At 69.5% G+C, this 50,905-nt stretch carries 46 protein-coding genes and 7 pseudogenes; 28 read left to right on the top strand and 25 right to left on the bottom strand.

Translation table 11 applies throughout. The annotated features are described in order from the left end of the window. Nucleotides 1-86: 86 nt before the first annotated feature. On the bottom strand, nt 87-389 hold the full coding sequence (locus tag ACFWI4_RS31130) for an antibiotic biosynthesis monooxygenase (protein ID WP_339136030.1): 303 nt from the start codon (nt 387-389) through the stop codon (nt 87-89). Between the two features lie 193 nt (nt 390-582). Here ACFWI4_RS31130 and ACFWI4_RS31125 point away from each other — a divergent pair. Continuing rightward, a pseudogene (locus tag ACFWI4_RS31125) lies at nt 583-823 on the top strand (SCO5918 family protein); the annotation flags it as partial. A gap of 111 nt (nt 824-934) precedes the next feature. Here the strand turns inward: ACFWI4_RS31125 and ACFWI4_RS31120 are convergent. Beyond that, nucleotides 935-1,294 carry a hypothetical protein gene (locus tag ACFWI4_RS31120; protein WP_387203008.1) on the bottom strand — a complete coding sequence of 120 codons (360 nt, stop codon included), beginning with the start codon at nt 1,292-1,294 and terminating at the stop codon, nt 935-937. Between the two features lie 338 nt (nt 1,295-1,632). Further along, nucleotides 1,633-2,643 (bottom strand): DUF5914 domain-containing protein, encoded by a 1,011-nt coding sequence (locus tag ACFWI4_RS31115; protein ID WP_387203005.1) that lies wholly within the window; start codon nt 2,641-2,643, stop codon nt 1,633-1,635. Nucleotides 2,644-2,774: 131 nt separating this feature from the next. Here ACFWI4_RS31115 and ACFWI4_RS31110 point away from each other — a divergent pair, with 131 nt between their 5' ends. Next, nucleotides 2,775-4,019, top strand: coding sequence for an RNA-guided endonuclease InsQ/TnpB family protein (locus ACFWI4_RS31110; protein WP_387203002.1), 1,245 nt, complete (start codon nt 2,775-2,777; stop codon nt 4,017-4,019). A 13-nt stretch (nt 4,020-4,032) separates the two neighbouring features. On the opposite strand, the gene ACFWI4_RS31105 is transcribed toward ACFWI4_RS31110, so the two are convergent. The 3 genes from ACFWI4_RS31105 to ACFWI4_RS31095 are packed head-to-tail and all read right to left on the bottom strand — an operon-like array spanning nt 4,033 to nt 7,909. Further along, entirely contained in the window at nt 4,033-5,067 is a 1,035-nt protein-coding gene (locus ACFWI4_RS31105; RefSeq protein WP_387202999.1) for a phytoene/squalene synthase family protein, read from the bottom strand. Beyond that, nucleotides 5,064-6,605 (bottom strand): phytoene desaturase, encoded by a 1,542-nt coding sequence (locus ACFWI4_RS31100; protein ID WP_387202996.1) that lies wholly within the window; start codon nt 6,603-6,605, stop codon nt 5,064-5,066. The genes ACFWI4_RS31105 and ACFWI4_RS31100 overlap by 4 nt, the downstream gene beginning before the upstream one ends. Further along, nucleotides 6,602-7,909, bottom strand: a complete 1,308-nt coding sequence (locus tag ACFWI4_RS31095) for a polyprenyl synthetase family protein (RefSeq protein WP_387202994.1) — start codon at nt 7,907-7,909, stop codon at nt 6,602-6,604. Before ACFWI4_RS31095 ends, ACFWI4_RS31100 begins: the two co-directional genes overlap by 4 nt. A 269-nt stretch (nt 7,910-8,178) precedes the next feature. Here ACFWI4_RS31095 and ACFWI4_RS31090 point away from each other — a divergent pair, with 269 nt between their 5' ends. The 3 genes from ACFWI4_RS31090 to ACFWI4_RS31080 are packed head-to-tail and all read left to right on the top strand — an operon-like array spanning nt 8,179 to nt 11,736. Continuing rightward, a complete protein-coding gene (locus tag ACFWI4_RS31090; protein ID WP_387202991.1) occupies nt 8,179-9,369 on the top strand; it encodes a lycopene cyclase family protein in 1,191 nt (396 codons plus the stop codon). 40 nt (nt 9,370-9,409) lie between these two features. Then, nucleotides 9,410-10,144 carry a class I SAM-dependent methyltransferase gene (locus ACFWI4_RS31085; protein ID WP_339135057.1) on the top strand — a complete coding sequence of 245 codons (735 nt, stop codon included), beginning with the start codon at nt 9,410-9,412 and terminating at the stop codon, nt 10,142-10,144. Beyond that, nucleotides 10,141-11,736, top strand: coding sequence for an FAD-dependent oxidoreductase (locus ACFWI4_RS31080; RefSeq protein WP_387202988.1), 1,596 nt, complete (start codon nt 10,141-10,143; stop codon nt 11,734-11,736). Before ACFWI4_RS31085 ends, ACFWI4_RS31080 begins: the two co-directional genes overlap by 4 nt. Before the next feature lie 238 nt (nt 11,737-11,974). Here the strand turns inward: ACFWI4_RS31080 and ACFWI4_RS31075 are convergent, their stop codons facing one another. After that, nucleotides 11,975-12,616, bottom strand: a complete 642-nt coding sequence (locus tag ACFWI4_RS31075; protein ID WP_387202985.1) for a sigma-70 family RNA polymerase sigma factor — start codon at nt 12,614-12,616, stop codon at nt 11,975-11,977. A 267-nt stretch (nt 12,617-12,883) separates the two neighbouring features. On the opposite strand from ACFWI4_RS31075, the gene ACFWI4_RS31070 reads away from it, so the two are divergent. The 4 genes from ACFWI4_RS31070 (at nt 12,884) to ACFWI4_RS31055 (ending at nt 15,174) form a co-directional block, all read left to right on the top strand. Further along, nucleotides 12,884-14,170 (top strand): transposase, encoded by a 1,287-nt coding sequence (locus tag ACFWI4_RS31070; RefSeq protein ID WP_387202982.1) that lies wholly within the window; start codon nt 12,884-12,886, stop codon nt 14,168-14,170. Between the two features lie 99 nt (nt 14,171-14,269). Beyond that, nucleotides 14,270-14,449 carry an ATP-binding protein gene (locus ACFWI4_RS31065; protein ID WP_387202979.1) on the top strand — a complete coding sequence of 60 codons (180 nt, stop codon included), beginning with the start codon at nt 14,270-14,272 and terminating at the stop codon, nt 14,447-14,449. Continuing rightward, nucleotides 14,439-14,771: a hypothetical protein gene (locus ACFWI4_RS31060; RefSeq protein ID WP_387202977.1), complete on the top strand. Its 333-nt coding sequence runs from the start codon at nt 14,439-14,441 to the stop codon at nt 14,769-14,771. The genes ACFWI4_RS31065 and ACFWI4_RS31060 overlap by 11 nt, the downstream gene beginning before the upstream one ends. Before the next feature lie 73 nt (nt 14,772-14,844). Then, nucleotides 14,845-15,174 carry a hypothetical protein gene (locus ACFWI4_RS31055; protein WP_387202975.1) on the top strand — a complete coding sequence of 110 codons (330 nt, stop codon included), beginning with the start codon at nt 14,845-14,847 and terminating at the stop codon, nt 15,172-15,174. Nucleotides 15,175-15,523: 349 nt separating this feature from the next. Here ACFWI4_RS31055 and ACFWI4_RS31050 read toward each other — a convergent pair whose 3' ends face one another. The 4 genes and pseudogenes from ACFWI4_RS31050 to ACFWI4_RS31035 all read right to left on the bottom strand — a co-directional run bounded on the left by ACFWI4_RS31050 (nt 15,524) and on the right by ACFWI4_RS31035 (nt 17,894). Next, nucleotides 15,524-16,345 carry a glycosyltransferase family 4 protein gene (locus ACFWI4_RS31050; RefSeq protein ID WP_387202972.1) on the bottom strand — a complete coding sequence of 274 codons (822 nt, stop codon included), beginning with the start codon at nt 16,343-16,345 and terminating at the stop codon, nt 15,524-15,526. 31 nt (nt 16,346-16,376) lie between these two features. Continuing rightward, nucleotides 16,377-16,454, bottom strand: a pseudogene (locus ACFWI4_RS31045) (helix-turn-helix domain-containing protein); the annotation flags it as partial. A gap of 692 nt (nt 16,455-17,146) precedes the next feature. After that, nucleotides 17,147-17,572, bottom strand: a complete 426-nt coding sequence (locus tag ACFWI4_RS31040) for a hypothetical protein (RefSeq protein WP_387202969.1) — start codon at nt 17,570-17,572, stop codon at nt 17,147-17,149. Continuing rightward, a pseudogene (locus tag ACFWI4_RS31035) lies at nt 17,569-17,894 on the bottom strand (phage holin family protein). Before ACFWI4_RS31035 ends, ACFWI4_RS31040 begins: the two are co-directional and overlap by 4 nt. A gap of 633 nt (nt 17,895-18,527) precedes the next feature. Here ACFWI4_RS31035 and ACFWI4_RS31030 point away from each other — a divergent pair. Both ACFWI4_RS31030 and ACFWI4_RS31025 read left to right on the top strand, forming a co-directional pair. Beyond that, on the top strand, nt 18,528-19,337 hold the full coding sequence (locus ACFWI4_RS31030) for a SigB/SigF/SigG family RNA polymerase sigma factor (RefSeq protein ID WP_387202966.1): 810 nt from the start codon (nt 18,528-18,530) through the stop codon (nt 19,335-19,337). Nucleotides 19,338-19,369: 32 nt separating this feature from the next. Further along, a complete protein-coding gene (locus ACFWI4_RS31025) occupies nt 19,370-19,756 on the top strand; it encodes an ANTAR domain-containing protein (protein ID WP_339135073.1) in 387 nt (128 codons plus the stop codon). Nucleotides 19,757-19,962: 206 nt separating this feature from the next. Here the strand turns inward: ACFWI4_RS31025 and ACFWI4_RS31020 are convergent, their stop codons facing one another. From ACFWI4_RS31020 to ACFWI4_RS30990, 7 genes are all read right to left on the bottom strand, one after another. Continuing rightward, nucleotides 19,963-22,281 (bottom strand): xanthine dehydrogenase family protein molybdopterin-binding subunit, encoded by a 2,319-nt coding sequence (locus tag ACFWI4_RS31020; protein WP_387202963.1) that lies wholly within the window; start codon nt 22,279-22,281, stop codon nt 19,963-19,965. 34 nt (nt 22,282-22,315) lie between these two features. Then, nucleotides 22,316-23,311, bottom strand: coding sequence for an FAD binding domain-containing protein (locus ACFWI4_RS31015; protein ID WP_387202960.1), 996 nt, complete (start codon nt 23,309-23,311; stop codon nt 22,316-22,318). After that, entirely contained in the window at nt 23,308-23,847 is a 540-nt protein-coding gene (locus ACFWI4_RS31010) for a 2Fe-2S iron-sulfur cluster-binding protein (protein WP_339135087.1), read from the bottom strand. Before ACFWI4_RS31010 ends, ACFWI4_RS31015 begins: the two co-directional genes overlap by 4 nt. A gap of 576 nt (nt 23,848-24,423) precedes the next feature. Beyond that, nucleotides 24,424-24,813, bottom strand: coding sequence for a hypothetical protein (locus ACFWI4_RS31005; RefSeq protein WP_387202957.1), 390 nt, complete (start codon nt 24,811-24,813; stop codon nt 24,424-24,426). Nucleotides 24,814-24,855: 42 nt separating this feature from the next. Continuing rightward, nucleotides 24,856-27,168 carry an FdhF/YdeP family oxidoreductase gene (locus tag ACFWI4_RS31000; RefSeq protein ID WP_387202954.1) on the bottom strand — a complete coding sequence of 771 codons (2,313 nt, stop codon included), beginning with the start codon at nt 27,166-27,168 and terminating at the stop codon, nt 24,856-24,858. 36 nt (nt 27,169-27,204) lie between these two features. After that, nucleotides 27,205-27,795: an SRPBCC family protein gene (locus ACFWI4_RS30995; RefSeq protein ID WP_387202951.1), complete on the bottom strand. Its 591-nt coding sequence runs from the start codon at nt 27,793-27,795 to the stop codon at nt 27,205-27,207. A gap of 528 nt (nt 27,796-28,323) precedes the next feature. Beyond that, nucleotides 28,324-28,764 carry a TspO/MBR family protein gene (locus tag ACFWI4_RS30990; RefSeq protein WP_387203016.1) on the bottom strand — a complete coding sequence of 147 codons (441 nt, stop codon included), beginning with the start codon at nt 28,762-28,764 and terminating at the stop codon, nt 28,324-28,326. Nucleotides 28,765-29,098: 334 nt separating this feature from the next. On the opposite strand from ACFWI4_RS30990, the gene ACFWI4_RS30985 reads away from it, so the two are divergent. The 3 genes from ACFWI4_RS30985 (at nt 29,099) to ACFWI4_RS30975 (ending at nt 30,705) form a co-directional block, all read left to right on the top strand. Further along, nucleotides 29,099-29,419: a hypothetical protein gene (locus ACFWI4_RS30985; RefSeq protein WP_387202948.1), complete on the top strand. Its 321-nt coding sequence runs from the start codon at nt 29,099-29,101 to the stop codon at nt 29,417-29,419. Nucleotides 29,420-30,006: 587 nt separating this feature from the next. Then, nucleotides 30,007-30,333, top strand: a complete 327-nt coding sequence (locus tag ACFWI4_RS30980) for a plasmid stabilization protein (protein WP_387202945.1) — start codon at nt 30,007-30,009, stop codon at nt 30,331-30,333. 144 nt (nt 30,334-30,477) lie between these two features. Continuing rightward, nucleotides 30,478-30,705 (top strand): DUF5133 domain-containing protein, encoded by a 228-nt coding sequence (locus ACFWI4_RS30975; protein ID WP_387202942.1) that lies wholly within the window; start codon nt 30,478-30,480, stop codon nt 30,703-30,705. Here the strand turns inward: ACFWI4_RS30975 and ACFWI4_RS30970 are convergent. Continuing rightward, nucleotides 30,695-31,135, bottom strand: a pseudogene (locus ACFWI4_RS30970) (Ppx/GppA family phosphatase); the annotation flags it as partial. The gene ACFWI4_RS30975 and the pseudogene ACFWI4_RS30970 overlap by 11 nt on opposite strands. 126 nt (nt 31,136-31,261) lie before the next feature. Between ACFWI4_RS30970 and ACFWI4_RS30965 the strand changes: the two are divergent. The 6 genes and pseudogenes from ACFWI4_RS30965 to ACFWI4_RS30940 form a co-directional block, all read left to right on the top strand. Further along, nucleotides 31,262-31,686 (top strand): annotated as a pseudogene (locus tag ACFWI4_RS30965) (transposase); the annotation flags it as partial. 204 nt (nt 31,687-31,890) lie between these two features. Beyond that, nucleotides 31,891-32,436, top strand: coding sequence for an isochorismatase family cysteine hydrolase (locus tag ACFWI4_RS30960; protein WP_387202939.1), 546 nt, complete (start codon nt 31,891-31,893; stop codon nt 32,434-32,436). Nucleotides 32,437-33,082: 646 nt separating this feature from the next. After that, nucleotides 33,083-33,334 carry an antitoxin MazE7 gene (locus ACFWI4_RS30955; RefSeq protein ID WP_387202936.1) on the top strand — a complete coding sequence of 84 codons (252 nt, stop codon included), beginning with the start codon at nt 33,083-33,085 and terminating at the stop codon, nt 33,332-33,334. Nucleotides 33,335-33,337: 3 nt separating this feature from the next. Further along, nucleotides 33,338-33,718 carry a toxin Doc gene (locus ACFWI4_RS30950; protein WP_387202934.1) on the top strand — a complete coding sequence of 127 codons (381 nt, stop codon included), beginning with the start codon at nt 33,338-33,340 and terminating at the stop codon, nt 33,716-33,718. 294 nt (nt 33,719-34,012) lie between these two features. After that, nucleotides 34,013-34,237, top strand: coding sequence for a hypothetical protein (locus ACFWI4_RS30945; RefSeq protein ID WP_387202931.1), 225 nt, complete (start codon nt 34,013-34,015; stop codon nt 34,235-34,237). A gap of 359 nt (nt 34,238-34,596) precedes the next feature. Next, a pseudogene (locus ACFWI4_RS30940) lies at nt 34,597-34,737 on the top strand (hydroxymethylglutaryl-CoA lyase); the annotation flags it as partial. Between the two features lie 75 nt (nt 34,738-34,812). On the opposite strand, the gene ACFWI4_RS30935 reads toward ACFWI4_RS30940, so the two are convergent. From ACFWI4_RS30935 to ACFWI4_RS30925, 3 genes are all read right to left on the bottom strand, one after another. Next, the gene (locus ACFWI4_RS30935) at nt 34,813-35,199 is read right to left on the bottom strand and encodes a fic family toxin-antitoxin system, toxin component (RefSeq protein WP_387202929.1); all 387 of its coding nucleotides are present in this window, start codon (nt 35,197-35,199) and stop codon (nt 34,813-34,815) included. Then, complete coding sequence (locus ACFWI4_RS30930) at nt 35,196-35,495, bottom strand: DUF1778 domain-containing protein (protein WP_387202926.1); 300 nt, start codon at nt 35,493-35,495, stop codon at nt 35,196-35,198. The genes ACFWI4_RS30935 and ACFWI4_RS30930 overlap by 4 nt, the downstream gene beginning before the upstream one ends. Before the next feature lie 682 nt (nt 35,496-36,177). Continuing rightward, a complete protein-coding gene (locus ACFWI4_RS30925) occupies nt 36,178-37,128 on the bottom strand; it encodes an alpha/beta hydrolase family protein (protein ID WP_387203013.1) in 951 nt (316 codons plus the stop codon). A gap of 165 nt (nt 37,129-37,293) precedes the next feature. Between ACFWI4_RS30925 and ACFWI4_RS30920 the strand changes: the two genes are divergently transcribed. Then, complete coding sequence (locus ACFWI4_RS30920) at nt 37,294-37,890, top strand: TetR/AcrR family transcriptional regulator (protein ID WP_339134839.1); 597 nt, start codon at nt 37,294-37,296, stop codon at nt 37,888-37,890. Between the two features lie 326 nt (nt 37,891-38,216). On the opposite strand, the gene ACFWI4_RS30915 is transcribed toward ACFWI4_RS30920, so the two are convergent. Continuing rightward, nucleotides 38,217-38,993 carry a polysaccharide deacetylase family protein gene (locus ACFWI4_RS30915; protein WP_387202923.1) on the bottom strand — a complete coding sequence of 259 codons (777 nt, stop codon included), beginning with the start codon at nt 38,991-38,993 and terminating at the stop codon, nt 38,217-38,219. A 525-nt stretch (nt 38,994-39,518) separates the two neighbouring features. Between ACFWI4_RS30915 and ACFWI4_RS30910 the strand changes: the two are divergent. Next, a pseudogene (locus tag ACFWI4_RS30910) lies at nt 39,519-39,656 on the top strand (IS5/IS1182 family transposase); the annotation flags it as partial. A 408-nt stretch (nt 39,657-40,064) separates the two neighbouring features. Here the strand turns inward: ACFWI4_RS30910 and ACFWI4_RS30905 are convergent. After that, nucleotides 40,065-41,324, bottom strand: a complete 1,260-nt coding sequence (locus ACFWI4_RS30905; protein WP_387202920.1) for an AfsA-related hotdog domain-containing protein — start codon at nt 41,322-41,324, stop codon at nt 40,065-40,067. Nucleotides 41,325-41,676: 352 nt separating this feature from the next. Here ACFWI4_RS30905 and ACFWI4_RS30900 point away from each other — a divergent pair, with 352 nt between their 5' ends. The 4 genes from ACFWI4_RS30900 to ACFWI4_RS30885 all read left to right on the top strand — a co-directional run bounded on the left by ACFWI4_RS30900 (nt 41,677) and on the right by ACFWI4_RS30885 (nt 46,742). Further along, on the top strand, nt 41,677-42,729 hold the full coding sequence (locus ACFWI4_RS30900) for a hypothetical protein (RefSeq protein ID WP_387202917.1): 1,053 nt from the start codon (nt 41,677-41,679) through the stop codon (nt 42,727-42,729). Further along, complete coding sequence (locus tag ACFWI4_RS30895) at nt 42,726-43,490, top strand: SDR family NAD(P)-dependent oxidoreductase (protein WP_387202914.1); 765 nt, start codon at nt 42,726-42,728, stop codon at nt 43,488-43,490. The genes ACFWI4_RS30900 and ACFWI4_RS30895 overlap by 4 nt, the downstream gene beginning before the upstream one ends. A gap of 1,139 nt (nt 43,491-44,629) precedes the next feature. Next, a complete protein-coding gene (locus ACFWI4_RS30890) occupies nt 44,630-45,286 on the top strand; it encodes a ScbR family autoregulator-binding transcription factor (protein WP_385392126.1) in 657 nt (218 codons plus the stop codon). 604 nt (nt 45,287-45,890) lie between these two features. After that, a complete protein-coding gene (locus ACFWI4_RS30885; protein ID WP_387202910.1) occupies nt 45,891-46,742 on the top strand; it encodes a ScbR family autoregulator-binding transcription factor in 852 nt (283 codons plus the stop codon). Between the two features lie 452 nt (nt 46,743-47,194). Here ACFWI4_RS30885 and ACFWI4_RS30880 read toward each other — a convergent pair whose 3' ends face one another. Continuing rightward, entirely contained in the window at nt 47,195-47,758 is a 564-nt protein-coding gene (locus tag ACFWI4_RS30880; RefSeq protein WP_387202907.1) for a DinB family protein, read from the bottom strand. A gap of 706 nt (nt 47,759-48,464) precedes the next feature. Here ACFWI4_RS30880 and ACFWI4_RS30875 point away from each other — a divergent pair. Continuing rightward, complete coding sequence (locus tag ACFWI4_RS30875; RefSeq protein ID WP_387202904.1) at nt 48,465-49,367, top strand: BTAD domain-containing putative transcriptional regulator; 903 nt, start codon at nt 48,465-48,467, stop codon at nt 49,365-49,367. A gap of 103 nt (nt 49,368-49,470) precedes the next feature. Further along, entirely contained in the window at nt 49,471-50,487 is a 1,017-nt protein-coding gene (locus ACFWI4_RS30870; protein ID WP_387202901.1) for an SRPBCC family protein, read from the top strand. Nucleotides 50,488-50,905 lie beyond the last annotated feature (418 nt).

Genomic DNA, 50,905 nt, shown 5'->3' with positions numbered 1-50,905 from the left:
CCCTTGGTGGTGGTGTGTTTGTACACCCAAAACCACCACCCACAACCCTGCACCAGACCCCTCGTGTCCTGCTGATTTGTCCGGGGTCAGGTCGGGAGCTTGGACGCCAGTACGTCGACGTTCTCGATCACAGGCGACACGGTGAACAGCTCCGTCGCCCGCTCCCCGAGCGCCGCGCCGACGCCTCCGGCCAGGTGCGCCTGTCGACCCGCGTCGTCGGGGAACACGTCGAAGATGCCGAACGTGGACGCATCGAACTGGACGGCGAACCAGGCGCGGGTGTCGGGCTCCTGATCGACGATCGCCTGCGCGTCGGTCAGGAACTGTGCCACTTCTGCTTCCTTGCCCGGTTTCGCCTGTACCCGGACCAACAGCCCGACACGCACCATGGCTCCTCCTTCGATCGGTGCCTTCATGCCAACTCCTTCGCGACTATCGCAGTGTGTGCGGCAGTTCGATCTTCGGGACACGCCGATCGGGGCACCCTCATCACGGGTGAGTCTCTGGCCGTCGGCGCAGAGCGGCGCAGCGTGTCGGCCCGTTCGGCGAGCGCGTTCCACACGGGCAGGCGCAGCGCCCCCAGGCCCGTCCCCGGAGCCGGGCTCCGGCGAATCCGTGATCCCGGCCGCCGCCACTACCCCGTCAAGCAGGTCAGCCAGGTCGTCACCCGCCAGGACCGCCGTGATTTCAGCGCCGCCGAAGTCCTCCGCGCGATGACGCAGCTGGGCTTCACCTGCCGCGCCTGCCCGCGGCCGCACCGGTGTGCGTCCTGAGCCCGCTGCAGAACGCTTCCGCGATGCTCGGCACTCCCGTGTCCGTCTGACGGCCCGGGGAAACAGGAGTGAGCCGGTACCTGGACGGCCGGGTGGCCCCGACCGGCGCCTACCGGTGGGGGCCCCTGCTTGGATGCAGCGGGTTCTTCCGGGTTGATGGCTCAGTGGTCGGAGTAGCTGAAGTCGCCCATGGTCCAGGCGCCGACGTCGGCGATCGCGACGCGGTACATCCCGCCCGTCTCGGGGATTCCGACCGTGCCCTGCAAGATGCGGGCGACATGGAAGTGCAGATGCGTGGGCGGTCCGTCGTTTTTCGCGGGGGTGTCGAAGACGGCGGAGAACTCGCCCAGGTGGGCGGAGTCCGTCAGCACGTCCGACACCCTCTGCCTCCACACTGCTTCGGGAGCCAGCCGGCCGGTGATGACCGCACCACCGGTGACCACGGTCAGGGACATCTGGTTGCTCCGCCCGGACTCCACCACGGTGGCGATGTCAACGAGCAGCTCGTCAGGCGTGGACATGGGGACGACTATATTGACTGGCCGCCAGGCCCCTTGCCGGGTGGTGACAGCAGGCAAGGTGGATGTGGACGGCCTGTCGCGAAGCCCCGGAAAGTGACTGGGCTCGGGCGTGCGAGGTAGAGCGTCATCACCGCGGGGTCACGGTTCGCCAGACCGCGGTCTCCCGACGCGGTGGACGTGCCACCAGCGGACCGCGTGGTGGAAGGCAGGACACGAGGCCTTCCATCTCGCGGTCAGCTCCGCCAGACAGCCACCCACACCCCCTCTCCGGGCGAGGGCATCCCTACGGCAAGATGCAGGCGGCCCCAAGGCCTGACGCCGACGGCACCTGGATCACGTTATGCGGGGAAGCGGCCTGTGGAGCGCAACTGCCAGCGCCGTTCGGCGTAGGCGAGGTCATCACGCCACAGCCGGGCGGCTGCTGCCCGCATGAGGGGGCGCATCAGTGGAGCTGCACTGCGCGCTGCTGTGAAGCCGCGCCGGCCGGAGGTGGCCACGATCGCCTCGATGACGGCTGTCCGTGGCCTGCCTCGCTCGTCGGCTCCGAGCGGGGTCGCGTGCGTCTCGACGACCGAACCTTGGCCTTCGCCCTCGGTGATGTGCATGACGACCGTGCGGGAGTCGGGGGCGGTGAAGACGGCACGCACGGGGACGACGAGTCTCCCGGTGAGCTTGAAGGAGACGTCGACGGTGAAACTGTCCTCGGCCGCGTCCTTTCCGGGGGTGTCGAGGACGGTGAGGTCGACGAATGAGTGGGGATGGAACCAGGCGCCGTGCCACGGATCCAGCCGATTGGCGATGATGTCCTCCGGCTCGCAGGTTCCCAGACCTGAGTAGACCGCTGACACGGCGTCTGCCAGTGAGGGCCGCACGGGCAGCACGGGCGTGTCCAGTGGTGGTTCGCCGCCCACGGTGTCCAGGCGTACCCAGACCAAAAGGCCGTCATCGTGGACGGGCAGGGGCTCCCAGCCGGCGAACGGCTTTCCGTTGAGAGCGAGTCCGTGCCAGTGACAGACGAGTGTGCCGCAGCGCACCGGGCTGTCCCGCAGAGGTGCACCAAGGTGCGGGCAGATGCCAGGGCCGGCGGCCAGCCGTCCATCGCCGTTTCGCCACACGACGATCTCCTGCCCGACGACAGTGCGGGCCAAGGGACGGTCCGCGGGAATGTCTCGGGCGGCACCGATGACGTACCAGTTGCCGGAGGGACGGTTCTGAGCCCGCTTGAGAGCATGCGCGATGACAGCAGGGCGGGCTTCGCGCCAGGTCGGATGCTGGTGCTCCCACGGTACGGGGGAGCGGCGCAACGACAGCGGGAAGCGTCTGCGCGGGGCTGGGGGGCCGGCCTTCATCAGGTCTCCTTCGTGGATACCCCGGCCTTCAGGCCGGGGAGGAAACGAAGCTCCTGCGGAGCAGGGCAGGGAAAGCCGGTTCGCCCCTGGGCGGACCGGCGTTGTCAGTGGCGGCCGTTAAGTTTTGTCCCGTGTATCTGCGGTATTCCTTCCGGATCGTGCCGACGCCGGGTCAGCGCATCGCGCTGGCGCGTACGTTGGGCTGTGCCCGGGTGGTCTACAACGATGCGCTGGCCGCGAGGAAGGCCGCCTACCGGGCGGACAGGTCGCGGATCGCGACGGGTGTGCTGGCGAAGCGGGTGATCACCGATGCGAAGAAGACGCCCGAGCGGGCGTGGCTGGCGGAGGTGTCGGTGGACGCCTTGCAGTCCTCTCTTCGTGATCTCGATACGGCGTACGCGAACTTTTTCGCGTCGGTGTCGGGCAAGCGGCCGGGGCGCCGTATGGGACTGCCGACGTTCAAGTCGAAGAGGGACAGCCAGCAGGCGGTCCGTTTCTCCAGGAACGGGTTCCGGCTGCGGGACAACGGCCGGCTGAACCTCGCGAAGATCGGGGACGTGCGGGTCCGCTGGTCCCGGGAACTGCCGTCGCCTCCCTCCTCGGTGACTGTGCTCAAGGATCCGTCGGGGCGGTACTTCGCGAGCTTCGTCGTTCAGGTCGAGCCCGAGCCGCTCGCGCCCGTGGGTGCCGAGGTCGGCATCGACCTGGGCCTGACGCATTACGCCGTGCTGTCCGACGGGCGGGTGATCGACAATCCCCGCTTCCTGCGGCGTGCCGAGCGGAGACTGAGGAAGGCGCAGCAGGTGTTGAGCCGGAAGGTGAAGGGGTCGAGGAACCGGGCCAAGGCCCGGCTGAAGGTCGCCCGGGCGCATGCCCGGGTGGCCGATGCGCGCAGAAACTGGTGCCATCAGAGTGCTTCGAGGCTGGTCCGCGACAACCAAGCGGTCTACCTCGAAGACCTGGCGGTCTCCGGTCTCGCACGCACCCGCATGGCCAAGTCTGTGCACGACGCGGCATGGGGCATGTTCCGCCGGGTGCTGGAGGACAAGGCGGCCCGCTACGGCCGTCACGTCGGCGTCGTTTCCCGCTGGCTGCCCTCCTCGCAGACGTGCTCGGTCTGCTGGGTCGTGGACGGGACGAAGCCGCTGCACGTGCGTATCTGGCGGTGCGAGGGCTGCGGTACCGAGCATGATCGTGACCTCAATGCGTCGCGTGTGATCCTCGCCGCCGGGCAGGCGGAGAGGCTAAACGCCCCTGGAGGGCCGGTCAGTCCTGGAGTGGAAATCCCACGCCGGGCACGGCCCGTTGAACGGGGAACCCACCCGAAGGCCCAGCCGGTCACCACCGGCAGCCAGGCGGGAATCCCCGCCCTTTAGGGCGGGGAGGATGTCAAGCCACCTCCACCGCTGCAGGCTCTACAGGCTGAGACGGGTGCGTGGCACTGCTGTGGGAGTGCTCCTCAATCTCCGACGGCGTCGGCCGAGCAGCATGGCGCGTTCGTACCCGCGCTGCGGCGACGCGCACCAGGCCGTCGATGGCGACGGCGGCGCGGCGTCGTCGGCTTACCGCAGTCCGTCGGTGCACGACCGCGTAGCCGTCCTCGGCCACGGCGTCCAGGATTCCCCCGTAGAGCACGAAGGCTGTCCGGATGCACGGACGGCTGACGGGGTCGAGCATCGCGATGCCGGGCGCCGCCTGACGGTACACACCGCGAGTGAGGTCTTCGAAGGCCTTGAGCGCCGCAGTGATGCGCGGGTCACGGCGGCCGGTGACCCTGCTCCACTGCAGCAGGTCCCGATCGACTGCGTGGGCTGCCAGGAGGTTGGCAGGAAGGTAGACGCGGCCGCGGTCGAGGTCCTCACCCACGTCCCGCAAGAAGTTGGTCAGCTGGAAGGCGACGCCGAGTGCGGCGGCATGCGGTTCTGCTTCCTGGAGCGGCACCACGGTGCCGAGGATCGGCAGCATCTGCAGTCCGATGACCGCAGCTGAGCCGTGCATGTACAGGCGCAGATCTTCGTAGGTCGGGTACTCAGTGACGTCAAGGTCGCTGCGCATGGAGTCCATGAAGTCGCTGAAGTGACGGGGGTCGATGTCATATCGGCGGGCCGTGTCGGCGAGCGCCATGACGACCGGTTCGGAGCTGGTCGCCTTCTGCAGGCCCTGTTCCAGGCCTGCTTGCAGGCGGGCGAGGTGCGCCGAACGCTGTTCCGCGGTTTCCGTGGTGTCGAGTACGTCGACGATGTCGTCGGCCCAGCGGGCAAAGCCGTACAGGGCGTGAACGGCAGGACGCCGCTCGGGGGGCAGGAGCCGGGTTGCGAGGAAGTAGGTTTTGCCGTGCCGGGCGTTGAGCTGCCGGCAGCGTGCGTAGGCGCTGCGCAGTGCAGGGTCGTGGATGCCTGCCGCATCGAGTTCACGGTCGCTCATGAAAGGCGTCCTTGGGTGGAGGCTGTGGCTTGGCGCGGGCGGACGGGCCTGCGGACGTGGCCACCGGTGATCCGGGTGGCGGCGAGTTTCCCGGAGATCAGCACCGTGGGTACTCCTACGCCCGGTGTGGTGCCGCAGCCGGCGAGGACGGCGTTCTCGGTGCCGCGAACCAGGTTGCGGGGGCGGAAGGGACCGGTTTGAGCGAAGGTGTGCGCCGCGGAGAACGGGGTTCCCGCAGCGTGGCCTTGGGCGCGCCAGTCCGCGGGTGTGACGAGGCACTGCTCGGTGATGCTGGAGCTGATGCCGTCGAGACCGCGCTGCTCGAGCTCTTTCAGGATGCTGTCGCGGTAGCGCGGGGCGAGCTCGCCCCACGCGGCGGCCTTGGGCCCGATGTCGGTGTTCGGGCAGGGGGCAAGGATGTAGTGCAGGTGCTTGCCGGGTGGTGCGAGGGATGGGTCCGTGGCCGTTGGGCGAGTGATGAGCAGGGACGGATCGCTCATCAACTGCCCGGTGCGGGTCAGTTCGTCGAAGGTGCGGCTCCAGGAGGCCCCGAAGGACAGTGTGTGGTGGCCGAGACCGGGCCAGGTCTGAGTGGTGCCCGCGTGCAGGATGACGGCGGACGGCGAGTTCTGGATCCGTACCGGCCGGCGGGGTGTGTGGCCCAGGAGGCCGTAGGTGACGGGCAGATCGGGAGTGAGGACAACCGCGTCGCACGGGATGCGGTTCTTGCTGGTGACGACCGCGGTGATGCGATGGCCGGAGCGTTCCAGGTGGGTGACGTCCTGCCCGAAGCGAAGGTCTGCGCCCGCTTGGGCGGCTGCGTCGGCCATGGCCTGTGGCAGAGCGTGCATGCCGCCGCGGGGGAAGTAGACGCCGGCGATCGTGTCCATGTAGGCGATGACGGCGTAGGCGGCCAGCGCGCGGGCGGGCGGGATGCCCGCGTACAGGGCCTGGAAGGAGAAGATGCGGCGTAGGCGCTCATCGTGCAGGTAGCGTCCGATGCGGGTGTCCAGCCTGCCGAATCCGCCCAGGGCGGCCAGTCGGGCAAGGTCGGGTGTCAGGAGTTGGAAGGGCGAGTCGAAGTTGGCGTCGATGAAGTGGCGCATCTGGGCTTGGTAGAGGCGAGTGAGCCAGTCGCGCAGGCGCCGGTAGCCTGCTGCTTCCCTGGGTCCGGCGAACCGTTCGACTTCCGCTTCCATGGAGTGGGGGTCGGTGTGGACGTCGATGCTGGTGCCGTCGGCGAAGCGGGCCCGGTAGGCGGGATGAAGAGGGATGAGTTCAACGCGCTCGCGCAAGGAGTCGCCGACCGCGGCGAAAGCCTCGTCGGCAAGCTCCGGCATGGTCAGCACGGTGGGGCCGGTGTCGATGTGGTAGCCGGCGCGGTGAAGGCGTCCGGCACGGCCGCCGGGCAGCAGATCACGCTCCACAACGGTGACTTGGCGACCGGCACCCAGCAGGTGCAGTGCGGCCGAGAGCCCTGACAGGCCGGCCCCCACCACGACGACGTGGTCCGTGCGTCCGGGGATGGTCCTGGTCATCGGCCGGCCCCCTCTGCGCTCATGGTGAGAAGCCGGGATCCGGTGCGAGGGGAGGAGGCGGTCGGGCCGTGCGCGGGTGCACTTGGGGCCGTGGGAATCGCGGTGGCGGACTGCAGGAGTTCCCGCAGATGCCTGCGGCCCTCGGGCTCGAGCGCCGCTCCTTCGAGATGGCGCATGCCCTGCGCGGCCAGTCTGCTGATCTTTGCTTCTGTTGTCGCTTGCGCGCCGGTGGAGATGAGTACCTCCCGCACCCGGGCGAGACCCTCTTGTGAGAGTCCGGGACGGCCGACTGAGTTGCGCAGCACGTCCAGGGAACTGCGGTCGTTTCGGGCCGTGGCCCGGGCCTGCGCGACGGCGATGAGATAGGTGGGCTTGCCCGACCGGATGTCACTGCCCGACGGCTTGCCGCTCTGCTCTGCCGTGCCGAAGACGTCCTGGAGGTCGTCCCGCAGTTGGAAGGCGATGCCGACGCACCGGCCGGCTGAGCACAGGGCCGCCGTGGTGGCGTCGTCTGCATCTGAGAGGGCGGCGCCGAGGGCCAGCGGCCGCTCGACCGAGTAGAGAGCACTTTTGAGGCAGGCGGCGCGGATCGCGTGGGCCAACGAGCGTGACGAGGTGCTCTGGCCTTGAAGGTCCAGGTATTGGCCGGCCACCATCTCCGTGCGCATGGCGCTCCACAGGCCGCGCACCCGTCGTGCGCGGGTGGGGCAGAGTTCGGTGTCGACAAGCACGTCGTCCGCCCACGCCAGCGCCAGGTCCCCGGCGAGGATGGCCGCCGATTCGCCGAAACGCTCTCGGTGCGCGAAGGACACGGTGTCGGCGTACTGAGCCTCGACGTCCGCGTGCAGGGCGGGCTGCCCGCGGCGGATCCGGGAGCCGTCCATCACATCGTCGTGAACGAGCGCGCAGGTCTGAATGAGTTCCAGAGCGCACCCCAGACGCAGCGCAGCCTCCGAATCGCCGATCCCGCCGCCGCACGCGCGCAGCGCCCACCACAGGAACTGGGCTCGTGTGCGCTTGCCTCCGCCCAGGGTGAAGCGAGCGACACGATCGGCGAGATCGTGAGCGAACACCGGGTCGAGGGCGGTTGCCTGCGCGGCGCGCTCAGCCAGCAGAATTTCGAGGTGACGTTCGACGGCTGCGGGCACATCCGCGTCAATCCTCTGCAACTCCTGGAAGCCCGCCCAGGTCGAGGAATCAAGCCGCTGTGCATTCTGCTCAGCTGAAGTTCCCTGCTGGGAAGCGTGCGCCGAGCCGGGCGGCGCTTCGACCGCACGGTGGGCGTTCGGCTTGCTGGGACGCATCCCGGATCCTCTCAATGTGATCGCAGCTGGCCTTTCCTTACGCTTTCCGCGCCGGTGGGGGGCGCGGATGCGCCAGCTGAGGGAATGCGAAGCCGCGTGCCGCACTTCCGCGAGCGAGCCCTGCCCCTTGCCCTGCGCAGAGTGAGAACGGCGGGCACGCAGAGAGCCGTCACCCGTCAAGCTCTCAGCGCGTCCTGCATCCGTAGGGCCGCGTCAGCGGGAATCATTTCGACCACTTCTGCGGGATGCGACAAGAGAGGGGAACGCTCGTGCTCAGGGCGGATGTCGCCATCGTGGGCGCGGGCGCGGCGGGACTCTCCCTCGCGTACCTGTTGTCCGACCCGCCCCCAGGAAGGCGCCGGCTGTCGGTGCTCCTCATCGATGCCCCGCCAGGTCCCCTGCGACCGCCGCTGCGGACCTGGTGCTTTTGGGAGCCCGGTCGGGGCTGGTACGACGACGCCGTGACCGCGTCCTGGCAGAACTTGCGGGTTCATACTCGCGCCGGTCAGAGCCTCACGAGTCACATCGCACCGCTGCGGTACAAGATGATCCGCTCCGACGACTTCGAGAACCTGATCGCTCACAGCCTCCAGCAGAGCGACAACGTTCAGTGCATCGAGGCGACGGCCGAAGCAGTGGAGGGCATCGCTGGCGGGGCCCTGATCCACGGTCGAACCGCAGACGGTCAGCCGTTGAATGCCCGGGCCCGGTGGGTCTTCGACTCCCGCCCGCTGGGCAGCCTCCCCGCAGGCCGCACCACCTTGCTGCAGCACTTCCACGGCCGGTTCGTGGAATCCGATCAGCCGATCTTCGACCCCGGCACGGCCGAACTGATGGACTTCCGTACGCCGCAGCCCGCCCAGGGCCTCTCCTTTGGCTACGTACTGCCCACCAGCCCCACGCATGCCCTCGTGGAATACACCGAATTCTCCCCCCAACTCCTGTCTCGGCAAGCATATGAAGCCGTCCTGAGCCACTACACCCGAGATGTTCTCGGTCTGCCGGACCTCAAGGTCGTCTCGACCGAGACGGGCGTCATTCCCATGACGGACGCACCCTTCACCCGGCAGACCGCACCGTCGGTGTTCCGGATCGGCGCAGCAGCAGGTGCGACCCGCCCGTCGACGGGATACACCTTCGCCGCCATCCAACGCCAGATCCAAACAGTCGCCAACGCACTGCTGTCCGGGCGGAACCCGCGGCCACCCGCTGCGCACTCCGCCCGCTCCCGGGCCATGGACGCCGTCATGCTGCGCGCCCTGGACAGCGGCCGGGTCGGCGCCGACTTCTTCAGCCGCCTGTTCACCCACGTCCCCATGGAACGACTGCTGCGCTTCCTCGACGGCCGTACCTGTCTCCACGAAGACCTCGCCGTGGGAATTCGCACCCCCGTGCTTCCCATGCTGCGATCCGCCGCAGAACTGCTGTACCTACCCCGCCGCCCCTTCCCCCGCCCGTGATCCGGCGGCGGATCCCCGTGTACCTGCTCAAGGAGATTGCATGACTCTGCTCCGCGACGCGGACCTGGCCGCCGCGTTCGACCATGCCGCCCGCAGCTACGACACACTGGTGGCCGTCAACCCCGGCTACCACGCACATCTGCGCCGCTCCGCGCGCCGCCTGGGCTTGGCAGACGGCGGCCGCGGCCTGCGCGTACTGGACCTGGGGTGCGGCACCGGTGCCTCGACCGCCGCACTGACAGCGGTGCTTCCTCACGCCTCGGTCACGGCTGTCGATGCTTCGGCCGGCATGTTGGAACGCGCAGCTGTCAAGCCCTGGCCCGGCGACGTCACGTTCGTCCACGCCCCGGCGGAACAGCTGACAGAGGCAAACGTCGGGGGAGCCTACGACGCGGTGTTCGCCGGATACCTGTTCCGCAATGTCGCCGATCCCGACAGCGTCCTCGCATCGGTGCATGGCCTGCTGGCCCCTCATGGCCGGCTCGCGGTGCACGAGTACACCCTCAGCGGCCGGGCCGGCCACCGAGCGGTGTGGACGGCCGTGTGCGCCGGCATCGTCCTGCCCGTCGCCACCGCCCTGGGCGACGGGCAGTTGTATCGCCACCTATGGCGCAGCGTGGTCGAATTCGACACGGCCGAGGAATTCGCACGCCGGGTCCACTCGGCCGGCTTCGACTCCGTTCGGGTGCTGCCCTTGCCGGGATGGCAGACCGGCATCACCCACACGGTCATCGCCCGGCGCGCCCCCGGTGACGACGAGGCCGTCGGCCGATGAGGGCGCCGAGGCCACGAGACATCGCCCGACGCGGCAGAGACCGCCGGGCACACACGCTGCTGCCCCGGCCCGGCGCCCCACGCGTCGACAGCGAGCGGCCGCCCACCACCGCCGTCGTGGGCGGAGGAATTGCCGGAATGGCGGCCGCTACCGCCCTCGCCGAACGAGGCGTGCGCGTCACCCTCTACGAACGCGAGGCCTCACTCGGCGGGCGCGTAGCGGGCTGGCCGGTCACCCTGCGCGACGGCACAACGGCCACCATGAGCAGAGGCTTTCATGCCTTCTTCCGGCAGTACTACAACCTCCGCGGGCTCCTGCGCAGGACCGACCCTGGGCTGCAGCGGCTGACCGGCCTTGCCGACTACCCCCTGCAACACGGCGGTGGGCTGCACGACAGCTTCCGCAAGGTCCCTCGCACACCACCGTGGAGCGCCATCGGCTTTGTCGCCCAGAGCCCGACATTCACCATCCGCGACCTGTACCGCATGAACCCCCGCGCCGCCCTGCCCCTCCTCGACGTCCGCGTACCGGAGGTCTATGAGCAACTCGACGGCGTCAGCGCATACGACTTCCTGCAATCGATCCGCTTCCCCGAAGCCGCCCACCACCTCGCCTTCGAGGTCTTCTCCCGCAGCTTCTTCGCTGATCCTCGGCAACTGTCAGCGGCAGAGATGGTGCTGATGTTCCACATCTACTTCCTCGGCTCCGCCGAAGGACTTCTCTTCGACGTACCCGACGAACCCTTCCCCGACGCGCTCTGGAGACCGCTTGGCGACTACCTGCGGGGCCACCATGTCGATATCCGGCTGTCCACCCCGGTCGCTACCGTCGCCCCCACACACGAGGGAGGCTTCATCGTCGACTGTGGCGAAGAGCGGTGGTACGACTCCGTCGTGCTGGCGCTGGACACTGCCGGCCTGCAATCCATCGTCAGCAGTTCGCCGGAACTCGGCCACACGGCATGGCGCCAAAGCGTTGCCCGGCTGCGGACGGCACCGCCCTTTCTTGTCTCGCGTCTCTGGCTCGACCAGCCCGTGGCCCGCGATCGCCCCGGCTTTCTGGGCACCAGCGGATACGGAACCGTGGACAACGTCAGCATCCTCAACCGATGGGAGGGCGAAGCCTCCCGCTGGGCGGCTCGCACCGGCGGCTCCGTCGTCGAACTGCATGCCTACGCCCTCCCGCACAACTGTGCCCGCGACGTGGAGCAAAAGCGGTTGCTCACCCAGCTTCACACCGTCTACCCGGAGACACGGGCCGCCCTCGTGGTGGACGAACGCCACGAGTGGCGGAGCGACTGCCCGCTGTTCCCGGTCGGCGGGTACACCGACCGTCCCACCATCCGCACCAGCCACCCCGGCCTGGTGATCGCCGGAGACCTCGTGCGCACGGAGCTGCCCGTCGCCCTCATGGAACGCGCGGCGACGAGCGGCTTCATGGCCGCCAACGCATTGCTGGAACAGTGGAATGTCCAAGGACAGGCTCTGTGGACGGTGCCTCGGCGAGGCCGCAATCTTGCCTTCAGGGCTACGACGATGATGGGCACTTCTTCAATGGGTAGCCGCATGGCTTTCGTGGACCGACCGCAGTAGTTGATGAGCCGATACGAAGCCGGGGGCGGATCCGCGGGGGCGCGGGATCAGTCCGTCAGCACACGCCCGGGCCAAGGTGACTGTCCATCGCTCGTGGCTCACCGAGTGGCGGCCGTGGTCGCTGCCGACGCTGCGCAAGGAGTTCAACCAGGCCAAGAAGACTGGCCCGCGACGGAGAGACGAAGATGGTCCAGGAGGAACGGCTTTGGCATACCAGATCGTCGGGCTGGCCTGACGATCAGCCGTCCGCTTGGAGGGGCCGCGCACGGGGGCGGTTCTCGCCGACCTCTTGGAGGCAACGGTTCAGGCCGTGCAGCCCGCGACGGGTGTGGCTCTTGACCGTTCCCAACGGCAAGCCGGTGACCTGGGCGATCTGGGTCTGTGTGAGGTCGTTGTAGTAGGCGAGGCTGAGCACGCGCCGCTGAACCGCCGGGAGCTTCGACAGCTCGTGATGTATGAGGACGCGGTCCAGGACCGCGTCGGGCTCACCGGCACGGTCCTGCGTGGATACGACGGCACCCGCTGCCGCCACCAGGTCGGTCCGGCGTGTCCTGGCGTGCAACGCGTCGGCGATCTTGCGCCGGGTGATTCCGACGATCCACGCTGCCAGGGCGCCCCGTTCGGGTGCGAAGCCGGCCCGCCCCCGCCATGCGGCCAGGAACACCACCTGCGTGACGTCCTCCGCCTCGCCCGCGTCGCCCAGAGAGCGCCACGCCAGGGTGTACACCAGGCGACTCCATCGCCGGTAAGCCCCGGAAAGGGCCTGCTCGTCGCCCCGGGCGAACGCTGAGGCGAGTTCCTCCTCGGCAAGAGACTCCTGAACGGGAGCCGCGAGCGGAGCACCCTCAAGGGGCTGCTCTGTCATCTGCTGTGAGGTCATGGCGAGGCTCCTCGAACAGGGCGGATCACGCCATTTCTCCGACGGAGGCGACCGCAGGGCCGTGCCGTCTGGTGTGTCTGGCGCATCGGTTCGCGCGGTGATGGCGCTCTTTGAATCTCCCCAGGTGTCGCTCTTGAGCTGGCCAAACCTGCTCAGTTGATCTCCCTCCCCACCCATTGCGTGATCTTCCTCGGCGTGTCTGGATGCGTCGGTCTCGTTCCGGACAGCCTCGCTGCGCGACGGGTTCGGCCTGTTCGAGGGGCCTGGATGCTCAGCTGGGAGGAAGACGTGGATGCTCACGCGTTGCGTCGTCAGGGCTGGTCGATCTCTGCGATCGCCCGGCATCTGGGGCACGACCGCAAGACGATCCGCGCCTATCTGAACGGCGAGCGGGTCTCGGGATATCGGCGTCAGTCGCCGGACGCGTTCATGCCGTTCTTGGAGTACTGCCGCCAGCGGCTGAGCGACGACCCGCATTTGTGGGCATCGACGCTCTTCGAGGAGGTCGTCGAACTCGGCTATGCGGGCGGCTACTCCACTTTCACTCGGGCTCTGCGGCGGTATCAGGCGCGTCCGCACTGCGAACCGTGCCGGGCCTCGAGTGGCAGAGACGTCGCGATCATCGCGCATCCGCCGGGCGAGGAGATTCAGTTCGACTGGGTGGAACTGCCCGATCCGCCCGAGGAATGGGGTGTCGGTGCTCACGCGCATCTCCTCGTCGGTGCCCTGTCGCATTCCGGACGATGGCGGGCCGTGCTCGCAGAAGCCGAGACCTTCCCGCATCTGGTCCAGGCCCTCGATTCGGTTCTGCGGCGCTTGGGCGGGACAGCTCGCAGGTGGCGGTTCGACCGGATGTCCACTGTCTGTCATCCGCCGACCGGACGACTCCTGCCGACCTTCGCTGCCGTCGCGAAGTATTACGGGACCGGCGTTGACATCTGCCCTCCGCGTCGCGGCAACCGCAAGGGTGTGGTGGAGAAGGCCAACCACTCGGCGGCACAACGTTGGTGGCGAACGGTCCCGGACGGCATCAGCATCGAAGCCGGGCAGAACGGCATCGACAAACTGGCCGTGCAGATGGACAGTCGCAAACGCAAGATCGACGGCGCGTCAACGACCGTCGGTGCACTTGCCGCGTCCGAGCCCTTGCTTGAGCTACCGACCAGGCCGTTCCCCGCCGAGCTGGAACAGACCCGGACCGTCAGCCCGCAAGGGTTGGTGTCCTTCGCCGGGAACTACTACTCCGTCCCACCCGGGCTGACCGGCGCCCAAGTCATGGCGAGGTCACCGACCACGCGGTCGATGTCTTCAGGGGTCACGTCCCACGCGGGCCGGCCCAGCGCGGCCAGCGTCCGCTCCAGCAGACCAATGTCGTTGTCGATGGTGACCGGGCTGAAACCGCGGGCACGCCACGAGGCGACGAACGCGTCGACGCATGCGCTCTGGAACTGCCACGGATCCGTGACCAGTGGCTCCTGCGGCACGGCCCCGCCCGCGATGACCTGGAGTCTTGCCTCGGCCACCGGCACACCTTCCTCGCACCTAAACGATTAAGGCAGCACCTTGAAAACCTGGGTTCCACCGTGAGAACCAACGAGGACCGCAGGAACGGGATACGGCCAGGTGGCAGCATCAACTCTTGTGAGCGAACAAGTGCCAGCCCCAGATGACTGGGCCGGGGCCTTCGGCGACGCCACCGTCGCTGCCGCGATGCTCGACCGCCTCCTGCACCGGGCCGCTGTGGTCGGCATCGACGGCCCGTCCTACCGCCTCCGATCGCACCAGGCCCACTCCGACAACCTCCGCAAGGGAGTGACCGGACGTGCTGGCTGAACTCCGCGACTGCCCTATCTGCTGGACCCAGTTCCAGGTCAACCCACAGGCAGCCACCCGCCATACCTACTGTTCACCACGGTGTAAAGCTGAAGCAGCCCGCCGCCGACGACGCGAGCGCGACGACGCCAACGACACCCTTGAAACAGAACCGACCGGGCCGCCATCGCCCGAACCCACCGCACTGACACCGACCGCAACCCGCAACTGCCCTCACTGCGACAAGCCGGTCACCATCGTCGCCCTGCTTGCCACCCCCGAGGCCGCCCGTCCCACCATCCCCGCCGCAAGCCCTGACGTCATTCCGATGCGCAGAGGCTGAACCCGGGCGCAGGAAACCCGTGGGACATGGCCAGTGGCCATTCACTACCCTCGCCCTGAGAAAGGACGTGGGCATGGCACTGGTGAAGAAGGGGTCGCGGCGCATCACCGTCGACGGCACCACCTACCGATGGAGGCTTCGCGGAAGGCCCACCTACGACCAGGGGCTGGTCCGGTCGCCCCTCACCTATGCGGTCGAACACGCCGAGACTCCCGGCACCACACTGGTGATCACGACCAACCAGCCACACCCAAGCAACTGGTTCGGCACACAGGCCAACCCTGTCCTGCCTTCCGACGTTGCTGACAGCATTCGAACCGCTCGCGCCAACGGATGGACTCCCGAGAGCTCCGGCTCTCCATTCCATCTCGACCAGTCGGAGGGCTTCGCCTCCTCCCACTGACTCGCCCCGCGCAGAAGGACTCACCGACCGCGTGATCGGTGAGTCCTTCCGCTTTCCGCTCCCCACATTCCCCAGTTGGTTCACTCCGTGAACCAACTGGGGCGAAGAGCAGCACTGGGGAAAATTCGAGATCGGCATCAGCGGGGCGATTCCCGCTCTGCCACCATCCGAAATATCGATGCAGCAGGCAACATGCATCGACTGTGCATCGGATTGGCGACCTCTTCGCGGGCGCCGGCGCCTGGTCACGGGGGATGGGCACGGCCCCGCGGAATAGTCCCGCTCATCCGCCTGCGGAAGCGGCACAGACAGCTGCGCCGCACGCACGTGTCGTGGGCATGAGCCCCGGTCAGGGCTGGTCGGTCTTCCTCACCGCGCCGTACTGCCGGGCCAGCGCATTCGCCATCACATCGATCGAGTAGCGGGTGGTGACAACGTCGCGCCCCGCTCGGGCGAAACGCGTTCGGTCCCTTTCGGGCAGGGCCGCCATTCTGCGCAGTCCCTTTGCCACGCCGGCCGCACTGGATGTGTCGAGCAGGATGCCGTTCACACCGTCCCGCAGGTAGTGCGTGACCCTACCCCGGCCCGGCCCTGCCGCCGACAGTCCCGCCTCCATCGCCTCCAGGACGGCGATCCCGAACTCCTCTTTGACACTGGGACACACGTACCAGGCCCGTATGCCGTTCGCCGGGTCCGCAAGGGCTCGTTGCAGTCGGCGGACGCTCTCGTTGGGCAGCGCTGGAAGGAGCGCGAAGCGGGACCGCGCTCGCGGGTAGCCGAGCAGAAGGGAACGGATTCGAGCACGCATGGCGTTCTCGGCGGCTGTGCCTGGAGGCGGACCGCCGCCGACCAGCACCAAGGTGGTCGTCATGTACGCCCCCGTGGCCAGCCAAGCCTGGACCAGAAGGCCTTGCTGCTTCACCGGATGCAGACGGCCCACATTGAGCAGCAACGGCAGGTGGCGCTCTGCGGGGTCCAGGGCGTGCGACCGATGCCCGCCGGCGAACAGCGCCGACAAAAGCGCCTCACGCTGCTTGCCCTCGTCGGGAGCAGGGCGGTAGGGGGCGATGCCCTCGGGGATGGCGGAGGGCCCCGCACCGTCGTTCAGCCCAGCCAACACCGGGAAATGGCGTACGAGCTCCTGGGTGCCGCCCTGCCCGGGAATGGCCAAGACCGCATCCGCGCGGTCGATAGACCACCCGGGCACAACCGAACGTACGGGCCAGCGCGATGCGCTGGCCCGGCGTCGGCTCGAGCCGGAAGGAGTACCGCAGATACACGCGACCAACCTAACGGCCACCACCGACAACGCCGGTCCGCCCAGGGGCGAACCGGCTTTCCCTGCCCTGCTCCGCAGGAGCTTCGTCTCCTCCCCGGCCTGAAGGCCGGGGTATCCACGAAGGAGACCTGATGAGCATGCCCCACCTCCCGTTCCCCGGATGGACCCGGGGCCACTGGGGACTTGTCGCCCTCTTCGGCAGGTGATCGACCCCGGACCCGGCAGTGGACGGGCCCGGCAGATGACCCAGGCCGGCCCTCGTTCCGCCCCGCGAGCGTATGACCCATGACACCACGCTCGACACCCGCCTCACCCGCGCCCTGCCACGCCGGATGCGGGTCCCCAGGACGACCGGGGGAGGGAACTGCCCCCACGGTCGGCCTGGCGTCGCTGCCCGTGTCCATGGTTGAGAGCGTCGGCGCACGCGTTCGCATCCCCTCACGGCTTTTGCCCCGCAAAGGAATCCATCGTTTCGTTCGCTTCGCCAGCGGATGCCGTCGGCATGGTCGCAGCCGCGAGGTGAGCAGCCCCGACGGGGCCGACGAAGAACGAACCGGGCGTGCGTAACCCGCATGCGCGACTCGCGGACTGTCGTGGACACGCCATGGCGCTGGCGGGCCCTGGCGCAGAAGCAGCCAAGGGCTCGCATCTCTCGTGCGTTCGGCCCTTGGCAGCCTTGCACCTGCTGTGTGTTCAGCTCTTCGTGCGGTGGCGGGCGAGCCACAGGACGGCGAAGCCTGCGCAGGCGGCGAGGAGCGCGGTGCGGTTTTCGCGGGCCTGATGCGCGTACTGAGCCGTCTTGTCCTGTAGGGACTGGGGTGCCTTCTTTTCCCATACGCGTCCGGCCTGGGCCATCGCGGTCCGGGCGTTCCCGGCTGCTTGAGCGGCCTTCTCCTTGACGGGGGAGGGCAGTTTGTCCTGGACCTGTGAGGCGGCCTTCGCGGCCCGCGTCTTCAGGTCGGCGGCTTTGCGGAATGCCTGATCCTTCAGCGCAGTGCGGGCCGTGGCGTCCTTGTCCGCCAGGTCCCGGACACCGAGATTGTGGCGGGTGTGCTCGATCTGTTCGCGTAGTTCGGCCGGGGTGGGAGTGGTGTGCTGCTCGGCGGGCGTGTGGGTCATCGGTGTGCGCTCCTCTTGATCTCAGCCACGTCGGCCTTGATGTTCTCGATCATGCTTTCGGGGGTGAGGGGGGATGCCGCGGCGGCCTGCTTCTTGCCGCTGAGGGCCAGGGCCGCGGCGCTCACGCCGAGGACGGCGGTGATGATGAGGGATGCGGCCCAGAGCGGCAGCATGAGCGCAAGGGCTGCGATCGGGGTGGCGACCAGTGCCTGCAGCATCAGAAGGCCGGCCAGTGACGATCCGCCGAGCAGGCACCGCTCTTGCCGTAGCGCTTGCCCTTCTCCTTCAATTCTGCCTGCGCCAACTCCATCTCGCCGCGCATCAGTTACGTCAGCTGCTGCGAGGCCCGCTGGACCAGCTCGCCCACCGGTTCAAGCCTCAACGCCGTTCGAATGCTGGGCCGAGTTCGGGCTGTGCTGCTGTGTACTCGACATGCGATCACCTCCTGCTCTTTCCTGTCGGCCGGGCTGCCGCGGGAGCCCGGGCTTGGATGACGGGGCGGGTACCCCGAACTGCCGTGTTCAGAAGAGGAAACGAACTGCCGTTTGCGGGTGTGCCTGCCGCAGGAGAGGGGGCCATGCGGACGAACCAGGCGCTGCCGAGGCGGGCGGCGGCTGAGTGGGCCAGCAGGCTCCCGGGCTGTACATGCTGGAGGGCTGGCAGGCGGCCGGTACTGTGCCGACGACCGGTCAGGGTCCCGCGCGTTGTCGCGAGGTGCTGGGCAGCCGGGGGACAGGCGTCCGGCGCCGGAATTGTTTGCGGGTGTGGACGCGGGGCAGGCGGCCTGTGTGCTTCGGACCGGAGGCGCGAGCCAAGCGGAGTTGATCCGCGCGGCCGCGGCTTCCTCTGCGGTCTGCGGAGCCCTTCTCTGTGCGGCATGTCCCATCACCCTCGTCCGGGACCGCGTTGCTGTGCTTGCGCACCGCCCGGACGCGCCGTCCAGGAGGGATCCCGCGTGCCCACCAAGAACTTTGCAGCCCGTCCGCGCACCGGCGTTGCGGCAGACCGAGGCTTTGACGACTCACCCGAATCCGGCGCTCTGTTCATCCGGCTGGCGGAACTGGAGGACGGCCCCGAGCGGGATGCCGTGCGCGATGAGCTGGTCAGTCTCTGGCTGCCCATGGCCCACCGGATCGCCGGCCGCTTCCGCGACCGAGGTGAGGCCATCGAGGACCTGCGCCAGGTCGCAGCCCTTGGTCTCCTCAAGGCAATCGACGGGTTCGACCCGGTTCGCGGCGCCTTCGAGAGTTACGCCGTCCCGACGATCACCGGCGAGGTGAAGCGTCACTTCAGGGACCGGATGTGGGCCGTGCGGGTTCCGCGTCGGGTCCAGGAATTGCGCAACTGTGTCCGGATTGCCCGCCGTGAACTGTGCCAGCAGCCCGGTCCGGCCGAGCCGACGATCGCTGAGATCGCCGCCCACGCCCGCCTCACCGAGGAAGAGGTGAGCGCCGGGATGGAGGCCATGGAAGGCTTCAGCGCCCTCTCCCTCGATGTGGAAGTAGGCGCAGGCGACGACGGATACAGCCTCGGCGACACCCTGGGCGGTACCGACTCTTCCTTCGACACCATCGTCGACCGGATGGCGGCCGCCAAGGAGTTGCGCCGGCTCCCAGAACGGGAGCGGACCATCCTCTACATGCGCTTCTTCGAGGACATGACGCAAGGCCGTATCGCCGAAAAGTTCGGCATCTCGCAGATGCACGTCTCCCGCATCATCTCCCGCAGCTGCGCCCGCGTACGCCGAGGGGCTCTGGCGCGGTGACCGCCGGCCCAGAAGTGAAGGAGGGAGCGCTGATGAGTCAGATGCTGACGCACGGACACGGCGAGCAGCCCGCGGCTCGCACGGAGAATGAGCAGATACCGCAGGCGGCACAGCCCCGGCACGAGGGGGCGCGGCAGGCCGTGGTTGAGCATGCGACGGGTGTGGTGATGGCGCTGGGACGGTTCGATGCCGGCGAGGCTGGAAGGGCCCTGGCCGAGGTCTCTGATCGCACAGGCCTCACGCCGGTCCGCGCCGCCGAACTGCTCACCGACTGGCTGACCACCGGGGAACTCAATCTGGGACTTCGCATAGCCCTGGAAGAGGCGATCCGCGACCGGCGCCGAGCGCAGTCAGCACCTGCCCCTGCGGGTGGAACGAAGTCCTGGGAGGGAGGGGGCCATGCTGTCCCACAGGCTTGAGAAGGACGTCCTGGTTCTCACGGTGGAGGACACGCCCAGCTTTTAGAGCGGGGAGGATGTCAATGAGGAAGAGTCGCACCCAAGTAGCCGTTGCCCAGGGTGCACAGACTTCCGCAGGCGTTCCTCGGCAAGGTCGTAGCCCTCGTGCTCCCACAGCAGTCCCGGCACTCGGGCGGTTCCCCTTCCGGTGTCCCTCGTCGCGGTCGTCACCGTTCGGCCAGCAGGCCGGTGAGGACGCGGTCCGGGGTGAGGGGGAGTTCGCGGAACCGGATGCCGGTGGCGTGGTGGACGGCGTTGCCGAGGGCGGCGGCGGTTCCGACGATGCCGATCTCGCCGATGCCCTTGCTGCCCATGGGGTTGAGGTGCGGGTCGTCCTCCTCGATCCAGTCGGCCTCGATGCCGGGGACGTCGGCGTGGGCGGGCACGTGGTAGGAGGCGAGGTCGGCCTCGGTGAAGTCGCCGAACGGGGCGTCCATGGTGCTGCCCTCGGTCAGGGCCATGCCCAGGCCCATGATCATGCCGCCGACGAACTGGGAGCGCGCGGTGCGGGCGTTGAGGATCCGCCCGGCGGCGAAGACGCCGAGCATCCTGCGGGCCCGTACCTCGCCGGTGACGGTGTCGACGGCGACCTCGGCGAAGTGGGCGCCGAAGGCGTGCCGGGCGTACGGGGAGTCGGCGTCCGCCCGGCCAGCGGTGTCGGAGCGGACCAGGAGACCCTCGGCGGGCAGCGGACCCGGGTGCTCGGTGAGCCGGGTCGCCAGGGCGGCGCACGCCTCGTGCACGGCCCAGCCCCATGAGGCGGTGCCGGAGGAGTCGCCGGCCAGCGACGCCGGGGGCAGGTCGCTGCGGCCCACCTCGGTGCGCACCCGGTCCAGTGACGCGCCGAGTGCGTCGGCGGCGACCTGGGCGAGGACGGTGCGCGCGCCGGTGCCGATGTCGGCCGCGTTCACCCTGATGAGGAAGGTGCCGTCGGGCAGGGCCTGGGCCGTGGCGGTCGACGGGCGGATCACGACCGGGTAGGTCGCCGCGGCCACTCCGGTGCCGATGAGCAGTGGGCCCTCGGTCCGGGAGCGCGGGCGCGGGTCGCGCCGGTCCCAGCCGAAGCGGCCGGCACCCTCGCGCAGGCACTCGGCGAGGTGCCGGCTGCTGAACGGCTTGCCGCTGCCGGGTTCCCTCTCCGGCTCGTTGCGGATCCGCAGCTCGACGGGGTCCATGCCGAGGGCCCCGGCGAGTTCGTCGACCGCCGACTCCAGGGCGTACATGCCGGGGGCCTCGCCGGGGGCGCGCATCCAGGACGGGCTGGGGACGTCCAGCGGCACCACCCGGTGGGAGCTGAGCAGGTGCTGTGCGGTGTACATGACGCAGGACGGCACCGCGGCCTGCTCCACGAATTCCCTGACGTGCGAGGTGTGCGTGGTGACCTCGTGCAGCACCGCGGTGAGGTGTCCGTCGGCGGTGGCGCCGAGGCGTAGCCGGTGCAGGGTGGGGGCCCGGTGGCCGACGACGGTGGGCATGTACCGGCGGGGGTAGGCCACCGTGACCGGCCGGCCGGTGTGCCGTGCGGCCATGGCGGCGAGGACGACGTCGGGGCGCGGGGTGCCCTTGGAGCCGAAGCCGCCGCCGACGTGCTCGGCCACCACGGTGACGTGCTCCTCGGGCAGGTCGAAGAGACCGGCGAGCATGGACTGGACGGTCGTGCTGCCCTGGCTGGAGGTGTACACGGTCAGCCGGTCGCCGTCCCAGTGCGCGGTGCTCGCGTGCGGTTCCATGGGGTGGTTGTGCAGGGGCGGCACCCGGTACTCGGTGTCCAGGCGGACGTCGGCGGCGGCGAAGGCGCGGTACGGGTCGCCGTGTTCGAGGCGGCCCGGCCGACTGCCCCCTTCGGGCTCGTAGGCGTCCGGGTGGTCGGGGCGCAGTACGACGTCGTGGTGCTCGGTTGCGTAGCCGACGCGGACGGCCCGGGCGGCCGCGCGGGCCGCCTCCAGGGTCTCGGCGACAGCCAGGGCGACGCACCAGCCCCGGTGCGGCACGTGGCGGTTCTGCAGGACGGCGAGGGTGGCGTCGTCCGTCTCGCCGAGGCGCGGGGCGTCGCCGGGGGTCAGCACGGCGAGGACGCCGGGCAGCGCGAGCGCGGCCGAGGTGTCCACGCCGGTGACCCGGCCCCGGGCCACGGCCGCCGGCACGGGCCAGGCGTGGACGCGGCCGGGCACCGGGTACTCGGCGGCGTAACGGGCGTTACCGGTGACCTTCTCCCGCCCTTCCCGCCGCCTGGCGGGCGCCCCGAGGGCGGTGCCGGTGCGCGGGGTGGGGTGGGGGTCCTGCTCCAGGGCGCCGGTAGGGGGCTGCCGGCCCTCGCCGGACTCACCCGAGGCGGCGGAGGCGGCGCGGGTGAGGAGGTCGTCGTGCGGCAGAGCGGCGCCGGCCCGCGGATCGTCCAGGGCCCGTCCGGTGGCGGCCATCGGATCGTCGTGCGGCAGACCGGACCCGGGCAGCGGCCCGCCGTGCTCCAGTGGGTCGTTCGCCATCGGTTCTCCTGGGGTCGGGCGGGTCCGGAAGAAGTCAGGCCGTCGCGGGTGCGGGGGCGAGGCGGTTCAGGACGTCCAGGGCGAGGTTGCGGGCGAGGGGCACCTTGTAGGCGTTGTCGCGCAGCGGCTCGGCGCGGTCCAGTTCCAGGGCCACGGCGCCTTCGAAGGCCTCGGGGGTCGCCGCCGCGCCCAGCAGCGCCGTCTCCGCGTGGTGGGCTCGCCAGGGCCGGGGGGCGAGGCCGCCGAAGGCGAGCCCCACCTGGTCCACGACGCCGTCCGCGACTCGCAGGACGACGGCCACGGAGGCCAGGGCGAAGGCGTACGAGGCACGGTCGCGGGCCTTGCGGTAGGCGCAGGGCACACCGGCCCGGGCGGCCGGCAGCAGGACGCCGGTGATCAGCTCACCGGGGCGGATCTCGGTGTCCCGCTCCGGACGGACCCCGGGCAGCCGGTGGAAGTCGGCCACCGGGATGCTGCGCCCGCCCTCGGCGCCGTACAGCTCGACCCGGGCGTCGAGGGCCGCCAGGGCGACGGCCATGTCGGAGGGGTGGGTGGCGATGCAGTGCGGGGAGTGGCCCAGCACGGCATGATCGCGGTGCACGCCGTCGCGGGCACTGCAGCCACTGCCCGGCTGCCGCTTGTTGCAGGGTTTGTCGAGGTCCTGGAAGTAGGGGCAGCGGGTGCGCTGGAGCAGGTTGCCGCCGGTCGTGGCGGCGTTGCGGAGCTGTCCGGAGGCGCCCGCGAGGAGCGCCTGGGACAGCACCGGGTAGCGGTCGCGGACCAGGGGGTGGGCGGCGAGATCGTTGTTGCGGACGGTGGCGCCTACGCGCAGCGCGCCGTCCGGCAGTTCCTCGACCGAGTCCAGCGGCAGCCGGCCGACGTCGATGAGGACGCCAGGGGTCTCCACGCCGAGTTTCATGAGGTCGACAAGGTTGGTGCCGCCGGCGAGGTAGTGGGCGCCAGGGTGGGCCGCGTAGGACTCGACGGCCTCCTCGACGCCGGTGGGCCTGAGGTATCCGAAGCCTTTCACCCGATCACGTCCTCCACCGCCTCGACGATGCGCGGATAGGCGCCGCACCGGCACAGGTTGCCGCTGAGCCGCTCGCGGATCTCTGTCCCGTCCAGCGGCACGGGCCGGCCGGAGGGCTCCGCCGGGTCGGTGACGTGGGACGGGTGACCGGCAGCGGCCTCGGCGATCATGCCCACGGCGGAGCAGATCTGCCCGGGCGTGCAGTAGCCGCACTGGAAGGCGTCGCGTTCCAGGAAAGCCCGCTGGAGGGGGTGCGGTTCCTCGCCGTCGCCGCCCAGGCCCTCGATGGTGGTGACCTCGCTGCCGTCGAGGGTGACGGCGAGCAGCAGACAGCCGTTGACGCGGCGCCCGTCCACCAGGACGGTGCAGGCGCCGCACTGGCCGTGGTCGCAGCCCTTCTTGGACCCGGTGAGGTTCAGGTCCTCGCGGAGCAGGTCCAGCAGGACCCGCCGGTGGTCGACGAGCAGGGTATGGGGTTTGCCGTTGACCCGGAGGGTGATCTTCGAGTGCGGGTCGAGCGGCTTTTCGCTGGTCATGGCAAGAAGGGTCTTCCGGACGGGTTGGGGTGTCCGTGCACACCGCGTATCCAGGCTGCGACGCCTCACGCGTCCCGGCCACTCCAGGGCATCCCGCGGCCCCCGTCGCCGGGCCGGTCGGCCGGTCGGCGCCGGGGGAAGGGCTCGGCCGTCGTCCAGCAGCGACGCAGCGGACTCCACCTCGTCCCTCGGCCCGATCTCCGTCTCCAGCGCCCGCCACATCGCCGCCGCGTCCAGGTCGGCGCCGTGCTCGGTGACGAGGTTCAGCGGCTCGCTCCACCCCACGTGACTCCAGTTCGTAGGTTGCGAGCCGGAGTCACACCTGGCCAGAGGGCTGGCGGGACGCACTGAGACCGCACGGGGTGAAGTCTCTACCTTTGATCTTGGCCAGTGCGCTGCCCTTCGGGGCGGGGGTGAAGGCCATCTCAGAACTGCTCTGACAGTGAGAATTGATCGTGGCATCGCCCGGAGGTCTGACTCGTGCTCTGACTGACGCTCAGGTTGTCTTTCGCAGGAACTGTCGGCCTGCCGGGCGACGCCACGTGGCGCGTGGCCGACCGGGCGTCTGGGGTCGATTCAACAAGTCAGGAGCCTGGCCAGAGGTCCCATCACGGTCTTGTCCGTCTGCCCGACCGGCTCGGCGCCCTCCTTCTGGTGAGCGTTGGAAGGGCAGCACACAACAGCATGGCAGACGAGATAGCGGTGGTCGGCGGAATAGACACCCACACCGACCTCCACCAGGCCGCGGTCATCGACGGCATCGGCCGACACCTGGCCACCAAGCAGTTCGAGACTACCCCGGAGGGCTACCAGCGGCCGCTGGTAGCCCTCCGGTCCCGCGGCGAGGTCCTCCGCCGTCGGGGTCGAGGGGACCCGTGCCTCCTTATCGCGAACCAGGTCACGGTGGTCGAGGTGGACCGGCCGGACCGCAAGGCCAAGCGGGACAACAGCAAGTCTGCAAGCCATGCGGGCCCCGCCGAGGCACGACGTCGCTGGCCCCGGTCCCGGTCAGACGGGTGCCGGCCGGGACCGGTCGCCCGTGGGTTCCAGACGGACGACGATGCCCTTGGAGGTGGGCTGGTTGCTCAGGTCGGCAACGCTGTCGAGCGGCACCAGGACGTTTGTCTCCGGGTAGTAGGCGGCGGCCGAACCCTTGGCCGCCGGGTAGGACACGACCTCGAAGTTCTCGGCCCGGCGCTCGGTGCCGTCCTCCCAGACGCTCACCAGGTCCACCCGGTTGCCCTGCGCGAGGCCGAGCGCAGACAGGTCGGTCGGGTTGACCAGGACGACGTGGCGGCTGCCGTAGATGCCGCGGTAGCGGTCGTTGTTGGTGTATGGGACGGTGTTCCACTGGTCGTGCGAGCGCAGGGTCTGCAGCAGCAGGTGTCCCTCGGGGGCCAGGGGGACTACCGGCTCGTTACAGGTGAAGCGGGCCTTGCCGGTCTCGGTCCGGAACACGCCCTCGTTGACCGGGTTGGGTAGATGGAAGCCTCCCGGGCGGGTCACCCGGGCGTTGAAGTCGTGGAAGCCCGGCACGATCCGGGAGATGCTGTCGCGGATGGTGGTGTAGTCGCCCTCGAACTTCGCCCAGGGGATGTCCCCCGTGCCGTCGACGCTGAGTCGGGCGAGCCGGCACAGGATGGCGACCTCGCTGAGCAGCATGCGCGAGGCCGGTTCGATCCGTCCCCGAGAGGTGTGCACCTCGCTCATGGAGTTCTCGACGGTGACGAACTGCTCGCCGTCGGCCTGGACGTCACGCTCGGTGCGCCCCAGCGTCGGTAGGATCAGGGCGTTGTCGCCGCAGACGGTGTGCGAGCGGTTGAGCTTGGTGGAGATGTGGGCGGTCAGCCGGCACGTACGCACCGCCTTCTCGGTGACCTCGCTGTCGGGGGCCGCGCGCACGAAGTTCCCGGCCAGGGCGAGGAAGACCTTGACGCGGCCCTCCAGCATCGCCTTGATCGAGTTCACCGAGTCCAGGCCGTGCGGGCGCGGCGGGTCGAAGCCGAACTCCTCTCGCAGGGCGTCCAGGAAGCTGTCCGGCATCTGCTCCCAGATGCCCATGGTGCGGTCGCCCTGGACGTTGCTGTGGCCGCGCACCGGGCAGACGCCTGTGCCGGCACGTCCCAGGTTGCCGCGCAGCATCAGGAAGTTGACGATCTCCCGGATAGTGGGCACGCCGTGCTTGTGCTGGGTGATGCCCATCGCCCAGCACACGACGACGCGTTCGCTGGCGAGGACCTCGTCGCGGACCTTCTCGATCTCCTGGCGGGTCAGTCCCGTCGCCGCGCGCACGTCGTCCCAGTCGACGGTGCGGGCGTGCCGGGCGAACTCCTTAAAGCCGGAGGTGTGGGTGTCGATGAAGTCGTGGTCCAGGACGGTGCCGGGGCGCGCGTCCTCCGCCTCCAGCAGCAGCCGGTTCAGGGCCTGGAACAGGGCGAGGTCCCCGCCGGGCTTGATGTGCAGGAAACGGTCGGCGATCTGGGTGCCCCGCCCCACGATCCCGCGCGGCTTCTGCGGATTCTTGAAGCGCCGCAGCCCCGCCTCCGGCAGCGGGTTGACCGCCACGATGCGGCCGCCGTTGCGCTTGGCCTCCTCCAGGGCGGAGAGCTGGCGCGGGTGGTTGCTGCCGGGATTCTGCCCCACCAGGAAGATCAGGTCCGCGTGGTGGAGGTCGTCCAGGCTCACGGTGCCCTTGCCGACGCCGAGGGTCTCGCTCAGGGCGAAGCCGCTGGACTCGTGGCACATGTTGCTGCAGTCAGGCAGGTTGTTGGTGCCCAGGGCGCGGGCGAAGAGCTGGAAGACGAAGGCGGCTTCGTTGCTGGCCCGGCCGGAGGTGTAGAAGACCGCCTCGTCGGGCGAGTCCAACCCTTTGAGTTCCTGCGCGAGGACGCCCAGGGCGTCGTTCCAGCCGATGGGCTCGTAGTGGTCCGCTCCGGGCCGCTTGATCATCGGGTCGGTGAGCCGGCCCTGCTGGTTGAGCCACATGTCGGAACGGGCGGCCAGGTCGGACACGCTGTGCTCGCGGAAGAAGTCGGCGGTGATCCGGCGTGTGGTGGCCTCGTCGTTGATGTGCTTGGCGCCGTTCTCGCAATACTCGTTGCGGTGGCGCTGGCCCGGGGCGGGGTCCGCCCACGCGCAGCCGGGGCAGTCGATCCCGCCCACCTGGTTCATGGTGAGCAGGTCGATTCCGGTCTTGCGCGGGGATGTCTGCTCCAGGGAGTACTCCAGCGCGTGCACGACGGCGGGGACCCCGGCCGCCCACTTCTTCGGCGGTGTCACGGAGAGGGAGGTCTCCGGCTCCTCACCGGGCGGGTTCTGCATCGCTTGGCCTTTCTTTTGCCGTGTCGGGCGGGCAGGTCAGCCGACGGGCCACTGGGCAACACGGCTCCTGGGCGGTTCCGGGGTGTCGTGCTGGACACGGCCGTTGCGGATGGTGCCGCGCCATGCGCCGCCCTCCTGGCCGAGCCCTTCGATGAAGTGCTTGAAGCTGACAAGTTCTCCGCGCACCAGTCGAGCGGCCAGCTCCGTGACCCTGGGGGAACGGATGAGGACCTTCACGGCGCCGTGCGGCCGCAGGAGCATCCGGACGGTGATCGCGGTGCCCCCGGACTCCGTGGGCTGGAACTCGACCTCGCCCTCATGGGTGGGATGCTGCTCCAAGCCGCGCCAAGCAAGGTAGGCGTCGGGGTCCTGTTCCACGATCTCGACCAGGAAACGGTGGCGCACAGGGCCGTAGCCGATGGTCCACGCGGTGACGGCGGGCCTGACCTGCTCGACGTCGCGCACCACGGCTGAGAAACGGGGGAACGTCTTGAACTGCGTCCACTGGTTGTAGGCCGTACGGACCGGCACCGCGACCTCGACCGTCTCCTCGACGTGCTGCTCGCGCAGCGGACGGCGGCGTGTGACGCCGCCGCCGGTGCGCCCGTCGTCCTCTTCATGCGCCATCGGGGTCCTTCTTCCGGTGAGAAAGCCGGGCATCTGGACGGCTGGCCTCCCTTGTCGGTCAGGGCACCACTTCCGGTTCCCCGATCCCGGGCTTCAAGTCATCCGACCGCACCCCCGTCCCGACCGCACCCCCGTCCCCTGTGCACGGGCCCGAAGGCGCGTCCACCGGCTTCTCCCGGCGCCTGGCGGCCACCTCCAGCTTCACCCCTGGCCCCGGCCACCCGCCACTCACCGCACCCCGGCAGGCGGCCTCCCTCGATCCCGTTTCCCGAGATCCTCGCCACGCGAACTCGGTTGCGAGTCCGCGCCTACCGTGAGGTCAGGGCCCGCAGGGCAGCACGCAGGAAGGTCCTCCGGTCCTGAGGGGTCCAGGCAGCGCCCCGTCCGTTCCCGCCAGCGTGCATGAGGCCAACGCAAAACAACGCCGCCGCGTCACGCCCGAGCCTGTTCGGCGCCCCCTGCCCGACCGATGCGCACCCCGCCCCGCTCCCCTTGCCGCATTACTCACGCGTCGGCTCTTGCCCCGACTCAGGCCGAGTTGCGTTGGACGATGGCCCCATTCAGGACGGTGGCGAATGCGCACCATCCTGCGTAGGGGAGCAGCGCTCGGGCTCCTGACCGGTCGACCTCTGCCATCTGGCGGATAAGCACAACGTTGCTCATGTCGAGCAGGAGTGTGCCGACCAGGCCGGCCTTCGGGCTCTGCCGGCGGAAGAACAGCCAGTTCCACGCAGTGTTGAGCACCAGGTTCACTCCGAAGGAGGCCGCCAGTGCACGGCGGCGCCTGCCCCCGGCCTGTTGCAGAGCGTGCCCGCCCGCCCAAGCGATAGAGGCGTACAACGGTGTCCACACCTCACCGAATGCCCACGGTGGAGGCTGGAATGCGGGTTTCTCCAAGCGTCGGTACCAGGCGCTGGAGGGGTCCACGGCCGCAGCTCCCACTACCGCAGATACTGCCGCCGTGGTTATCCCGTAGGCACCCGACTGGGCGGTAGAGCCTGCGCTTCACTCTGAAGCCTCATGACGTGAAGAGTCCCCGCCCGCAGCCACCTCACACCGATAGGCCGACACTTGTGATGGTTTGCTGCCTGCCGTTCACTTCGCAGCACAGTGCAGGACCCTGTTCCAGAAGTTGATGTCATCAGGTCTCCGTAAATTGTTGGGCGCCCCGGGAGGGAACGAAGCTCCTGTGGAGCAGGGCAGGGAAAGCCGGTTCGCCCTTGGTTTGTCCCGTGTATCTGCGGTATTCCTTCCGGCTCGAGCCGACGCCGGGTCAGCGCATCGCGCTGGCCCGGAACAGCGTGTGCAGGCCACCCGCGACCAGCGCGCGGCCAGCCGCTCCGTCGTGACCTGGGCCCATGACCAGGCCGCCGCTCTGCGCCAGCTCGCGGGAACCATCACCGCCCTGCCGGACCTTCCACCCGCGGCCGCCGACTCCCTCACCGCCCTGCACGCCGCGCTCGACGCCAGCGATCCCTCCCAACTCCTGGGCGCTCTCTCGGACGCGGGCCCTCATCTGTGTCCTGCTCATCCCGACCTCGCGGATCGCGTCACCGACATCGGCCGCCAGGCCCGTGAAATGCGCGAGAACGAACACCGCCAACGCTCCTCGAACCGGCAGTGACAGCCATCGAGAGGCATGGTGTCTGAAGGAGGACCCAACGGGCCCGTGGATTGACCTCACGGGGGGCTCTGCGGCGCTGCCGGGCGTAGCACGTTGGTTGGGGTCGGCCTGCGGTTGGGTCGCGCGGGGCGGTTGCGCCAGGGGTGCCTGGCGGTTTCGGGCCGGGCGGCGGCTACGGGGTCGGGGTGGCGGTCCGTCACCGCTGGAGTCGCGGTGGCGCCGCCCCCAATAGAGCTGTCGATGGGCAGGGTGTGGGGCGCGTGGTTCCTCCCTGTGCTTGGGGGAACTCGTCGTCCTGACGATCCCCCCACCCGGAGGTGTCTCAAGATGTCGAACCCGCAGCAACCCGAACAGCGGCGCAGCAAAAGGGGTGCCGCGACAGCGCAGCCCAGCGCCGAGCTCAAGGCGCAGCAGCCCCGGAAGAAGGGCGGCCACGCCCACGGCACGGATAGAGGCGCCAAGGGCGGGGGCGAAAGCGGCGGAATACCGCCAGGTCAGCGGCCCGACCATCCCTGACAGGCCGGGACCGCCTGGCCGCCGTGAACGACCTGTTCACCCCTACAGATGCGCAGGAAAGGACCAGCGACATGCCGGCAGGATCGAGCGCCAAACGCGAGCGGCAGTACGAGCACATCAAGGAGAGCGCCGAGGATCGCGGCGAGTCGATGAAGCGGGCGAAGGAGATCGCTGCGCGGACCGTGAACAAGGAGCGGGCCCGTTCCGGGGAGTCGAAGACCGCCAGCAAAACGTCCACCCAGGACCGCAAATCGGCCTCCCAGCGCGGCGGACAGCGCTCCCACAGCGGCGCACAGGGCCCTACCAGGGACCAGCTGTACGAAGAGGCAAAGAAACGCAACATCCACGGCCGTTCCGCGGTGAATAAACAGCAGTTGGAGAACGCTCTCGGCCGGTAATGGCAGCGTGAGGGGCTCGTGGACGGCTCCCTCGCCCTACGTGAGCCTGACGCCAGAAAAGGGGCTGATCCCAGCCCGCCCGTCTTCGGGTGCAGGTCGAGGGGTATGCCAGGCGCGTCCGGGGGGATCAGCAAGGAGGCTCTCATGCTCATGGCACATCCGGCAGTTTTGATGAACCTGATCGAGCAGTACGAAACGCTGCGCCTTCTGCATGCCGAGAACGGCAGCGACGAGGTGCGCCAGCGTATGGACGACGTTTCCTACACCCTGTGCGTGGCCACGGGCACCGGTGACATCGACACCGCGCTGATCGCAGCCCGCTACCAGCTGCCTGGCGCTCGCCCCGAAGACGACTCGGTCATCAGCCCTTGAGACGGAGACCGGCGCGGCCATCGGGCGTATCCGGGAGGATGGACGGCCACCACTCGAGGCTGTCCTCGACGCATCGCAGAAGAAGGACGCCCTCGCGTATGGCCCATGGGCAGACTGCGACCATGTTCAGGCCCATGAGCTTCATGGCGGTGTGCCCGACCACCGCTCCGCCAGGCTCTGCGCGGCACGCGGTGCGCAGATAGCGAGCAGCGCTGAGCGCGTTCGGGCTGATCCGCAGGACGAAAGGGACCGAGGCGCACGGGGGCTGCGCCGCACCGGCGGGCCAGCTGCTGGAACGTGCGGGAGGTGACCACCGGGGTGTGGGGCCCTCCCAGCGGATCCGGTCCGCGGCGTCGCGCAGCTGGTGGCGTGTGCAGCGGCGTACCGCCTTCACCGCCTCCAGTGTGGGCGGGTCGTGGCTGTGAGGAAGTCCGTGGTCGGCTTTGAGGCCGGGCGTCGGCGAGGTGCCGAGTCGTTGCTGCCCGAGCCGGGCCCGAAGCTGGTGGAGGGCAGGCTTCGAGTGCCGGACCGGCAGGCTCTATGCGGGATCCTGTCCGTGCTGCTGAGGAATCTGCGGGCCGCGAAGAAGCTCGATTGGTCACGGGCGGTGATCGACTCCTCCCACGTGCGGGCCGCCCGACGGGGCCCAAAAGCGGACCCAGCCCGGTCGACCGCGCACGGCCGGGCAGCAAGCACCACGTCGTCACCGACGCCCAGGGCATCCCGCTCGCGGTGTAGCTGACCGGCGGAAACCGCAACGACGCCATCCAGTTGCTGTCCCTGATCGACAAGATCCCAGCCGTGGCCGGCGCCGTCGGCCGGCCCAGACGCCGACCTGGCCCGCTCCTCGCAGACCGCGCCTACGACCACGACAAATACCGCCGACTGCTCTGGGCCCGCGGTATCCGACCCGTGAGTGTTTGCAGGATGATCTCAGGGGCACCCGGGGCTTTGTGCTGGGCAGCCGCGAAGCGCGTTGCAATGCCTGCATGTCTGTGCCGATTCCCTCTTTCGCCGTAGCAGAGCCGGAATACAGCAACTCCTTGACCCACGTATTCGGTTGGTCCATACCTGGTCCCGGTTGAACGCGGACCGCTCCCAGAGGCGCGACCGGCGGGCGGTGATGTCAGGACGTGTTGCTGGCCCCGCATGTCCAGCGGCTCTATGAACACACAGGACCATGCAATGGGCAAGACCGCACTGATCGTCATCGATATGATCAACACCTACGATCACGCCGACGCCAACCTTCTCCTGCCCTCAGTGGCGGAAATAGTGCCGCAAGCAGCCACTCTTTTGAAACGGGCGCGCTGTAACGACGTGCCGGTCGTCTACGTCAACGACAACTTTGCAGAATGGCGGTCGCACCACGGAGAACTGCTCGCCAAAGCACTTGCCGGGCCGCACGCGTCCCTGGTCGAACCCTTGCGCCCTGACGATGCCTCGCTGTTCGTCGTCAAAGCCCGCCACTCGGTGTTTTTTGAGACGCTGCTTAACTATCTGCTCTCCCAGCAAGGTATCGATCGCTTGGTCCTGTGTGGCCAGGTCACCGAGCAGTGCGTGCTCTATTCGGCGTTGGACGCGCACATCCGTCACTTTGACGTCACCGTTCCACGAGACGCGGTGGCCTACATCCACGCCGACCTCGCCGATGCGGCGCTGCGAATGATGGAGCGCAACATGGGGGCCCGCCTGTGTTCCAGCGGAGAGCTGTGGAGCACGCCGCACTAGGTCAGAGCCTTGCAGCGGCCGGGCAGGCCGCCCTGGTAGGGGCGGGATCAGCCGTGGTGCCCGCAGTTTCGCAGTGTGGATCACCCGCTGGAGGGGCACTCCGTGCGATGGCGGTGCCGGGATCCTCATGCCCAAGAGACAGGACTACTCGTATGAGAGCCGCACCGCAAGAGCGTTGCCACTGGGCGAGGGGGGTCGCCTGTCCATCCGGTGCGGGCTCGTGGCGATCCAAGGGACCCCCGCCGTACCTGATACCGGAGGCATAACGTGACCGCCCAGACGCTCAAGCCAGCTGGACGGTGAGCCTTTCCTGGCCTTGCGTGCGCCACCTGCAGGTCTGGGAGGGTCCGGCCGGCCGTTGCGGGCGGCCGCGCGCCACCAGCGACGTGGCACGCTCCGTCGGCAGCGCGCCAGGTGGCGTCTCGGGAGTCCGACCAGGGCACAGGACTCGGCCGGGCCGTGTTCGGGTCCTCCTCGCCGCCGACCCTCCTGAACACCCGGGGAATACGACGCGGTCCGAATACGTGCCTGTTACCAGCTGTCCGCGGCGACCTCACACCGGACCTCGTCGACGACGGAACGTAGTCAGAGGCCGTAAGTGCGTAACGGGTATTCGCAAAGGTACCCACGGGTGCATACTCGATGTATGGCTGACACCACTGTGAAGGTTGACTCCGAGACCAGGGACCGATTCGCTGCGGTCGCAGCAGCCCGCGGACAGAGCATGCGCGCCTACCTGGCCGAGCTGGCCAGAGTCGAAGAGAACCAGATCGCGCTGAGCCGTGCGACGGCCGAGTTCCGCGGCATCATCGCCCGCCCCGGCCTGGCCGAGGCCTTCGACGACGCCTTCCCCGACGACGCACCCGGCCACCACACCAGCACGGGGCGGGCGGCCTGACCCTTGGACCTGCACATCGACATCCGATGGCTCCTCGACCGGCAAGAGGAACTGCTCGGCAAGGAGCTCGGAGTGCGGGACTACTCCGGCCTGGTGGCCGCCGTCGCCCGGCACTGTGTCAACACCCCTCAGCTGGAATTCGGCGAGCCCGACGCCTACTGGCGGGCCGCCGCTCTGCTGGAACAACTGGTCCTGCTGCGCCCGCTGCCGGCCCGCAACGCGTACTTCGCGTACGGCGTGGCGGTGGCCTACATCCGGGCCTCCAGCCAGGAGGTCGACGACTCCTTCGAACTGTGGCGAGATCTGATCACCGACATCCGCGCCCTACGACTCACCGTCTACGACATCGCCGACCGGCTGCGCTCCTGGCAAAGCAACGCGTGAACCGGGGACAGGCTGGACGTCGACGATCGCGGCGACAACGCGGAAGGATCGCACCTCTCGGTGGCAACTCGCCCTGGCGACCCGACCGGACAGAAAGTCCCATCGCTCCGGTTCAGGGGCCTGGATCCTCACATCCAGCCCGCGGATAGATGTGTGATTGAGGCGGAGCCAAGCGAAGGAGCGATGCGCCGATGCGCCTCGTACTGTTGCGTCTACCGGGGTCCGGGCGGGAAGCGCCCACTGCTTCGCTTGCTGAAGCCCTGACCGTGCCGCACATCCAAGTTCGGCGACCTCATGCGCGCTCACCTCTCCCAGGGCACTGAGCTGGGGATCAGATCCGCCGAGTTCATCAACTCAGACAGGCTGCTCCCGGACGAGATCATTACCGCGGTCGTTCGCGACCATCGCACCGTCCTGCTCGCCGACCCGGTCCGGGCCCGTCTGAGCGCCTACCTCGCCCACCGCACCCGCGACCTGGCCCCGCACCGCCAACCCCCACCTGTTCCTCACCCGCTGTAGCGCGATCTCCACCGCGCCGGTCAGCCGCCCGTGGCTTTACCGCCGCTACCCCCATGACCGGGCGGCCACCAACAGCGACATCGGCCAGCGTGCGGCTATAGCGACTGTGCGTCCGCGCGGAACCGCGGCCGCAGTCCGGACACGCCACCGTCAACTCCCGGGTGCACGCCCCGATACGGACCACGCCGCCCGCCACCCACACCCGTTCCACCCGCACCGCATCGAGGTGCGGAGACACGATCCGTACGAGGTCATCACACTTGCCGACAATGCCGCTTCCTGTGACGGTGCGTCACCGGCGCATGGTGGCATACCCCAACTTCACGGAAATCTTGCCAGGGCCACGATCACTTGTACGCCGACACCTGGTGTGGATGCTGAATGGACTCGGCATCCACACCGGAGTCGACCTGAACGCCTTGGGCGACACAAGCCGCTGGATGGCCGAGCACCTCGGCCGCCCGAGCCCTTCCCGCGTCGTCACCGCTCTGTCTCAGCAGATCGCGCCGTCAAACCCCGCAGCCGCAGGGCCAACCCGATGGCCGGACAGCACGTGGATTAACACACCAGCCAGGTCAGGAGACGCTCCAAGCACGCAGCTGACGGCCGATCAACCCAACCCCCATCGCTCCGGAAGCCGTATCCCGCACCAGAGAGACGGCCTCCTTCGGTACGTAGTCGAGTAGGCACCCGTTCAGAGCCAGGTACGCCTCTGCGGCATGCCAGGCGAAAGCCTCGTTGGAATGCTCCAGACACGGCAGTCTCACCAGCGTCTGAAGCAGCGCGGCCGCCCTGAGATACACCGAGCCGTAGATGTCATGCTCCAACGCCCGAGCGTTGACCCGGGCGACGGCCGCGTAGAGCGGACCGTAGTCGTCGACTTGCGGATCACCAGGCAGCAACTGCGCGGCGTGGAGCAAGAACGGCACCTCAAGCGGCTGAACCGGCTCATTCACGGTCACGCGGCGTGGCCCCGCTTCTGCTGCTCCTCAAGATCCCGTCGCGCCTCCAGCTCCGCGGCGCGCTGCTCCGCGTCGGCACCGGCCGCGCCGGCCTCCTCGGCGAACGCGTCGCCGCTGCGGGACATCGACCCCCTGAACGCGTCGAGGAAGCGCTCCTCCACAGCCGTGGCACGGGCGTAGGCGGCGGACAGGATGTACTCCTGCAGGCTGACACCCTCCTGCCGCGCGGCCGCCTCGATCGCAGCGCGCTGGTCCGGATCAGGGAAACGTAGGTTCATGGCCTTGGTAGGTGACATGGTACCGATGGTACCTCCGGTACCACGGATCGGGCCAGGCGTCCAAGTCGGGAGCTTCAGAAGGTTCCCGTGCCCGAGAAAGGAATAATCTGACAAATCCGCCATGGAGCACTGCCTGAGTAATGCGCTGACCTGCTGATCTAGTGATCATTTCAGGATTTCCAGTGGTGGCGCCGTATCGTCCTGACCTGGAGTTTTCGTGGCGGGTCGGAAGTCGGAAGGCCCTTTGAAGCGCGAATTTAGCTAAGTTGAGAAGCTGTGTCACAACCTCTTTCCCAGGTCAGGGCGATGCCCAGGTCTTTGAGGTTATGTGCACGGCTTGGCGTTGTGGTGGTGGTTACTGGAGGGCCGGGGTCTGGGCTGGCGGGGCTGTCGGCGTGGAGGATCTCGCCGGGTTCGCGCGGCGACTGCGCAACGCGGTACCGATCCGTTCGGTGCTCACGATCAGGCCGGTCCCCTGGGGCCCGGGCGGGGGCCGTCATGCTCCAGCCCGGGTTGCTGGCGTCCGCTTGGCCTGTCGGCCCTGATGGGCCGGGCGGAGGTCCCCCTCGGCACAGCGCACGCGGGTGAGGCTGCCCGCCTGCTTCCATGCGATCAGCCACTCGTTCAGGACGGCGAGGGGGGAGAGGCGGTTCGGTCGGCGACGGTGCGGACGTCCGGTGCAGGACGTGCCCGGGGGCGGCTACTTGGCTTCGACCCGTCCGACCGGGTCGGGGCTGGTCGCCAATGCCTCGCGTGCCGCCTGCCAAGCGTTGTCACCGGGGTGGAGCCGGCTGCGGAGGTAGGCCGCGGTGAGCCGGCCAACGGCGGCCACTCGCTCGGGGCTCTCGTCCGTGGTCTCGGCGACGTCGTATCCGGGGATCCCGCCGAGTGCGTGCCCTGCGCCGAACAGGGTGAGCAGGGACTTGGGGCTGGGGCCGAGGGTGTAGGGGTCGGCGTGCCAGTCCGGCCCCATGTCCGTGAAGTGCCGGGAGTCGTCCTCGTCGCCGGCAATGACCAGTGCGGGTGTGGTCATCGTGGAGAAGTCGATGGTCCCAAGGACCGGCAGCGCGTTGGCGATCGGCCCGTTGATGACGTCGCCCCTGCCGGGCGAGGCCAGCAGCACGCCCGCCTTGATCCGGGGCTCGCTGAGGCTCACTTCCTGCCCGGTGTCGGGGTCGGTGACCCGGGCGCCGAGCAGGAGACTGGAGGTGAAGCCGCCGAAGGAGTGTCCGGCGACGGCGACCTTGGTGCGGTCGATCCGCCCGGCGAGCAGTGGCACGGCCTTCTCGATCACGTCGAGCCGGTCGAGGATGTGGCTCATGTCCTCGGCGCGCGAGCGCCAGAAGAAGGGGGCGCCGGGAGCATCGGCGACCAGGTGGCTCAACGTCCGGGAGGTGAGGTGGGTGGGCTGGATGACGACGAATCCGCAGGCCGCCCAGAAGTTGACGAGCGGCGCATAGCCGTTCAGCGAGGAGAGGTTGTTCGAGGGGCCCTGGCCGTGGGAGAGCAGGATGACGGGTAGGCCGCTCCCGGTCTCGGGCGCGGAGACACGTATCTGGAGGTCCACGGGACGTCCAGGCACGGGCAGCACCACCGGGCCGTAGGACAGGACCGGGAGAGGAGTGTCGATGGTGGAGGTGGATGTGCTCATCATGCGCTGGTTGCCCTTCTGTGCACCCTGCCGCCCGTCTCGGTTGACCGGCGACTGACGAGGCAGTCAGGAGCCCCGCTTCGGCTAACCTGAAGCGGAGCGCCGCTCCAATTAGTATCCGGAACGATGCTCCGTTTCGTCAAGCGGCGTTGAAAGGAAAGCGTGATGACCGCCGAGAGCCCCAGCGAGAAGGCGTCGACCCGAAGCAAGCGGGCCGACGCGCAGCGCAACCAGCGGGCCGTACTCGCCGCCGCCGCTGAGGTGTTCGTCACCTCCGGCGTCGACGCGCCGATCCGCCAGATCGCGGCCAGGGCGGGCGTCGGGATGGCCACGATCTACCGTCACTTCCCGACCCGGGCGGATCTCGTCACCGCCGTCTACCACCACCAGATCGAGGAATGCGCCGAGGCAGGACCGAGCCTGCTAGCCGGTGCCGACTCCCCGTTCGACGCACTGCGCCAGTGGGTCGACCTCTTCGTCGACTTCCTGGTCACCAAGCACGGACTCGCCGACGCCCTGCAGTCCGACAGCGACCGCTTCGCCGCGCTGCACACCTACTTCATCGACCGCCTGCTGCCAGTAAGCGCCCAACTGCTCGACGCCGCGGCCGACGCCGGCGCCATCAAACCCGGCATACAGCCCTACGAACTGATGCGCGGAATCGGCAACCTCTGCATCGGACGCGACAGCGACCCGCGCTATGACCCCCGGCGCTTGATCGACCTCCTCCTCGAAGGGCTGCGGCGTCCTCAATCGGCCTGATGCCCCGGGGCAGGAATGCCGCTCAGCCGCCGAGGCTGCGGTGCAGCCGCTGGCAGAGCAGGGCCGCCGCAGCGCCGAGCGCCGTCGCGGACACCAGCGTGAACAGGTCGGACGTCGGTGCCGGTCCCACGCCAAAGCCCACGTCCAGTGGGCCTTCACCCTCATGGCCCGCCACCTCACCCGACGAAACCGCCGAACCGACGCGGCCCCAACTCCCCTCACCCCAGCCGCCTGACGATCCCTCCGTCTGCCGTTCGGTTCAGCGTCCATCGACGCCCACCCGAACGGCAAACCCGATCACCACTCAGAGGAACAAGTTCGGTCAGTCACCTGTAGATCTTGCCGGGCTCGGCCTTGGCCGGGGCGAGCAGTTGGGAGACGGTCACGAAGGTGTAGTGCTGCTTGCTGAGTTCCTTCAGGATGGCAGGCATGGCGGGCACGGTGCCCTTGTGTAGCGGGTGGAGCAGGATGATCCCGTCGCGACTGGCACCCGCGAGCACGCGCTTGGTGATGAGCGCGGTGTCGTTCGTCTGGTAATCCTTCGCGGTCACCGTCCATAACACCTGCGCCATCCCCAGTTCTTTCGAGACCTTGGAGACGCGGTCGTCGGTGCGGCCCTGGGGCGGGCGCATCAGTGTCGGTTCGCTGCCGGTGATGCTGGAGATGGCTCGAGCTGTGCGGCGCAGTTCGACGCGGATCTGTGCGTCAGAGACATCGGTCAGCACCGCGTGCGTCCAGGTGTGGTCGCCGATCTCGTGGCCTTCCTTGGCGATCCGTCGCACCACATCCGGGAACTTGTGGATGCGTCGGCCCTCGAGGAAGAACGTCGACGGCGCCCCGTACTCCTTCAGGATGTCCATCAGTCGGTCGGTGGGTTCGCCCGGGTTTCCGTCGAAGGTGAGCGCGATGCACTTGACCGTCCTGCAGTCCACCTGCCCCGACGGTACGACTGTTTCAGACGCGGCCCGGCCACGTTCTTCGCTCGGGGAGAGGGTCTCCATCGTGTTCGCCTGGATGACCATGACGACGGTTGCTGTCACGGCCGCCACGACGGCCAGGGTCAGGAGTATGAGTAGGCGAGGTCGCCCCTTCAAGATCTTCACCCCAGAGAGAAGATCTCAGTGCTGGAAGGGTTGCCCAGCGGCCTCGAAGGTGAGGCAAGACACGTGTGCGCAGCGTATTCAAGTGAACTGCGGCGCCACCTCGGCCACGATCCGCTGCAGCGACTTTTCGACGTGCTCCGCCGCGAAGCACCTGCGCCTGAGCAGACTTCGCGAGCTCTCCTTGGCCCTTGACCTGAGTACACAGATCGGCGAAGGCTACGGTCCTCACTGGCCGGGCTGCGTGCTCCAGGACGTCCCTGCCCGTCCCGTCAAATCCTTCACGCCTCCGCCCAGACCGTTCTTTGAGAGGGCTAGGCGGGCGTGGATGACGGAGCAGGAAACCGACGGACTCAGCAGCCATGTTCGGCAAGGAAGTGCCGGGCAGGACGGTCAGCAGGGACAGTGTGCCCTTCGATGCGCGCCGTAGGTGCAGTTTGGGCTGATCATGGTCGCCAGGCGTGGCCGTCCTGGTCAATCGGGAGTCCGCGACCAGCAGGCGTCCTCAACGCCGCCGCCCGCACGCAGCATGTGATGAACGTGCAGGTCCTCGCGGATCCAGCCGGTCGCCTGATCTGGGCCTCTGACGCGCTACCCGGAGCCGTGCGCGATCTGGCCGTGGCCCGGATCCACGGCATACCCGCCGCTCTCGCCGCTGACGACCTGGGGTGACGGGGCGGACGCGGGTCCTGTTGTCCGCGTTCCGTTCCGGGGCGGAAGTGACCGCCGCCGTCGCACTCGAACTCGCTGACTGATCAAGGTGGAAAGGCGCAAAAGGCTCAATGGTGTGCTTTACCAAGGCGTGTTGCTGGGGGGTTTGTGCCTGGTTCAGGGTCTGGTGCGGGTGCGGGTGCGGGTGCGGGTGCGGGTGCGGGTGCGGGGGGTGTGGGTGCTGCTGTCGTTGTTGCTGTGTTGAGCCGATCCTGTTGCTGTTGCTGGGTGGCCCGTCGCCGTCGTTGGTGTGGGGGGTGTGGCTTGTCGCTGTTGTGGGTGTGGGTGTGGGTGTGGGTGTGGGTGCCCTGACGGCTTTTGGTGCGGGTGCTGTTGCTGGTCTGGTTTTGGGTGGGTGGCGTTTTATGTGGTGGGGCCGGTGATGGTGGTGGTGAAGGTGGTGCGGTTTTGTTGGTGGCCGGTGATGTGGATGGTGGTGGTGTTGTTGTTGTCGGGGGTGGTGTGGGTGTGGATGTGGCAGGGGTGGTCGTATTCGGTGTAGTGGGTGAAGGTGGTGTGGGTGGTGGTGGGGGTGAAGTGGGGGTTTTTGAGGGTGGCGTGGGCGGCTTGGCGGGCGGCTTCGAGGAGGACCATGCCGGGGAGGTGGTCGCTGGTGTGGTCGAAGTGGATGGGGTGGTTGAGGTTGGGGGTGAGGAGCCACCTGTTGGGGTGGGGGGTGGGGGTGAGGACGACGTCGGCGGGGTTGTGACGGCCGACGTCGGCGGGTGCCATGAGAGCGGCCGTGCCCCGACCCGTACCCGCGCCCGTTCCCGTGTCCGGAGCCATTCCGGTACCTGTGCCCGTGGCCGTTCCCGTAACTGTGCCCGTTCCCGTGCCCGTTCCTGTAGCCCCGCCTGGGCCTGCGCCTGTACGCATTCCCGTGTCCGCGTCCGTGCTTGAGCCCGTACCGGCTCCTGTACCCGTTCCCGCGCCTGTTCCCGCACCCGTGCCTGTGCCCGGTCGCGTGCCGGCGCCTGTGCCCGTAGCCATGCCTGTCCGCGCCCCTGTGCCCGTGCCGGCGCCGCCGGTCCCCGTTCCGGTGCCTGTTCTGGTGCTTGTGGGGGGTGGTGGGGGTGTGGGGTGGGGGGTGGTGCCGCGGAGGCGGGTGTAGACGGTGGGGGTGATGGTGGAGAAGGTGGTGGTGCCGTGGGCGATGGGGGTGGTGTCGCGGTGGATGGTCATGGTGATGGTGGCGCGGTTGATGGTGGTGCGGCGTTGGTGGAGTTCGGTGCAGCGGGCGTGGATGGTGAAGTCGGTGGGGCGGCCTTGGATGTGGAGGTGGGCGGGGTCGGTGGTGTAGGTGAGGGCCCACATGACGAAGTGGTGGCCGAGGGGGACGCCGAGTTCGGTGTGGGCGAGGAAGATGCCGGTCTGGCGGAGGGTCTCGGCGATCTGGAGGGGGTCGTGGCCGGTGTTGTCGGGGGTGTTGAAGTAGGTGTGGGCGCGGGGCCACTGGCCGGTGAGGGTGTAGTCGAGGGGGCCGTTGGGGGTGCAGGCGGTGAGGAAGACCTCGGCGAGGCTGGCGCGGTGGACGTATTCCCGGGGGACCGTGGTGGTCAGGCGGGGTAAGTCCTGCGTCGCTGTGGCGTTGTGCGTGGCGCTGTGGGTGGTGGTCAGGTTCATCGTTGCCCCCCGTCTTGTAGCCGCGTCCGACGACTCCATAAGATACGGACCTACCGGTTTTGTTGGCCGGAGCAGAAGAGTAAAGACTTCACCAAGTTTGCGGCGGAAACATGAATAAGTGACTCCGTTTTGCGGTGTCACGGCGAAATGTGCCACTCGGTCACGGGCTGACGCCCGGCAAAAACCTGCTTGACGGTTTGCTTTGCTGGTGTTCGGGTGGTGGGGGTGCCGGGTGGGGGTCCGGTGGCGGGTGGTGCGGGTGGCGGTTTCTTCTCCGTTTTTCTCCGTTTTTTCTCTTTTTGTCTGTGACAGGGAGACCAGGATGCCTGCGCCTTTGGGGACTCTTCGGCTGGTGGCCGTCAATATCGACGGTGTTCTGCTGAATGACACGTTCAGTCCGGTGATTCATCGTTTCGTGACGGTGCGGGGGGTGGCGTACACGCGGGAGCTGGAGCGGGCGGTGCTGTCGCAGCCGCGGGTGCTCGCGGCGCGGGTGCTGGCCGAGGCGACGGGGTCGGGTGCGGGGGTGGGGGAGACGGTGGGGGCGTATTTCGCGTTGCGGGAGCAGTACTTGAGGGAGCATCCGGTGCGGGTGGACGCCGGCGCGCAGGCTCTGCTGGGGCGGTTGCGGGGGCTGGGTGTTCAGGTGGTGTGTTACGGGGGGCTGGAGGAGTCGCATTTCGAGGCTCATCTGGGGTCGTTGCGGGGGTTGTTCAGCGGGCCGGGGTATGTGTGCACCGATGGTTTCCGGCCGGGGATCGGGGAGATCGCCCGGTGTTTCGGGCTGGGGCGAGGGCAGGTGCTGTTCATCGACGACGCGGCCCGTTTCGCCGAGCACGCGCGGGAGCAGCGGGTGCCGTTCATCGGGCATCCGAGCCCGTTCCGGCATGGCTTCCAGCGCCGGGCGATGCGTGAGATCGGTGTGCGGCACGTGGTGGACCGTCTCGACGGCATCGACGAGAGGCTGCTGCGGACCGTGGACGGGGAGGCCGCCCGGGACATGGTGTGGCCGGCCCGCCCCGAGCCCCAACCCCAGCCCCGGCCCCAGTCCGGGTCCCGTTCCCAACCCGAGCTTCAACCCCAACCCGAGCTCCAGCCCGGGCCCGAGCTCCAGCCCGGGCCCGAGCTCCAGCCCGGGCCCGAGCTCCGTCCCCAACCCGAGTTCCAGTCCCAACCCGAGTTCCAGCCCGGGCCGCAGTCCGGGTCCCGTCCCCAACCTGAGTTCCAGCCCGGGCCTGAGTTCCAGCCCGGGCCCGAGCCTCAACCTGGGCCCCGGTCCGGGTCCCGGTGTGGGCCCGGGCTTGTTCCGGGTTCTGGTCGGGGCCCGGATCCTGTTGGCGCGTTCGTGGATGCCGGTGCCGGTGCCGGTGTTGGTGTTGGTGTGGGAGAGGGGGTGGGGGTGTGAGCGGGGTGTTGCCGTTGGCGGGGAAGGTCGCGTTGATCACGGGTGCGAGCAGTGGGATCGGTGCGGGTGCGGCTCGGGTGTTTGCTGCGCAGGGTGCGGTGGTGGTTCTTGTGGCGCGGCGTGAGGGGCGGTTGCGGGAGGTGGTGGGGGAGTTGGAGCGCGGTGGTGCGCGGGCGGGGTACCGGGTGGTGGATGTGCGGTGTGGTGAGCAGGTGCGGGGTGCGGTGGAGTGGGTGGTGGAGCGGTACGGGCGGCTGGATGTGGCGTTCAACAATGCGGGTGTGGGGCTGGACCGGTCGCCGTTGCATCTGATGGACGACGCGGCGTTCGACGAGGTGATGGACGTCAACGTGCGCGGGGTGTGGAACTGCATGCGCAGTGAGATCACCGCGATGCTCGCGGGCGGCGGGGGCGCGATCGTGAACACGAGCAGTGTCGGTGGGCTGGTGGCGTCCTCGGCGGGCGCGCCGTACATCGCTTCCAAGCATGCGGTGATCGGGCTGACGAAGGCGGCCGCGGTGGAGTATGCCGGGGACGGGATACGGGTCAACGCGATCGCTCCGGGGCTCACGCGTTCGGAGATGGTCCAGGACTGGCTCGCGAGTCCGGAGCTGTCGCGGCGGGCTCTGGGTTCCGCGCCGCAGCAGCGGGCCGCGGATCCCGAGGAGGTGGCGCGGACGGCGGCCTGGCTGTGCAGCGACGGGGCCAGCTTCGTCACCGGCGCGACCCTGTCCGTCGACGGAGGACGCACCGCCCGCTGACCACGCGCACCAACCGCGTAACCGTCCCGGCGCGCGGATGCCACGGATCGCGCGCGGAGGCGCCGACGGCGAGGGGTTCGCTCGGATTCGTGGGTTGTGGGCTCGGTTCGTTCACGGGTGCGGGTGCGGGCTGCGGCGCGGACGCGGGGCGGTAGGCGGGTTGCGCGGGCTCGTGCCGCCGGGCGGGTTCCGGGGGGCACGGGCTGCGGATCGTTGCCGCGGATGCCACCAGGCCCGTCCCGGTGGGCTGTTGTGGGTGGCCGGGAGCCGCGGGCTGTGTCGGCGGCCGGTGCTGCGCGTCGGCGCGGACGCAGGGACCGGTCCCGGTCCCGGTCCGGTGGGTGGGTACCGCGAGGCGGTGCGCACGTAAGAGGGGTGGGCGAGTGCCGCGGGCCGGTGTCGCAGGTGCCGTTCGGCCGCCCGCCGGGTGATGCCAGGAGCCGCGGAGTCGTGCCGGCCGCCGGTGCTGCGCGGTGGCGCGGACCGGGGGCGGATCGTCCGGTGCCGACGGACGGGCGGGCTTTCGTGAAGCGGTGCGGGTGGGTGCCGGTGGTCCGTGTCGGCGGGGGATACCGCGGAGCGGTGCGCACGGATGGCGGCGGGTGGTTTCCGAGGGTTCTGCGGGTGCCGCGGGTGCGTGCGGACGGACGGCGGATCGCCCGGTGCCGGCGGGAGGGCGGGCTTTCGTGAAGCGGCGGGTGGGTGCCGGTGGTCCGTGCCGGTGGGGGATACCGGTGAGCGGGAGCCGCGGGGCCGGAGGCTGGCGGCGCCTGCGGGTCGGTGCCGTGGGGCCGTCCCGGTAGAGCCGTGCCGATGGGTGGTGCTGCGCCTTGGCGTGGGCCGAGGGCCGAGGGCGCCGAGGGCGGGTCGGCGGGTGTCGGCGGGCGGGGCTTTGGTGAAGCGGTGCCGGTGGGCTGTGGCGGGTGTGTGGGGTGGTCAGGGCGGGGGTGGTCGGGTGGCGTGGGTCTGTGCGGGTGGGGGCTGTGGGGCTTGGTGGGGGGAGTGGTGGTGGGGGTAACTGGGGGGTGGTGGTGGGGGGTTCGGGGGTGGGGGTTTGTGTGTCCTGCCTCGGGTAGGAGTGTGGGGGTGGGGTAAGGTACCTCACGTTCGGTTTTGTTTTTTCTGGCTTGGAGGGTCCCATGGCGCGGCAGGAACGTGCGGTACGGACCCGGCGCGCTGTTGTCGAGGCGGCTGCCGCGGTGTTCGCGGAGCGTGGGTATGCGGCGGCGACGATCGCGGAGATCCTCGAGCGTGCGGATGTGACCAAGGGGGCGCTCTACTTCCACTTCGGTTCCAAGGAGGCGCTGGCGCGGGGGGTCATCGACGCGCAGATCACGGGTGATCACTGGGTGCCGCGTGAGCTGAAGCTCCAGGAGTGGGTGGACATCTGCATGACGCTGGCCCACCGGATCCCCAAGGACGTGGTCCTGATGGCGGGCATCCGCCTGTCGGGTGATCTGCAGGGGCGGGAGCTGTTCGGCAGTGCGTGGCCCGCGTGGACCGAGCTGGTGGCGGGCAAGCTCGCCGAGGGCAAGGAGCAGGGCGAGGTGCTGGCGCACATCGACCCGCAGGAGACGGCGGAGTTCTTCCTCGGCGCCTGGCTGGGCATGCAGTTCCTGTCGGAGGCCTACGCCAACTGGAGTGACCTGCCCGAGCGGGCCTCGGTCCTCTACCGTCACATCCTCCCGGCGATCGCCACTCCCGCGGCCCTGGTCAACCTGGACATCGCGCCGGACCGTGGCCTGCGGGTCATGGAGGAGGCCGAGCGCCTGGCGGCCCGCCCCGCCGCCGGCTGACCCGACCCCCGCCGACCAGGCCGGCACGGCTCTGCCGCCGGCCCGCCCGGGCCCGCCGCTCACCAACCCGCACACCCCGGTCCACCGGCCGCTGCCCGCCGGTCGGCCCTGGCCGCTGCCCGCCCGCCTGCCGCCGCTCACCGGCCCGCACACCCCGGCCACCGCACCCTGGTCCCGCCGGCCGGCCCGTCCCGGCTGCTGCCCGCCTGCCCGTCCCGGCCGCTGCCTGCCGTCGGGGATTCTGTCCGGAGTCCCGTCCAAGTTCGTGGAATCAAACCTTATGGCTGGTTTGCCGCGGCGTCTTCCGTCCGTGTGGTGGCGGCGGTTTCCGGTGCATTTCCCCCGCGCCTCGTGCGTCTCCGCTGTTTCATCCCGGCCGGGCTTCCTGCGCGGGCCGGTAACGGACCGGTGGACCCGGTTCCGTACGGGATCCCGGAACGCGGGGGCGGGCGGGTTGCCGGGGTGGCCTGTGGGGCGAGCAGCGTGCTTTCCGTCCGTCGTCGTCGGCGTTCCCGGGTGGAGGTGGGTCTCCTGCCCTTGTAAACCAACCAGACGTGCGGTTTGCTAAGGTGGTGGGACCGGGACGGGTGGCAGGGAGGGTGCAATGGTCAAGCAGGCGCGGGCGGCCCGTACGCGTGAGGCGCTCATCGTCGCCGCGGCCGAGGTCTTCGCCGACAACGGCTATGCGCTGGCCAGTCTGCCCGCGGTCAGCCGGCGGGCCGGGGTGAGCACCGGTGCCCTGCACTTCCATTTCGCCAGCAAGGAGGCGCTGGCGCGGGAGGTGGAGGGGGCCGCGGCCGATTTCGTGGGGGAGTTGGCGGCGGGATGCCGCGGTGCGGGGGACACGCTCCTGGGCTCGCTCGTGGACACGACCCGCCTGCTGCTGGCCGCCGTGGGCAGTGATCCCGTGGTGCGGGCCGGTTTCAAGCTGAGCCGTGATCCCTCGCGCAAGGAGAGCGGGGGAGGGCTGGTGCGGTGGTGGTGCGAATGGGTCCGTGACCTCCTCGCCCAGGCCGCGGAGGAAGGCGAACTGGCCCGCGGGGTCTGCTCCGAGGACGCGGCCGCGGCCGTCGTCGCCGCGACCGTCGGCCTCGAGACCCTCGGCGACTGGGACCTGGAATGGGTCTCACCGGAGCGGGCCGCACGCTTGTGGGCCTTCCTGCTGCCCCTGCTCACCGCCTCCCCGCAGCAACCCCACCCCCACCCCGGACTTGAACCCGGACCCGGACTTGGGTCCGGCGGAGCCGGTGAACCCGCCGGACCGGGGAGGCGGCCGGAGCAGACGCAGCCAGGGGGCCGGCCGGGGCCGGAGGGCCACCCCGAGCACCCCGAGCGCCCCGAACACCCGGAGCACCCGGAGCGGGCGGAGCCGGGGGACCGGACGGGCCGGCGGACGGGCGCGGGCCCGCCCGGCGGCCGGGCGCCGGTGCGGGACTGCGGGGCCGGGAACGTCTGAAGCCGCCGGCCCGTCCCGGCCCGGTAGGGACCTGCCGGACGGCGGGACGCTGCGCGGTGAACTGTGCGGCCGACGGCGTCTGAAGCCCGCCGACCTGATGCGGCGGACCATCCGCCGAGTGCCGAGTGCCGAGTGCCGAGTGCCGAGTGCCGAGTGCCGAGTGCCGAGTGTTCAGTGTCGAGTGCTGGTGGAGCGTGGCTGCGGGGCCCGGGGATTTCTGGAGCTGTCTGTCCTGTCTCTGTGGAACCGAGGCGGTCTCGGGCATCCGGTGAGGTGTCTTGGTCGGTCTGGGGTGCGGGCCGAAGGCCGGTCCTTGTCCTGAGTGCCTGTTTCTGGGCCGGGCATGACGTGACGGCCTGCGGGGTCCGGGTGTTTGCCCGGCTCGGAGTTCGGACGGCGGGGTCTGGGTGGCGGGGGCGGCCGGTCGTCTGCTGCTTGGCGCCGGACCCGGCTCATGTTCGGTGCGGTGCGGCTCCGTCCTGCCGGCGGTAGAGGTCGCGCAGCAGGGAGATTTCGGCGCCGTGATGGATCAGCTCCCTGTTGACGTGCAGGACCCTGTTCTCCATGGGGAACGGCTCGGGACCCGTCGCGGGTGGATTGTCCAGGTCGGCGTCCGAGAGTTCGCGGACCCCCGCGTTCCATCTCCCGTACATCTCGTCGAGCTGTTGCAGCGCCTCGTCGGCGGTCCCCGCGTAGGCGAACGCCTCGGCGTCGAAGTCCTGGCCGTCGAAGTACCACTCGACCCGATGGGCCAGGCACGAGACGATGATGTGCGCCAGCCGCCAGGCGATCGTGGTCACCGGCGCCGGTTCCGGGGCAGGGGACGCGAAGTCCATCGTCCACTTCCCTGAACCCGCCGGCATCGGTGCGGCCGACGTGCCACGTGGGCGGATGCTCCAGCAGCCGTCCACCGGCTCCCAGAAGTACTCCTCGTCGGTGAGACCGTCCAGCCGTGGCCGCAGGTTCTTGTGCCAGTACCAGTCCAACTGCTCCGCGAGCCGCTCGCTTCTTGTCATTGCCGCACGCTACAGACCCCTCGGGCAGAGCGTGCCGGCCTGGTGGACGCAGGAAGACTCCGGCTGTGCCGTCCGGCAGCGCGACCTGGGATTTCCGGGCAACGGGACACCGGTCTCGATGGTGCCGGTTGCGCTGATGAAGTCGTCGTGGTGGTGCGAGAACGGGACTGACTCGAGGGATCGGTGACTTCTCGGTGGCACTGCTGACCGTCGGTGCCGATCGGATCGGTCGCGGTGGGCCTCGCGGGAGGCCGGCTGTCCGCTCCCGCGAGAGCTTCGGCGGGTGATGCGCCTGGCCATCAAGGTGATTGCGGCCCAGGTGCCGGCCGGGGTGACCATGACGAACAGCGGCAGGCCCATGGTGCGGGGTGGTCTGCGGGGTCGGGGGGCGGCTGAAACCGTCGGGCCAGTCTGGTGGGGTGGCTGTCCGGCCGGTGGGGTGCGGTACGGGTTCGGTTGCCTTTTCGGGCAGATACATCCCGTTTCAGGTGTGTTGACACGTGCGGCCTGTGGCCGCCTCGAGTCCGTGTCCAGCGTTGGCGGGGTCAGGCCTCCACCATTGACATACCGCTCGTGCTGTTTTTTACTGGGGGCGGCCGGGTCCTGCCCTGGACGGCACCAGCAGCGGCGGCGGCACCGGCTTCACACGGCGACATCAAATTCGACGGCACCAATTCGACGGCACCAATCCAATGGGGGAGACGCTGTGGACATCGATGTGCTCGGCACACTCGCCGTACGGCTCGGCACGGTCTCCATCACGCCCACCGCGCCCAAGCCCCGCCAGGTCCTGGCTCTGCTGGCGCTGCGGGCCGGGCAGGTCGTCCCGGTGGGGGTCCTGGCCGAGGAGCTGTGGGGGAGCAACCCGCCGCGCAGTGCCCGCGCCACCCTGCAGACCTACATCCTGCAGCTGCGCGAACTCATCTGCGCCGCCCTGGACGACACCGCCGGCGGCCGCGGTACTGGTGCCGAGGGCGGTACCGGTGTCGGGGGCGGTACCGGTGCCGGGGGTGGTGTCGGTGTGGGGGGTGGTGTCGGCCGGCACCGGGCCAAGGACGTCCTGCTGACCGTTCCCGGCGGATACCTCCTCAAGAACGGTGACGGCCGCAGTGACGTGCGCGAGTTCGAGCGGCTCGCGGGCTCGGGGTACCGGGCCATGGACGCCGAGGACTATCCCCAGGCCGCGCGTCTGCTGCGCCAGGCCCTGGGACTGTGGACCGGTCCGGCGCTGGCCGACGTCCACACCGGGCCCCAGCTGCGTACCGAGGCCAAGCGGCTGGAGGAGAGCCGGCTGTGCGCCCTGGACCAGCGCGTCGAGGCCGATCTGCGGCTGGGCCGCCACCGCGAGCTGCTCGCCGAGCTGACCGTGCTGATCAACCAGTACCCCCTGCACGAGAGTCTGTGCGGCCAGTACATGCTCGCCCTCTACCGCTCCGGGCGCCGCGGCGAGGCCCTCGACGCCTACCAGCGGCTGCGCGCGACCCTGGTGCGCACCATGGGCCTTGAGCCCTCGCCCGCGCTCGCCAAGCTCCAGCGTTCCCTGCTGATGTCCGGCCCCGAGAGCGTCCTGGCCCGGCCCGCGGCCGGCGCCGCGCCGGCCCGCGCCTGAGACACCGCCGCCCTTCGCGTCCGTTCCGCTCCACCAGGAATCGAGCACCGCTCAGCCCCGGCCGTGCAGCGTTGATCACACCTGGAGGAGAAGGGGACCGCCGATGGCGTCGCAGCGAAAACACTCCGCCCGGCTCACCGCCCCGGTCGCGGCCCCGGCCGGCGTCGTCTACGGGCTGCTCGCCGACGCCCCCCGCTGGCCCGTCCTGCTGCCCTCCTACATCCACGTCGAACGCGTCGACTCCAGCCGCGACGGCGACAGCCTGCGCCTGTGGCAGCTGCGCCCGGGCCCCGGCCGCCACAGCCAGGGCCGGCACGGCCAGGGCAGCGAGAGTGGACAGGGCAGCCAGGGCGGTCAGGGGCAGGTTCGTTCCGTGTTCGCGCGGCGCGTGCTGCGCCCGCGCGAGCGCCGTATCGACTTCGACCTGCGCGACCCCCTCCTGCCCGACGCCCCCGCCCACGGCAGCTGGAACGTGTCACCCGAGTCCTCCGGCCGCTGCCTGGTGACCCTGTGCCAGGAACAGCCGGCCGCCCCCGGACAGACCCGCGAGACGCTCCAGGAACAGGTACGGGGAGAACTCGCGGCCGTCGCCGAGGCCGCCGAGCGCTGGGACTGCCTGGACGAACTGCTGCTCGCCTTCGAGGACAGCCTCTACGTCCAGGGCTCCCCGGAGATTGTCTACGACTTCCTCTACCGCATCGCGGACTGGGCCGACCTCGTCCCCCACGTCGAGTACGCCGAGGTCACCGAGGACCGGCCCGGCGTGCAGAACACCCTCCTGCACACCAGCGACCCCGACACCGGGGACACCACCGTCACCAGGGCGGTACGGCTGTGCTTCCCGGCCGCCGGACGCATCGTCCACCGGGCGACCCTCGCCCCCGACCCGCTCGCCGCCCACTACGGCGAATGGTCCCTGGAACCCGACGCCCAGGGAGTACGGGTCACCCACACCCACCAGGTGCTGCTGCGCGAGAGCGCGGTGCACGACGTCCTGGGCCCCGGCGCCCTGCCCGTCGACGCCCGCCGGCACGTGCGCGAGCGGCTGGGACGCGCCAGCACCGAGACCCTGACCCTGGCGCGCTGGCACGCCGAGAGCGCCCTGCGCCGGCTGCGGTGAACACCCCCGCCCTTGCTGGCCGCACGGCGAAGGCCGCCACGACGACGAGGAGACCCGCGATGCCCCCGACCCGGCCGCACCCCCAGGCCGGACACCCCCCGGCAACCCCCACACACCCACACCCCGCCCCGGCTTCGGCTGGTGCGGTGCCGTACGCGGACTCCGCCCCGGCTTCGGCTGGTGCGGTGCCGTACGCGGATCCCGTCCCGGCCCCGGCTGGTGCGGTGCCGTACGCGGACTCCGCCCCTGCCCCGGACCGGGCGGCGCAGCACGCGGACTCCGCCCCGGCCCCGGCTGGTGCGGTGCCGTACGCGGATCCCGTCCCGGCTTCGGCTGGTGCGGTGCCGTACGCGGACTCCGCCCCGGCTTCGGCTGGTGCGGTGCCGTACGCGGATCCCGTCCCGGCCCCGGCTGGTGC

This window comes from Streptomyces sp. NPDC127038 (assembly GCF_042725875.1).
Taxonomy (GTDB): Bacteria; Actinomycetota; Actinomycetes; order Streptomycetales; family Streptomycetaceae; genus Streptomyces.
This window is presented reverse-complemented; position numbering and strand designations above follow the sequence as displayed.

Coding starts and splice junctions, on each gene's coding strand:
- ACFWI4_RS31130 (WP_339136030.1), bottom strand. CDS start 389: ATGGTGCGTGTCGGGCTGTTGGTCCGGGTACAGGCGAAACCGGGCAAG.
- ACFWI4_RS31120 (WP_387203008.1), bottom strand. CDS start 1,294: ATGTCCACGCCTGACGAGCTGCTCGTTGACATCGCCACCGTGGTGGAG.
- ACFWI4_RS31115 (WP_387203005.1), bottom strand. CDS start 2,643: ATGAAGGCCGGCCCCCCAGCCCCGCGCAGACGCTTCCCGCTGTCGTTG.
- ACFWI4_RS31105 (WP_387202999.1), bottom strand. CDS start 5,067: ATGAGCGACCGTGAACTCGATGCGGCAGGCATCCACGACCCTGCACTG.
- ACFWI4_RS31100 (WP_387202996.1), bottom strand. CDS start 6,605: ATGACCAGGACCATCCCCGGACGCACGGACCACGTCGTCGTGGTGGGG.
- ACFWI4_RS31095 (WP_387202994.1), bottom strand. CDS start 7,909: ATGCGTCCCAGCAAGCCGAACGCCCACCGTGCGGTCGAAGCGCCGCCC.
- ACFWI4_RS31085 (WP_339135057.1), top strand. CDS start 9,410: ATGACTCTGCTCCGCGACGCGGACCTGGCCGCCGCGTTCGACCATGCC.
- ACFWI4_RS31080 (WP_387202988.1), top strand. CDS start 10,141: ATGAGGGCGCCGAGGCCACGAGACATCGCCCGACGCGGCAGAGACCGC.
- ACFWI4_RS31075 (WP_387202985.1), bottom strand. CDS start 12,616: ATGACCTCACAGCAGATGACAGAGCAGCCCCTTGAGGGTGCTCCGCTC.
- ACFWI4_RS31070 (WP_387202982.1), top strand. CDS start 12,884: ATGCTCAGCTGGGAGGAAGACGTGGATGCTCACGCGTTGCGTCGTCAG.
- ACFWI4_RS31055 (WP_387202975.1), top strand. CDS start 14,845: ATGGCACTGGTGAAGAAGGGGTCGCGGCGCATCACCGTCGACGGCACC.
- ACFWI4_RS31040 (WP_387202969.1), bottom strand. CDS start 17,572: ATGACCCACACGCCCGCCGAGCAGCACACCACTCCCACCCCGGCCGAA.
- ACFWI4_RS31025 (WP_339135073.1), top strand. CDS start 19,370: ATGAGTCAGATGCTGACGCACGGACACGGCGAGCAGCCCGCGGCTCGC.
- ACFWI4_RS31020 (WP_387202963.1), bottom strand. CDS start 22,281: ATGGCGAACGACCCACTGGAGCACGGCGGGCCGCTGCCCGGGTCCGGT.
- ACFWI4_RS31010 (WP_339135087.1), bottom strand. CDS start 23,847: ATGACCAGCGAAAAGCCGCTCGACCCGCACTCGAAGATCACCCTCCGG.
- ACFWI4_RS31005 (WP_387202957.1), bottom strand. CDS start 24,813: ATGGCTTGCAGACTTGCTGTTGTCCCGCTTGGCCTTGCGGTCCGGCCG.
- ACFWI4_RS31000 (WP_387202954.1), bottom strand. CDS start 27,168: ATGCAGAACCCGCCCGGTGAGGAGCCGGAGACCTCCCTCTCCGTGACA.
- ACFWI4_RS30995 (WP_387202951.1), bottom strand. CDS start 27,795: ATGGCGCATGAAGAGGACGACGGGCGCACCGGCGGCGGCGTCACACGC.
- ACFWI4_RS30980 (WP_387202945.1), top strand. CDS start 30,007: ATGCCGGCAGGATCGAGCGCCAAACGCGAGCGGCAGTACGAGCACATC.
- ACFWI4_RS30975 (WP_387202942.1), top strand. CDS start 30,478: ATGCTCATGGCACATCCGGCAGTTTTGATGAACCTGATCGAGCAGTAC.
- ACFWI4_RS30960 (WP_387202939.1), top strand. CDS start 31,891: ATGGGCAAGACCGCACTGATCGTCATCGATATGATCAACACCTACGAT.
- ACFWI4_RS30955 (WP_387202936.1), top strand. CDS start 33,083: ATGGCTGACACCACTGTGAAGGTTGACTCCGAGACCAGGGACCGATTC.
- ACFWI4_RS30945 (WP_387202931.1), top strand. CDS start 34,013: ATGCGCGCTCACCTCTCCCAGGGCACTGAGCTGGGGATCAGATCCGCC.
- ACFWI4_RS30930 (WP_387202926.1), bottom strand. CDS start 35,495: ATGTCACCTACCAAGGCCATGAACCTACGTTTCCCTGATCCGGACCAG.
- ACFWI4_RS30925 (WP_387203013.1), bottom strand. CDS start 37,128: ATGAGCACATCCACCTCCACCATCGACACTCCTCTCCCGGTCCTGTCC.
- ACFWI4_RS30920 (WP_339134839.1), top strand. CDS start 37,294: ATGACCGCCGAGAGCCCCAGCGAGAAGGCGTCGACCCGAAGCAAGCGG.
- ACFWI4_RS30905 (WP_387202920.1), bottom strand. CDS start 41,324: ATGAACCTGACCACCACCCACAGCGCCACGCACAACGCCACAGCGACG.
- ACFWI4_RS30890 (WP_385392126.1), top strand. CDS start 44,630: ATGGCGCGGCAGGAACGTGCGGTACGGACCCGGCGCGCTGTTGTCGAG.
- ACFWI4_RS30885 (WP_387202910.1), top strand. CDS start 45,891: ATGGTCAAGCAGGCGCGGGCGGCCCGTACGCGTGAGGCGCTCATCGTC.
- ACFWI4_RS30880 (WP_387202907.1), bottom strand. CDS start 47,758: ATGACAAGAAGCGAGCGGCTCGCGGAGCAGTTGGACTGGTACTGGCAC.
- ACFWI4_RS30870 (WP_387202901.1), top strand. CDS start 49,471: ATGGCGTCGCAGCGAAAACACTCCGCCCGGCTCACCGCCCCGGTCGCG.